This is a genomic window from Chryseobacterium sp. C39-AII1, from assembly GCF_039672645.1.
Classification (GTDB): Bacteria; Bacteroidota; Bacteroidia; order Flavobacteriales; family Weeksellaceae; genus Chryseobacterium.
Genome location: NZ_JBDFPQ010000006.1, coordinates 56,368 through 114,038, shown reverse-complemented (window position 1 = coordinate 114,038; position 57,671 = coordinate 56,368). Strand labels below are relative to the sequence as shown.

The following is a 57,671-nucleotide window of genomic DNA, read 5'->3' as shown; positions in this document are numbered from 1 at the left end:
AATGAGTGGCTGAAAGGCGGAATTTCAGAATATCAAATGATAGGACAAAAAGAAATGGTCTCTAAATTGATAAACTATATTGATACTGAGCTGGAAATGCACTGGAAAGAAAAAGAAGATAACCCGTGGAGTAATTTCGCGTTAGATTATTTAGATACAAGACGTTATTGGGAAAAAGAATACCCGCTGGGCGAGAAAGGAGCAAGATTGAAAAAAATGATTATTGAGCGTGCGGATCAGTTTAAATTAACAGATCTTACGTTCTATGGAGTTCATCGGGCAGCGCTTATTTTTGATAATTATGGCTTAAAAGTTCCGTCGGATAAACTAATTAATTATTTAAAAGAAACATCAGTTTCCTCCGAAACACAAGGAGCGTATTGGAAGAAAAACCTGAACGATTGGGGATGGTATGAGTCTAAAGCAGTTAATCATGCGGGCGCTATTGAAGCTTTAAATAAATTAAGTCCAAAGGATCTTAATTTTATTGAAGAGGCTAAAGTTTGGCTGGCCACCCAGAAAGAAACTAATTCTTGGGGAAATTCTAGAACAACTGCGGAAATTATTTATATCCTGATGAATTCCGGGAAATCTTGGATGACTCCGGAAGCCGATAAAGCCAAAGTAATTTGGGGCGGAAAAGAAATTGCTCCTAATCCGAAAACAACGGGATATCTGAAGCAGGTTGTAAAATCTGACAAGATAAATCAGGATCTGGGAGAAGTTACTGTTACAAAACCTGGCCCGGGAATTGTTCAGGGAGGATTGTTCTGGCAATATTATGATGATTTAAGTAAAGTAAAATCTACCGAAACGTATATTGCCATGACCCGAGAGTTTTATAAAAAAATACCCACTGAAAATGGAGAAGAATTAATGAAAATTACAGAAAATAGTCCGTTACATGTAGGAGACAGAGTGACCGTAAGAATGATTCTTGATACGGATCGACCGATGCAGTATGTTCATTTAAAAGATATGAGAGCTGCCGGATTAGAGCCTGTAGATGTGCTTTCGGGCTATCAATGGAAAAATAATCTGGGGTATTATCAGGCTACAAAAGATGCATCTACCAATTTCTATATTTACTATATGCCGAAAGGGAAATATGTATTTGAGTATGATTTGATATGCAACGCGTCGGGAAATTTCTCAAGCGGATTTGCCACGTTGCAGAATTACTACGCTCCGCAGATGAATGCCAGAACCAAAGGCGATAAAATTGAAATTAAAAATAAACCATAATGAAATATATAAAATTCTTAACCCTCATTTTATGTTTGAGTGTTTTCGGCCGAATACAAGCACAAAAATACTACGACGATCAATGGAAAAAAGTAGAAGAAAACAGTAAAAAAGGAACGTATAAATCTAATCTTCCCATTGTTTTAGATATTCAAAAACAGGCTATGAAAGAAAACAATACCTTACAGCTCATCCGTTCTCTGAAATCTGAATTCAGTATTTTGAATACAACTTCGGATGATGAACAGAATAATGCGGCTTCGAGTTTTTTTACTAAAATTCAGAATGCCGAAAAACAGCTGAAAGGCGATGATAAAATTGTTTTTAAGGTGGTGGCAAATGGCTTTTTTATGGATTATTACCAGCAAAATTCATGGAAGGTAAATGGCCGAACCAATCTGAATTCGCAGGATGTAGCGCAGATCGAAACCTGGAGCAAGCTTGATTTTAAAAATTATCTGACGAAGAATTTTCAGGAGTTGGATAAGCAGACGTCTGAAATGAAAAAAGTAGCGTTATCAAAATATAAAGATCTTTTTTCTAACACAAAAGACATTACTTATTTTCCGACTCTGGCAGATTGGTATGAGTTGAAAAAAGTAAATTTCTTTTCAGATAATCAGCTTTTTACTAAAAATGAACTCGCTGAAAATAGAAAAACAATTGATGCTATTTTTGATGGATTAATTGCTCAGAATTCAGGAAATTCAAAACTGTATTTTATGCATCAGAAGCTGGAGGAAAACTGCAATTTCAACCAATGCAAAGATAAACTGGAGCAGTTGAAAAGCCTTGTTAAATCTTCTACAGAAGGAGATTATAAAGTTTTGGTGATGGAACAGATCATGTCTCAGCTGATTTCTAAAAAAGAACAGAAGGCAGCCTTAGAAATCGCCAATCAGGCAAAAGCTCAGTATCCGAAATCGCCTTTTATTGAGAATATCAAAAATATTGAAGAACAAATTAAAGTTCCGACGCTTAATTTCAGATATGAGCAGCAGACGCAGCCTAATCTTCCGATTCATTTTGTGGTCGATCACAAAAATGTTTCAGAATTTTCTTTGAATATTTATGAAGTGAAAGACGATTTTACCTTATTTATACAATATGCGGGAAATTCTTACTCAGATCTTTTCAACACGATTAAAAAAAATCTGGTAAGAAAAGAAGTTTTTCAGGTAACGGATGCCAAAGATTATCAGAATCATTCCACTTCTTTGGAAATAAAACCGCTTCCTTCAGGAGTATATATTGCCGAATATAACGTTACGGGCAACGAAAATGATAAAAGACAGAATTTCTATTTTTTAGTTTCAAACCATAAAATTATTTACCAAAGTAAAAGCGGCGGCGAATTAAATTCTACTCAGCTTAAATTGGTCAACAGTGAAAATGGCAAACCTATAATTAACGAAAATCTTACATTTTACGAATACACCAATGGTAAAAGTCTGACTAAAACCCAAGCTAAAACAGATGCGAACGGTATTTTTACTTTGCCTTCTAAAAACTATTATGTAAAATATCTGGTTCAGCAGCCGAAGACCAACGATTATCAATTCATTAATGTTTACAGGGAATATTATGCGGATCGAAATCCCAATAAAGAAACCCGCACTCAGGCACAGATTTTTACAGACAGAGCCATTTACAGACCCGGACAAACGGTTTATTTTAAAGTAATCAATACAAAAATTAACAAAGAAACTGAATCGGTTGCTTCAGATTTAAAACAGAAAATTACGCTGAAAGATGCCAATTATCAGGAAGTAACTTCGCAGGATTTTACCACGAAGGATTTTGGTTCTTATCACGGAAGTTTTGTGTTGCCAAAAGGTAAGCTTAACGGAAGATTTACTTTGGAAACCGATGGCGGAACAGGCGGATACAAAGATATACGTGTTGAAGAATACAAAAGACCAAAGTTCGAGGTGACATTTGAGCCTGTAAAAGGAGATTATAAATATGGACAAACCATCGAGCTGAAAGGAAAAGCAATGATGTTTTCCGGTGTGGCCCTGAGTAATACAACGGTAGACTATGAAATTAAAAAACGTAATATCCGTTGGCGATATTTCAGTTGGTATCCGCAAAATAATGATAATGAAAACTCGATTTTAGGGGAGGTTAAAACCAATGAGAAAGGTGAATTCACTATTATTTTGGATCTTAAAAAAGATGAAAAAATTGAAGGCATTCAAATTGATAACTATGAAATTAATGCTTCGGTAACAGATATTAACGGCGAAACGCAATCGGCAGATACCAATCTGAAGGTAGCTTCGGTTTCTCATTACATTAAAACTGATGAAATCGAAAATACATTTTCTGATAATAATTTAAAACTGAAAGTTGAAACCAAAAATTATAATGAGCAAGATGTTAAAAAGCCTTATCAGGTAAAATTGACTAAACTTCAGGAGCCGGACAGAATTTTCAGACAGAACTTTAAAACCGTCATTCAGGATCAGCCAAAATACTCGAAGGCAGAGTTTTATAGCAAATTTCCGCATGATTTTTATGATAAAAATGATGAACTGAAAAACTGGAAAACTGAAAAAGTTATTATTACCAAAACGCAGCAGCCTTCCTCAGATCTTGATCTTGGAAAACTAGAAGCGGGAACATATCAGCTGGAATTGTATAATATTGAAGGAAAGGATACTATTAAAACAGCTCAGAATTTTAATGTTTGGGATAAAAAATCATTAAAGCCAAATCAAAAAACATTCTTAACCGTCTTAGATCCTAAAACCGAATTTTCAAGAGGAGAAAAAGCAAAAGTGTATGTTTATTCCGCGATTCCTGATGCTTTGGTTACTGTTTTTATTCAAAATGGTTCAGGAAAAACAATTTCAGAAGTTCATCAATTCAAAAACGGAATGCTGGAATATTCAGTGGAAATTCCAAAAGATCCATCCGTTTCAACCTTGAACCTTCAGTTTCAGATTGTTGCTTTTAATGATATTCAGACAGAAAGTGTTGATTTAAAAATTAAAAGTACAGAACAGCCTTTAAAGATTGAAACAGTAACTTTCAGAGATAAGCTGGAACCAAATTCAAAGGAAAAATGGTCTGTAAAAGTTTTAGGAAGTGATAAAGAAAAGATGAATGCTGAGGTTTTGGCGAATATGTATGATATGTCTCTAGATCAGTTTGCGGTAAATAGCTTCAATTGGCAAAGACTTTATATGCCTTATTCCATTGTTTCATCTTACGATATGAGACAAAGTCTTTATTCAAAATATTACGAAAAAAGATCGAAATATTTCAATGGAAATTATGTGGAAGTTCCTCAGTTTAATTGGTTTGATGATGAATTGATTTATTCTCAGTTCCTGAGAGGAGAAGCTGCTGGAATTAATGTAAGAGGTTTTTCAAATGCTGCTCCAGTTGCAGCACCTGCAATGAGAATGAAAAAAGAAGCTATGGTGGATGATGCCATAGATATTGTAAGTTCGGGAAGACAATTGAACGAACAGGAAAAAGCGGAATATACGGATCAGCTAGATCAAGATTCATCAGATAAAATTCCTGTTCGTCAGAATTTAAATGAAACCGCTTTTTTCTATCCTGATCTTAAAACAGATTCCGAAGGAAATGTAAGCTTTGAATTCACTTCTCCCGAAGCATTAACGAAATGGAAATTGATGTTCTTAGCTCACACCAAAGACGCAAGAGCAGCGACCTTGCAGAAAGAAGTGGTTACTCAGAAGGAATTTTCAGTTACTCCAAATTATCCTAGATTTTTAAGAGAAGGTGATGAACTGAATTTACAGTCAAAATTATCAAACTTAACGAGCAAAAAATTAAATGGTTCGGCACAGTTACAGATTTTGGACGCTTTTACGAATGAAGATATTTCAGAAAAATTCGGATTGAGCACATTAACAGCCGTTTCAGGGTATAATAAAGAACAGGCTTTTTCGGTTGATGAAAATGGAAATTCTGTTTTGACATGGAAAGTGAAAGTTCCGAATAATGTGTCTTCGATTATTTTAAAAATCGTTGCAAAGGCTGGGCAATATTCTGACGGTGAGCAAAAAGCAGTGGCGATTCTTCCGAACAGAATGTTGGTGACAGACGCTCTTCCTATTTTTGTAAAAGAAGGTGAAACGAAGACTTTTGAACTGGAAAATCTTAAAAACGCCAATTCATCAACGATTTCTAACGTTTCAAATACGTTGGAACTGACGACCAATCCGATTTGGGAGATTATGTTTGCGCTTCCAAGTTTGAAAAATGATCCGAATAATTCTGCAGATGTGATCTTTAATAAATGGTTTGCTGATGTTATAGCTTCAGAAATCTTTAAAGCTAATCCGAAAATGAAAACTGTTTTCGAAGAATATCAGAATAAAGGATTACTCAATTCAAATCTTGAAAAAAATCAGGAGCTGAAACAATTGTTGTTGGAAGAAACACCTTGGGTTTTGGAAAGTAAAAATGAAGGCGAACAAATGGCAAAATTAGCCTTGCTGTTTGATGTGAACACGATGAAAAATTCGATCAATCAGGATTGGGATGATTTCAAAAAACTGCAAAATCCGGATGGTGGTTTCTCTTGGTATCAGGGGTATCCGAGTTCATATTCAACCTCATTGTATATTCTTAAAAATTTAGGGAAAATTAATTCTTGGTTGAAAGGTAATGTGAAAGATTATCAAAGTTCTGAACAGGCAGAATTAGTGAAAAATTTAATTGGATATATTGATAATGAAATCAACAAATATGCTGATGTTAAAAAAGAAAATGTCTGGACCAACTGGACATTGGATTATTTGGATACCCGAAATTACTGGGAAAAAGAATATCCACTGAAAGGAAAAGGGGCTTCTTTACAATCTTTGGTTAAGCAAAAAGCAAAAACTGCTAAACTAACAGATTTTACCTTCTTTGGATTGCATCGTGCCGCTTTGTTAATGAATGATTTCGGCTTAAAAGACGTTTCAGATAAAGTATTGAATTACTTAAAAGAAACTTCGGTAGACTCAAAAACACAGGGTGTTTACTGGAAACAAAATCTGGATGGCTGGGGCTGGTTTAGTTCAAAAGTAGTGAATCAGGCGGGTGCTTTGGAAGCATTTAATAAGCTAAAACCAAACGATCAAAAGTTCATTGAAGACATGAAAATCTGGCTGATTACTCAAAAAGAGGTTAATTCGTGGGGAACTTCAAGAGGCACTTCAGAGGTTATTTTTACGATTTTAAATTCAGGGAAATCATGGACGAGTGCTGAAAGTGATAAAGCAACCATCGTTTGGGGCGGAAAAGAATTGCAACCACAAACTCAGGCCACGGGATATGTGAAATCTGCGGTAAAATCTGATATTTTAAATAAAAACCTTGCGACTGTTACGGTAACAAAACCTGGTGCGGGAATTGTTCAGGGAGGATTGTTCTGGAAATATTATGAAGATTTAAATAAAATAATATCTTCCGAAAATTACATCTCGATTACCAAAGAATTATACAAAAAAGTAAAAACGGTAAACGGGGAAGAATTGCAGAAAATTTCATCCGAAACTCCATTGAAAGTTGGAGATAAAGTAACGGTAAGAATGATTTTGAATACCGATCGTCCGATGGAATTTATTCATATCAAAGACATGAGAGCAGCTGGGTTTGAGCCTGTGGATGTACTTTCCGGTTATCAGTGGAAGAATAATTTAGGATATTATCAATCTACTAAAGATGCATCTACAAATTTTTATATTCAATATATGCCAAAAGGTAAATATGTATTTGAATATGATTATATTGCCAATGCATCCGGAAAGTTCTCAAACGGTATTACGACGATGCAGAACTATTATGCGCCGCAGATGAATTCCCACTCGAAAGGCACTGATATCGAGATTTTGGAATGATTTTTGGCTTTTAGGAATTTGTAAAATTAAAATACAAAAATTATGAAATTTTCAAAGACACTAATGACAGGTTTGGTAATGATGATTGGAATGAATACTTTTGCCCAAAAGAACGCTGAGAAGTTTGCCAAACTGGAGATTGAAATGTTTCCTAAAGCGAAAGAAGGTTATAAACAAGTATATATTCAGTTACCTGTTGCTAAAAACGAAAATGACTTAAAAGTTGAATTTTTCGTAGGTGCCGAAAAAATGCTGGATTGCAACAGACACTTTATGATGGGCGAGGTAAAAACTCAGGATTTACAAGGTTGGGGGTACACCTATTACGATGTGGAATCTAAAGGTGAAGTAGGTGGTACATTAATGGGATGTCCGGATCAGAAGCTGACAAAACAATTTGTCAACCTAAAGCCTGAAACCGTAAGATACAACAGCAAATTGCCATTGGTTTTCTACATTCCGAAAGATATGGAAGTGCGTTACAGAGTGCTTCGTCCGGATGCGATGAAGAAAGTGGTTCAGAGATAAATTAACCGTATATTTATATAGAAAACTCCTCGATTCGAGGAGTTTTTTGATTTATTTCAATAAAAGCACAAATAATTTTAGGTTGTCTGTAATTGCTTTTTTTGTTATCTTAAATTGTTTCCGGAAATTTTTACTTCAAAAATAGATGAGTACATACCACATACTCCTCAAAAAATTGATAAGGAAAACGAGACATTATTTTTTTGTATTTTCTTTTGGCTGGTAATCAGGGTGCCCTAATTGCCATAGTGCAAATGCAAACATATCGCCTAAATTAGCGTATCGTTGAGCAACAGGTACGTTACCAGCATGCCCACCTTCAAAATCTATTTTTAATAATACAGGATTAGAAGATGCATCATTAGCCATTAATTTAGCTGCAAATTTTACAGGCTCCCAAACAATAACTCTTTGGTCATTTATCCCTCCGGTGATGAAAGTCGCTGGATACTTTACTCCTTTTTTAATGTGATGATAAGCGTCCATTTCCAATAAAGCTTTAAATTCCTGTGGGTCTTTCACACTTCCGAATTCTTGTGGTTGGCCATTAGGTGTTGTCTCATCTCTAAGTGGATTCATGACACCTACCTCTGCAATAACAGCTTTAAAAAGATCTGGTCGTTCGGTCATAGCCCTGCCTACTGTAATTCCTCCTGCACTGGCTCCCCAAATAGCGACTTTAGCTCTTGAGGTATATTTCTCGTTTATTAAATATTCTGTACAGTCTATCAAATCTCTCCAAGTATTAGGCTTTGTTTCTTTATATCCTCCTAAGCGCCATTGCTCTCCTTTTTCACCTCCTCCTCTTACGTGTGCTACAGCGACCATTCCACCTTGATTAGCCCATAACAAGTAAGTTTTAGCAAAAATAGGATTAGAGGAAATTCCATAAGAACCATAGCTATCAATTAATACCATATTTTTGCCATCCTTTTTAATGTTCTTATTATAAATTAAAGAAACTGGAATTTCTTGTCCATCTCTTGCCTTCACACTTATTTCTTCAATTGCAATATCTTTAAATTCTGGATATTCAGCTACAGGAGCCATATTTTCTGGAATAAAAGAATCCTTTTTTACATCATATTTAAAACGTTGCTCATCATTTGCCCAACCAGAACAGGTAATCCAAATATCTGAATAATTTTCCCCTTTACTCTGTAAGTTAATATTTCCCGATGGAAAAGGTAGTTGAATTACATTATCTTTTCCATCTTTATATAGATACAATTTAGCTTCTACACCGTTTTTAGTCGTGGTATAATAAATACCATCTTTAGTAATTCTATAACTTTTAATACTTTCGTTCTTTTTTTCAGGAACTAATATCTCTGCATTTTTAAAATCAGGATTATTAATATTAGTTTTGCAAAGTTTATTAAGAGTAGAGTTATAACTTGATAGAAAAATAGCTTTATCTTTCCATAAATCTAAATTTCTTGCTTTATCGCTTGGAATATAAAGAGGTTTCCAATTCTTTTTACCCTTTAATAAATCATTTTTATTAATAATAAATGTTTTTCTATATGTTTGATAATCCACTAACATTCCTATGTAGTATTGACTATTTGTATCAAAATCCACAATTATTGGAAAATGGTCTTCAGTAATACCTAAATTTGTATTATTCTTAGCAGAAAATACATCATTTATTTTTTTTGGGTCAGTTCCAATCTTATATAAAACGGTTTGAGTATTTTTATAAAAATTTAATGATTTTGCATCTGTTGTAGGGTAATAAAGATAGAAAAAACCACTATTGTCGTCTAGCCATTTTACACCACCACCACTTACAGGCTCTATTTGAGTGATAGCTTGGGGGTAGATATATTTCTTTTTCACATCAAGGACAACTACTTCTGCAAGTTCTTTTCCTTTTTCTGCCATTGAAATTGCAACTTTACTACCATCCCAACTTGGATTTATATAATTTATTACAAATTCATGATTGGCTTCATCTTTTTTGTAATCACTAGAATCGTAAAGCAAGATCTCTTTTCCTGAAAAACCTTCTTTGTAATAGAGTTTAGCTACTTTTTCAGTATCATTTTTTCTTAAATAAAAATAGTTATCATTACTTGTTACTTTTAAGTTGGATATAGAATATCCTTGCCTTTTATCAAATTCTAATCTTTTATTTAAATAATAATTTTTATTCGGAATTAGATCTAAAACAGAATTGGTATAAGCTGTCTGAGATTTCATCCATTCAATGTTTTGGATGTCATCTAAATTTTCCAAATTTCTGTAATCATCAATGATTTTAGTTCCAAAATACTCATCAATAGTTGGCTTTGATTGAGGTAATTTTGTTTTTTGAGCACTCGTAAAAAATGATGAGAAGCTGATAATAAGAAATATTTTTATTTTCATTAGTCTTAAAATTATTTTTGTCCCATAGTTTGATGGATGGTAGGATTCTTCCTCATGTATAATTTCTTGATTTTATTTTTAATTAAAACCTACGCAAAGTAAATGATATTTCTCTAACTGTGCATAAATATTATATAGATATAACTTAGTACACGGAGATGGTTACAACTAACAAATGATGTGGGAAAAACAAGGAACAAAACTGGAGTAGCCAAAACGGTAAAGATTAACAAATTTTCAATTAAAACAAACCTCAAATTTAATTTAAACGATTTCTCTTCAAGCTCGATTGATAAACGTTTTTCGTTAAACTAAATTTAAACTAGTTTTAAATTCACCATATTGTGGGAATTTCTTGTCGTTTTACATTGTTTTTTGCATTATATTTGTTGTAAACATGAACAATGAAAAACAATTTATTGATTTTTACGTTTGGTTTTTTTACGCTTCCCATCTTTGGCTGGGCACAGTCGGCACCCGATTTCCGGGAGCTTTTGGATAGTGCAATGGTTCGCGATTCCGATTTGAAGATGCAGCTCACCCAAAACAAACTCACTGATCTTGACGAGCATAAATTGAAGGATATCTTTCTTCCGACGTTGGAAATGAGCGGACAGGCAGGATATCTTAATGCTACGGCTCGCCTTACTTCTCCTGAAATTAATTTAACACCATTTATCAGGATTCCGGAAGGCAGTTTTAATAATAATCTAAATGTTTCAGGATTTTCAGGAATTGCAAAAGCCGATGCCAAAATGGTGGTATATTCTGGAGGAAAAGTGAAATATTTAAAGAAAGCAATTGAAGAGAAAAAGCTTTCTGAAAATATCTTGCTCGAAAAAACAAAAGATGAGGTGGTCGCCAATATTTCAAAAGCGTATGACCAGTTGGCTTTAATTCATCAGTCAAAAAAAGTATTGGATGAAAGTGAAAAAAGATTAGATATTAATAGAAAAACTGCAGATAAAGCGCTGGGTTATGGTTTAATTACCCCTTATGATCATAAAAAAATTGAACTCGCCCAAGCGACGCTCAATGCAAAGATGGTAGAGTATGAGGGCAAAAAAGAATTGTTGTTAACGCAGCTTTATATTTTAACGGGAATCGGTAAAGAACGTTTGAGATTAATTGAACCTGTTTTAGAACCCGTAGAATTATTATCTCCCGAAAAAGGTATCGAACAAAGAGCCGAGATTCGTGCTTTGGAGCATGGCATTGTTGCGGCTGATTATAAAATAAAGGCCGAAAGAACGTGGATGATTCCTAAGGTTCAGCTAATGGCATCTGCTTATTATATCGGATTATATGGAAGTCGAATTAAAACATCAGAAAATGTGATTCCTGCAATTCCCCAATTGGGATATGGTGGTGCAAAGCTGGATTGGCGTCCGACAAATATTAATATTCTTCCTTTGATTACAGCCGGAGTAGGCTTCAAATGGGAGATTTTCGACGGAAATGAAGGTAAACATGCTGAAGAAACCGCTAAAATTGGCAAAGAAGTTCTTCAAAACCAAAAAGAAGATGCGCTCAAAAAACTGACCCTGAACTTAGCCAATAATCAAACCAATTATGATATTGCAAACGCTCAGATTGCATTGAAATCTAAAGCCAAAGAATTGGCGAAAAATGCTTTGGTGCAGGCTGAAAAAGAATTCAGATACGGGATTAGCAAATCTTCCCAACTTATCGATGCCGAAAATGATCTGGAAATTGCCGAACTCGAATATCAAAATACAATTTTCAATCAAAGAAGAGCGGGAATAGAATTAATGAGGTCTACTCAGGAATTGGATATTGCTAAACTTTATCAACCTTAAAATTTAAAATGATGCAAAAAAATCTCTCTATACTATGTACTGTTTTGCTCTTGTTGGGAAGTTGTGACAACAAAAAAGAAAATCTTAATGATTCTGAAGGGAAAACAAAGAAAGAAGTGATCTCTTTTGCTCCGAAAGTTACCGGAAGAATTGTGAAAATACTTGTAGAAGAAGGACAAACGGTAAAGAAAGGCGATACGTTGGCATTGCTTGATATTCCTGAAGTTTCTGCTAAAATTGCACAGGCTCAGGGTGCAGTAAGTGCGGCCACAGCTCAGGAACAGATGGCAAAAAACGGAGCGACTGCCGACCAGATGAAACAGCTTCAGGCGAAGTATAAAGGGTTGAAAGAGCAATATGATTTTGCCCAGAAATCTTTCAAAAGAGCTTCGAATATGTATCGTGACAGTTTGATGTCGCCACAGGCTTATGATGAAATTTATGCTAAAATGCAGGGTGCAAAAGCTCAGTATGATGCCGTGGTAGCAGAATTGGACGATGTCAAAAGAGGCACCCGTTTCGAAAAAGTAGAAATGGCTGCCGGACAAGCTTCTCAGGCAAAAGGTGCTTTACAGGAAGCCAATGTAGCGTATTCTGAAAGATATGTAATTGCCACCAATGATATGGAAATAGAAACCATCAGTTTAAATACCGGAGAATTGGCAACGGCTGGTTTTGCGCTGTTCAACGGATATATTCCGAATAGTACTTTTTTCCGTTTTACAGTTCCTGAAAGCCAGATTTCAAGGTATAAAAAAGGGCAAGTCGTAAATATGGAAATTCCTTATAATAAAGAAAAAATAGAAGGTACAATTTTGTATATCAAACAACTGACAAAATATGCGGATATCACAACTGCCTATCCGGATTATCAGCTTCAGGACGCGATTTATGAAATTAAAGTTAAGCCAAAGGACATGAATAAGGCGAAAGATATTTTGGTGAATTCAAACGTATTGCTAAAATAATTATGAAAGAATTTTTCCGACTTTTACGAAGAGAATTTAAGCTATTTATCGGCAATTCGACCTTGAGAACCGTGTTTTTCTTAGCACCGATTTTCTATGCGACATTGCTGGGTTTCGTATATAAAAGCGGAAAAGTAGAAAATACACCTGTTTTGGTGATTGATAGAGATAATACGCCTTTATCAAGCCAATTAACGGAAATGCTGGAAGATAATAAAAGTATTAAGGTAATACGATATTTGCAGGAGCCTTTTAGCATTAAAGATGAGGTGATAAGACATGAAGCAGCAGCGGTTGTCATTATTCCATCGAAATTTGAAGCGTCTATTCTTCAAAAAAAATACCCGGAACTCAACATTTATGTGAATACAGGAAATGTTTTAACGGCTAATTTTGCATCAAAAGCTTTACAGCTCACGATCGGAACGTTTTCCGCGGGAGTTTCTATTAAAGCATTGCAAAAAGCAGGAATGCCCGCCACGAGAGCAACAACGCAATATGAGCCTTTCAAAGCCAATTATATTACCTTATTCAATACCACTGGAAATTACCTAATTTTTATGTGGCCGGCGATGTTGGCCGTAGTTTTACAGCAGGTTATTCTACTGGCAATGGCAGTTAGTTTTGCCGCAGAATTTCAAGGCGGTACATTCATCAAAGAATATGCAAAAATGCGAAAATGGGCGTTTCCAACGATGTTGATCAAAGTTCTTCCCATCTGGATTTTTTCAATTTTAATCGTGAGTGTTTATTATTTTATGCACATGATTTTCAAGGTTCCGATGCCGGAAGGGATTTTTAACTTTATTATATTAACATCAGTTTTCGTTGGCTCAGCTTCATTTTTAGGGGTTTTGATCAGTATTTTGATCCCGGATGCATTAAAAGCTACCCAGATATTAATGGTGATTGCGTCTCCGGCTTTTATCATCAGTGGTTTTACCTGGCCTTTGAATGCGATGCCAGCTTTTGTACAGTTTATCGCGAATATTATTCCATTAACACCTTTTTTGCAGGCTTTTAAAATTTTACTCATTCAAAAAGGTTCTGTAGAACTTACATATCCGTATTTAAAACATTTAAGTATTCTTTTAATTGTTTACGCCATTTTAGGTTGGATTGCTCTAAAAATTAAAATGTGGCTGATGTTTAAAAATCCAAAATCTGTTGAAATTTCCAGCGAAAATTCTTCTGATAATTTGAATTGATTATTTTTTAGTCACCACTGCACGAATTTTTTTATTTCCCACAGATTCCAAAGATTTTCACACACAATCGTGTTATTTTCTTTTTGATAACGTTTATGAGCTTTTATAAGTGAAACGGCTTTGTGAAGCTTAAAAACAGGTAGTAGTAAAAAATCTCTATAAGCCTTTGTGTTCAGATGCTACGGAAATTCAACATTGCTATCATTCGCTTAGTAGAACGCCGTTGCGAGCGAAAAATCAGCAGTGTCATTTATAAACATTCTTCCGAACTTAGCGTTAAAAATAATTATCAGCCATAAATACTTTTTTTATTTCCTGTAAACAGCATAGGTTTTCACACCCAATCATGCGCGGAATTTATTGTAGTTCAGTGTTTTTACTATTTTTTTTATGAGTTGAAAAATGATACAAAAAAACTGATATATTTGCTTTGACAAATAAAATCAGCTATGGAAAATGTATTTGATGCGAAAGATGCTCAGAATTATATAGATAGAATAAATAAACTGGTGGAAGATACCCACGGATTATGGGGTAAAATGACGGTAGACCAAATGTTGGCGCACTGCTGCATCACGTATGAAATGGTATACGAGCCAGAAAAACATAAAAAACCGGGAGCAATTGCAAAGTTTATCCTTAAAAGATTCGTAAAACCTAAAGTGGTGGGTGAAAAAGCATATCCGAGAGATTCTCCTACATCGCCTCAATTTTTGGTTCAGGGAAGAAAGAATTTTGATGATGAAAAGAAAAGATTGATTGGTTTTATCCAAAAAACGCAGCAGTTAGGAGCTTCGGCTTTTGATGGAAAAGAATCTTTTTCTTTTGGAAAACTAAATTCTAAAGAGTGGAACAATATGTTTGCTAAACATTTGAATCACCATTTATCTCAATTCGGAGTTTAAAAATAAATCAAAACACATGAAAAAACTTTTATTATTCCTCATTTTAGCTTCCAATTTTGCAATGGCGCAAATGCCTGATATTTCGAATGTATGGCTGAATAACAGCAAGCCTTACAGTGGAACGATTGGAAACGATAAGCAGCAACTTAAACTGAAGATCAATATTTCTGAACAGAATAAAAAAAATGATCAGGAATATTTTGTTTCAGGATATTCGCTTGTTGATAAAACCTATGCAAAACTGGAAGGAAAACTGACGATCACAAAATACAGAGACGCCAAGAAAAAAGGAGTTGTGTTTGGTGAATATGAATTTGCTGAAGAAAATAAAGGAAAGCATTCAGGGCTTTTCAAAGGAAAATTTGTTTATACTTTTAAGTGGAATAAAACTACAGAAAAAGTAGAAGGACAGACAATTGAACTAACAGGCGACTGGAAAAGTTATGACGGAACTTTGAACTTTAAAACAAAGTTGAATAATCAATAATTAAATCGTTACAGAAGAAAATTTATATGAAATTAGGAGCATTTTCAATTAGCTTAAGTGTAAAAGACCTTCAGAAATCGAAGGATTTTTATGAAAAATTAGGTTTCAGTCAGATGGCGGGAAATATCGATCAGAATTATCTGATCCTGAAAAATGGAGATCACATTATCGGCTTGTTTCAGGCAATGTTTGACGGAAATATGCTTACTTTCAACCCCGGATGGGATCAAAATGCTCAAAATCTGGAATCTTTTGATGATGTTCGCACTATTCAGAAATATCTGAAGGAAAACGGAATTGAGATCGAAAAAGAAGCAGACGAATCAACTGAGGGCCCTGAACATATTTACCTGAAAGATCCGGATGGTAATATGATTTTAATAGATCAGCACAGATAATATTTACAAATTAAACTCAACTTTAAAAAAGAACACATTATGGCGTCAGTAAACGTTTATTTAACATTCAACGGAAATTGTAGAGAAGCTTTTGATTTCTACAAGTCTGTTTTCGGAGGAGAATATCCTTACATCGGAACTTTTGGTGAAATGCCTCCAATGGAAGGTCAGGAAGCGAAAGAAGAAGATAAAGACAAGATTATGCATGTTTCTCTTCCTATTTCTAAAGAGACGGTTTTGATGGGAAGCGATGCGGGTTGTGATCATGCTTCTCAACTTAAAATGGGAAACAATTTCTCGATTTCCATCAATGCAGAATCGAAGGAAGAAGCAGAAAAATTGTTCAACGGACTTTCTGCAGGCGGACAGGTGACAATGCCTTTAACAGATACTTTCTGGGGTGCCTATTTCGGAATGTTTACCGATAAATTCGGGATTAACTGGATGGTAAACTATGACGATCCTGCTAAAATGCAGCAACATCCTTAAGATTAATATTTTGAATATGAAATATCGAAAAAACTAACTGGCGGAATATTCCGTCAGTTTTTATTTTATAATACATTTGCATTCCAAAAATTTTTAAATTTGGATTTAGGAATTTAGGTTGCAGGAAATAGGGCTTAGGTTTAAAATTTATGATTAAATAGTAAGCCTCTACTAACTTAAATATTTTCAATGCGAATAAAATACTTTATGAGCTTTGTGTTAAAATAAAAATTAAAAAATATAAACAAATGAAATTCACCATTGATGAAATTAAAGCAGAACACCAAAAAGTAAAAAGCGGTGCCGATTTTCCAAATTATATTAAAGCGATCAAGGATTTGGGAGTTGCAAATTATGTGACTTATGTGAGTGATGGCAATGCTGAATATTTTGATGCAGAAAATCGATCTGTTTCTACAAGAGCAAAATATGAAACAATGGATATCGCTGAAGATTTGAATTTGAAAGAATTTAAATCAAGGCTAAAACTTCACCAGCAAGGCGGTACAGATTATCCTACTTTTTGTAAAGACTGTGCAGAAACTGGAATTAAAGGCTGGAAAATGGATCTGACTCATCTTACCTGTACGTATTTTGACAACTCAGGAAATGATGTGTTGACAGAGCAAGTTCCTTCATAACAAGCCGTTGATCAGGAACTTTTACTTGAAAAAGAAAAATTTTCACAACAATTAAATTTTGCTTATTATTGATATTTGGTATTGAATTTTAAAATTTGATAGATTTTAATAATAAACATAAAGGTAAAATTTAAGAAGATGAAGATTTTGAAAACGTTGGCTTTAAGCATTTTTTCATTGGCGGCAACATTCTCGTATGCCCAAAAAAATGATCTGGGAGCTTGGTATATGTATTTTGGAAATAATAAAATCAGTAAAAAATTAAATTTTCATAACGAGATCCAGTATAGAAATTTTGATATGGGAGGAGATTTGGAGCAGCTCCTGATCCGTACCGGAATTGGATATGATTTAACGGAAAATAATAACAACATCTTATTGGGTTATGGTTTTATTTTAAGTCAACCTTATATAAACGGTGAAAAAACTGAAAATATAGAACACAGAATTTTTCAGCAATATATTACAAAACAAAAGTTTGGAAGATTCAACCTTCAGCATCGTTACCGTTTGGAAGAGCGTTTTCTTCAGGATGATTTCAGGATGAGGTTTCGTTATTTTTTAGGACTTAATATTCCGATCAATAATAAAGAAATGCTTCCGAAAACATTTTATGGTTCTGTTTATAATGAAATTTTTCTTCATTTGAACAGTCCAACTTTCGACAGAAACAGGGTGTACGGAGCGTTGGGATATGTAATCAATAAAAATATGAGAATGGAAGCGGGATATATGAACCAAATTCAGGAGAACAGAAACCGCGGACAGGTTCAGATTGGTTTTTATAACAATATTCCGTTTACTAAAAACTAGGGTTTGATGAAACAAATTTTGCTGAGTGCTAAAACCCTTTAAAAATAATAACAACAAACTATTAAAAACGAAACACTATGCACTCAGGAAAAAGATTTGGAGCCCGCGAATTTGCAGTCTGGACGAAGAGAAGTATCCTTTGGCTCACAGTTTTATCATCGATTCCTACCATTTTGTACTTTTTAGGATGTACTTTCCTTTCGTTTCCGTGGCAACCGATTGCAATCATGGGAACGGCGGTTGCTTTCATCGTAGGTTTTAAAAATAATGCGAGTTACAGCCGACTCTGGGAAGCCAGACAGATTTATGGAGCAATTATTAATGACAGCCGAAGTTTCGGATATATTTTGCGAGATTCTCTTTCATCTAAAAATTCAGGTAAAGTAAAAGAGATGTTTCTGCGTCATTATGCATGGTTAACGGCGCTTCGTTTTCAGCTTCGTGAGACGAGAACCTGGGAAAATATGGATACAGCGCAGTTTGATGAATATGCCAGAAAATATGATATTCCAGAACGATTGTCTAAGTTGGATGAGGAACTGAAAAATTACCTTTCAGAGTCGGAGCTTCAATATATTTTAAGCAAGAAAAACAGAGCGACACAGCTGATGGCAAGTCAAAGTAGAGCATTGTCGGAAGCCTATGCAAATGGAGAAATCAACGATTTTCAGTGGACGCAAATTAATCAACAATTGATAAAGTTTACCGATAATCAGGGAAAAGCAGAACGAATTAAAAACTTTCCTTATCCAAGAAATTTTTCTTCCATTACGACTTATTTGTTGCTTTTATTCATTCTTTTTGTGCCTTTTGGTTTATTAAAAGAATTTGACAAATTAGGTGACGGAACAGTGCTTGAAGGATTGACTTTATGGTTCAATATTCCGTTTTCGTTATTGGTAACATGGTGTTTTCATACATTGGATAGTGTAGGAGAGGCTTCTGTAAATCCTTTTGAAGGAAGCCCGAACGATGTTCCGATTACGCAGATCAGCCGAACAATAGAAATCGATATGCGTGATATGTTGGATGAAGAAAATCTTCCTGCGCCAATCACAGCAAAAAATAATATTGTTCTTTAAAAAAGATAAAAAAAATTAACTAAATAAACATACATAAAATGATTCACACATACGTCATTATATCAATCGCGGTATTGTTGTCTGTGATGATATTGGTAATGATCGGGCAAAAACTGAAAGTTGCTTATCCTATTTTCCTCGTTATTGCAGGATTATTGATAAGTCTTGTCCCGGGAATGCCACATATAGAAATAGAACCCGATTTGGTTTTCCTTATTTTTCTTCCTCCAATTTTGTTTGAAGCGGCATGGTTTACCTCGTGGCAAGACTTTCACAAATGGAGAAAGCAGATTTTTTCAATGGCATTTGGATTGGTATTTTTAACCTCCATTGTCGTTGCGTATTTGTCGTCATCCATTATTCCGGGGCTTACCGTGGCGATGGGATTTCTGTTGGGAGGCGTAAATTCTCCGCCAGATGCGGTGGCGGCAACTTCGGTTCTGAAGCACATGAAAATTCCGAAGAAAATCACCAGTATTCTGGAAGGCGAAAGTTTAATCAACGATGCATCGAGTTTAATTGTCTTTAAATTTGCTTTAGCAGCCGTTATTTCCGGTCAGTTCATTTTTGGAGAAGCCGTGAAAGATTTTTTCACAATGGCAGTTGGTGGAATTGCCGTAGGAGCGGGCGCGGGATTGCTTTTCGGTTCTTTGCTTAAAATTATTCCGTCAAATTCCAATATCGATACCATTATTACATTAATTGTCCCTTACATCATGTATGTCGGAGCCGAGCATTTCCACTTTTCCGGAGTGCTGGCGGTGGTTGCAGGAGGTTTGTTGATGTCTTATAATTCACATTGTTACTTAAGTCATACTTCGAGAATTCAGTCCGGAAACGTTTGGAGTGTCCTGATTTTCTTGATGAATACCATTATTTTCATCTTAATTGGTCTGGAATTACCCGTTGTGGTGGCTGCCATGAAAGATTACACGATTTCAGAAGGTATTTTTTACAGTGTCGTAATTGGCGGTGCGATTATCGGAACCAGAATTTTATACAGTTATGCGCTGATGTATTTTCCAAGGCTTTGTTCTAAAGAATTAAGATTAAAAGCCCCGAAACCCGATTGGCGAGAGCCTTTTATCATAAGTTTTGCGGCGATGAGAGGGGTTGTTTCTTTGGCGGCGGCATTGTCGATTCCTGCATTTTTACCAAATGGTGAAGCATTTCCTCACCGAAATATCATCCTGTTTGTAACATTTGTGATTATTTTAATTACATTGGTCGGACAAGGTTTGTTATTAACTCCGATTTTGAAGTTTTTAAAAATAAGTGATGCCGGAAGTGAGTTGCCTGAAGAAAAACAGGAAGTTATTTTAATGAGAAAATTAAAAGAAACCGCGTTACATAAATTGGAAAATGATTTCTCGGATCTTGCACAAACCAACAGTCTTGTTCAGCATCAAAAACATAAACTGGAAAACGAAATGATGATGATGGTGGATAAGGCACAATGTATGGCATCAACAGGTGATTATGTAACGGCGATGAGTGAAAACAAAGATGTGATGAGGCAGATTATTCAGGCGCAGAGAAATGAACTTCATCGTATGAAACGTGAAAAGATTTTCGACGATCATGTGATGAGAACCATTGAAATGCAGCTGGATTTTGATGAAGCAAAGATTACAGGATTTGCACATAGTTAAAAAGAAAAAATATCATTTAGAATTAAATTTCAATCAAAATATGAGCATCCCAATTATTGTTCAATATAAAATAAATGCACCCATCGATAAAGTATGGAACGCAATCACGGATAAAAATGAAATGAAATCATGGTATTTTGATATTCCTGATTTTGAATTAGAAGTTAGGAAAATATTCAACTTTTACGAACCGGGCAATGAGAAGAAATATCATCATCAATGCGAAATTTTACAGATCATTCCGAATAAAAAACTGAAATATTCCTGGGCTTTTCCTGAACTTTCAAAAGGAACAACGACTGTAACTTGGGAACTGAACAAACAAGGTGACGAAACGGTAATTACATTAATTCATGATGAAATTGATCAGTTAAAAGAATTGGGCGAAAATTTTTCAAGAGAATCTTTTGCTGAAGGTTGGGACGGAATTATCGGAAGAAGTCTGAAACCGCATTTAGAACGATAGTTTATTTAAATTAATCGGTTATATTACAATTTAGTAAACCATCAGCCCAAAATTCGTAAAGCGGAATAAAATTTGCTACTTTTGGGAAAAATATTTAGATTTCAATGAAAAAAAATATAATAGCAGGTTTTGCGGCGGTTTTGATGTTGGCTTCATGTAATAATGACAAAAAAATTCTTGATACATTAGCAGATTTCAATAATTCTAAAGAAAGTACAGGATATCATTTTGGAGACAAGCTTGATCTTCCGAAAGACATCACAGATAAAGCGGAGACCATTACCATCAGCTTCGGAGATAAAGAAACGACAAGTCTTACTATCGATCCGAAATTTTATACGTTGGGTGATAATGCCGTAACTTTTAATATTAAAACAAAAGGCGGGGAAACGTTAACGCAAGATGCTACCATTAATGTTTTTGCGAAAAATCCGGAGAAAAGTATCGCCTATCAGATCATTGCTGAATATCCTCACGATATAAAAAACTTCGTTCAGGGATTTCAGGTAGAAGGAAATACGATTTATGAAAGTGACGGACAAAACGGCTCTTCACAAATTTTAAAATATACTTTGGGAACCACAACTCCTTTGGTTGCTACAAAGCAGGCTCCTGAGGATTTTTCTGAAGGGAGTACAATCGTGGGTGACAAAGTATATCAATTAACATGGCAAAGCAAAAAAGGCTATGTTTATGACAAAGCTTCTTTGAAATTATTGTCTGAATTTCCTTATCCGAACGTTCTTGGTGAAGGTTGGGGCTTAACCTATGACGGGAAATATCTTATCGCATCGGACGGAAGTAAATTGTTGTATTTCTTAGATCCGAAAGATCCTTCAAAAATGGTGAAATACATTGCGGTGGCAGGAAATACGGAAGCATACGATCAATTGAATGAGCTTGAATTTCACAACGGATTTATCTATGCCAACGTTTGGCAGAAACCGATTGTCTTAAAAATTAATCCTGCCAACGGTGAAGTGGTCGGAAAATTCGATTTTACAGATATTGCGAAGCAAAATACAAAAGGAAGCGATGATGTCTTAAACGGAATTGCTTTTAAAGGCGAAAATATGTTGGTTACAGGTAAAAACTGGCCCAAGATCTATGAAGTTCAGATTAAGTAATTAATCAACCTCTATCAATAAAATACATTAGCGTTCCTTTTTGGAGCGCTATTTTCTTGTTATAAAGAATTAAGTTTTTTACGTCTGTTCGAGTGTTTTTCGCAGTGAAACGAAGAAAAATGTATCGAGAACTTTTATCAAATAAAAACTTTTCAAAATTAATCCAAAGTTACATCCAATTATTCATGAACTATTACTTTCAACTCAGGCTAAATAGGTTTAAAATTACTATTTTTGAAAAATGATTCAGAACTCAATGAAAAAAAATATTGTCCTAGGTTTTGCCACGGTATTTTTCCTGGCTTCTTGTAATAATAAAGAAAAAATGATGGATACGCTGGCGGATTATAATAATTCGAAGCAAGATCAGGGTTATCATTTTGGCGATAAAATTACACTTCCAAAAGAGGTTACCGATGATGCAGAAGCTATCACTGTCAGTTTTGGAGACAAAGAAACTTCCAATTTAACGGTGGATCCGAAGTTTTTTTCTTTGGGAGATAATAATGTTTCTTTTATCATTAAAACTAAAGGTGGCGAGACTTTAAATCAGGATGCTACCATTAATGTTTTTGCTAAAAATCCTGAACAGAATATTAATTATCAAATTGTTGCTGAATATCCTCATAATCCGAAAAATTTTGTTGAAGGTTTTCAGATGGATGGTAATTTCATTTACGAAAGCGATGGCTTAACAGGCGATTCTCAACTCATCAAATATACGCTGGGATCTACTGCTCCTATGATTGTAGCTAAACAGCCCGCGGATATTTTTTCTGAAGGTTGCGCCATTGTAGGTGATAAAATCTATCAGTTGACTTATCAGAATAGAAAAGGGTTTGTGTATGATAAAAATACATTGAAAAAAATCTCAGAATTTGCGTTACCAAATGCCATGATGGAAGGTTGGGGACTTACATTTGACGAAAAAAATCTTGTGGCAACAGATGGTTCTAAAAATCTGTTTTTTCTTGATGTGAATAATCCTCCAAAAGTCGTGAAAACCCTTGCTGTTGCAGGAAATACTGAAGCATTCGAAAAGATCAACGAACTGGAATATCACAACGGTTTTATTTATTCTAATGTGTGGCACAGACCGATTATTCTGAAAATTAATCCGGCTAACGGAGAAGTGGTAGGCAAATTCGACTTTACAAAACTGACGGCCGAAAATGATAGTGGAGATAGCGAGCATGTTTTAAACGGAATTGCCTTTAAAGGTGATAATATGCTGATAACAGGGAAAAACTGGGCGAAAATTTTTGAAGTTTCATTCAAATAATATTAAAATATAAACTTCGTTTAAGTATAAATAAAAGGCTGTAAATTGCAGACGTTCCGTTTAAGAAAGTTATCTTTACCAAAATAAAATTTGAGATTCCTACATTTAATATTTGTTTTTGCATTCTGTGCCATTTCTGCGCAGAAAGCCCTTCCTTTAGATTCTTTAAAATTGAAGGAAGCGAAGGATATGCTTGCCGATGATTACGGGAATCTGTATATCTATAAAAACAAAGATTTCAGCTTTACAAAATATGATTCTTTAGGAAAACAGATTGGGAAACTGATGGTGACGGTTCCGTTTAAAATTCAGACGGTTCAGAATCCTTTAAGTGTGCCGATGTTTTCCGAAAATGCTCAGGAAATGAAATTTGTGGATCAGAATCTTAATGAAATTCAAAAGGTGGATTTCAAGCAGAAATTCGGATTTATTAAAATGGCGTATGCTGAAGATCTGCAACAGATTTGGTTGTTGGATGATAGCATGAAAAGGCTGGTTCAGTATAATTTCAGAAACGATACGACGATCAATTCTTATCCTTTGGATGGCAGTTTTGATGATCTGATGGATCTTTTGGTGTATGAAAATAAAGTATACATTCTCACGAGAAAACATATACGAGTATTTAATTTGAAGTTGGAAAAACTCTTTGAAGCAGAAGTGCTGAATGGGAAAAGATTTCGTCGTGAAAACGACAATATTCTCGTGATTACGAATAATTCTATTCTAAAATATGTTCCGGAAAAAGGCATGGTGAAGGTTTTTGAAGATCCTGATGCACAAATTGTGGATAAAAATACCCTTTCTTATTTTGAAATCAGAGCGAACAAACTTTATCTTTACAGCTTGGAAAACAGAAAAGAAATTAAACAACAAAAAGAGCCTGAGTCCGCTAAAAAATCGATAGAAAATTCAGAAGAAAAGAAGAAAGACGAATCTTCGGAAAAGTCGGATACTTTTGATATGCTGAAACTTTTTGAAGAAATTGGCGAGGTTCAGAAATTGGGAGTTTAATTTATTTTTTTTAATTAATCATAAACATTTAAGGAAAAATATGCACATTGCGGTTACAGGAAATATTGGAGCAGGAAAAACGACATTAACGACGATGCTTTCTAAGCATTACGGATGGGATGCACAGTTTGAAGATGTGGATCACAACCCGTATCTGGAAGATTTTTATGCAGATATGAGCAAGTGGAGTTTTGCGTTGCAGGTGTATTTTTTGGGAAGCAGATTCCGTCAGGTAAAAGAGATCAGAGAAAGTGGAAAAAACATTATTCAGGATCGTACCATTTATGAAGATGCTCATATTTTTGCAGAGAATTTGAATGATATGAAACTTCTTTCAGACAGAGATTTTAGTAATTATTCTTCAGTTTTTAATTTGATGAAATCTTTCGTTTCTGCGCCGGATCTTTTAATTTATCTTAAATCTGATGTTCCGAATTTGGTGAAAAAAATCTACAAAAGAGGAAGAGAATATGAAGCGTCAATTAGCATCGAATATCTTTCGAAACTGAACCAGAAATATGAAAAATGGATCTCGAATTATACGGAAGGGAAGCTTTTGATCATTGAAGTGGATGATTTGGATTTCGTAGAAAAGCCTGAAGATTTTGGATTTATTTTAGAAAAAATTGAAGCGGAACTCAACGGTTTATTTTAATTAAGTTGTAGTCAATAATTTAAATCTCATTTGAAATGCATATTAAAGTTTTACATAATTCGAATTGTTCAAAATCCAATGCGGTGTTGGAATATTTGAAGGAAAATAAAGTTGCTTTTGAGGTAATTAATATTGTCGAAGAGCCTTTGAGTATTTTAGAGATAAAAACGGTATTGAAGAAATTAGGAAAGAATATCTCTGAAATTATTCGAGATAATGAAAAGCTTTATAAAGAACAATTTGCAGATAAAGAATATTCTGAAGAAGAATGGCTAACCATTTTAAGTGAAAATCCATCTTTGGTGCAACGTCCGATTTTGATTAAAGGAAACGAAGCGATCATCGGAAGACCTATCGAGAAAGTGATAGATTTTATTGAGAATTAAGATTTAACTTAATATATAAACTAAAAAGTCAGCATTTACGCTGACTTTTTTCTTTTTTATAATAGAATAACACCTTCTATTTTTGCAACTTCTTTATAAATATGTACCACCTGATCTGCGTCTAAAACAAATGCGTTAATATTGCAGGCAGTATATTTTCCGTTTTTACTTTCGCGGTTTCCCAGCGTGAATTTGATGCCATCAAAAACCTTGTAAATTTCTGTAAGTTTTGATTGGTCTGTCGGAATGATAAATTTAAATAAATAGTCTTCCGGAAAATCGTGGTGACCTTCCAGTTTATCCTTTAAAGACTGATAAAAGTCCTCAGGATTTGCATGTTGATTTCCTTGTAATATATCCATCTACAAATTTTAAATATATATAAAAATAGTGAAAAATTTTCTATTTTCCAAGTGGTCCTAAAAGTGATTTCGAGTTCTGAACTTCATAATCTTCGATGATATTGAATATTCCGTTAACTAATTGTTCAGATGCCAATTGGCTTAATCCACCAGAATTTACTGTTGTTGTATTTCCTCCTAAAAGACTTCCCAGAAAATTACTTCCTGATAAAGCGGTATTAATGCTTTTTACAATTCCATATTGATTAAGCTGCTCATCAACTTTCGGAGCGATGGCTGCAATCAATTGCTGTGAAGTTTTTTCCTTTAAAATCAAAGTAGCCGTTCCTTTTTCACCATTGATGATTCTTGTAACGTCCTGTGCATTCAGGCTATTGACTGCATTTACCAAAATTGGTTTTGAAATATTTACGGTGTATACGGCTGCATCGGCAATATAGGCTCTTTCCTTTTGTACCAAAGACGGAGCCACTTTTTCCAATAGGGAATTAATCTCTCTCAACTGCTTAGGAAGTGCTTTATCTACCATATTATTTTGTAAGAATGCATCTCTATTACTGTAAACATTCACGCCTTTGTCAATTCCGTTCAGCAAAAACTTTTTAATAATGGAAAGTCCCAAATCGGTAGTTGCCAACGTAGTGCAAGAATGAACGCTTGTCGTAATAACTGCGCCTGTTCCTATAACCAAAGCAGCAGCGATAATGTATTTTTTCATTTATAATTCTTAAACTTTATATCTTCTCAAATAACGAACCAAATTTAAACACTATATTCTGTTTAACAAAATTTTAAGCTTAGAACGTTTTTTTGGGAGATTTATTAAAAAGATAGGTGGAAAATCGATTGCATTATTTTTTTTAAAATACATTTTATATTGATAAAATCTCTTTTTAATTATTATTTCGTTGAATATTAATTTTTTTTATAGTTAATTTTTAAAATTTTTATGAAAGATTAACAATATAACGGATATTTTTATAATTTTGGCTAATGTCTTTTTTTGAGAAATACAAAATGATTTGAAATAAGGCATTATAAAAAGGTTTACAAAACCTTACCTCAATTTGATTGTACGAATAAAATTAAACTATATGAAACAAAGTGATTTAAAGTATTCATCACTCATTGCTGTTTTGTACTTTGGTATGAATGTGAATGCACAAACTACGCCAAAAGATACTGTTCCTAAAGAACAGAAAATCGAAGAAGTAGTAATGATTGGTTACGGTAGCCGTAAGAAAGTAGATAATACTACTGCTGTTAGTTCTATTAGCGCTGATGAGGTTACTAAAACGAAAGTTCTTAATGCTTCACAAGCTATTCAAGGTAAAGCTGCGGGGGTACAAGTAACGGCATCTGATATGCCGGGATCTACACCTACCGTTATGATTAGAGGTCTTGGTACAGTTACAGGTGGTAGAACACCATTATATGTAGTTGATGGAATGTTTATGGATAATATTAATAATATTAATTCCAATGATATACTTTCTTATGATATCCTGAAAGATGCTGCTGCACTTGCGATTTACGGTAACAGAGCTGCAAATGGAGTTATTATTATTGCAACAAAGTCGGGAAGAGGAAAATTAAAAGTTGAGTATGATGGTTTGATAGGGGTGAGAAATCCCTTAAAGACTGTAAAAATGGCAAATGCTCAGGAGTTTATTAATTATAATAACACTGCTAATAGTTATCTTGCAGAACCTAAAGTTCCTTTTTCAACAAATCAACCATATAATACAGATTGGTTTAAAGAAATTACGAGAACAGGTATTTATAATCAACATAATGTTGCGATCTCCGGCTCATCAGAAAGCGCGAAGTATTTTCTAAGTTTAAGTAATTATGATGAACAATCTATTCTGAGAGGTACTGATTATAATAGGACTACTATTAGAACTAATAATGAGTTCAAAATCTCTAAGAAAATCACTTTGTCTCAAAACTTGAGCATTGCATTTACTAATAATTCACCTAAACCATTAAGTGCATTTACGAATGCGTATAAGCAGTCACCATTAGTACCGGTACGTTATGCATCAGGACAATATGGTGTTCCTATCATGGATGCAAGTGGTAATATTTCATATTCTGGCTCTAGATTCAATAACGTAGGAAACCCTGTAAGCCAGTTAGATTTCTTTAACGAGAAAAGCAAGAATATGCTTTTACAAGGAGGGCTTAAGTTAGATGTTGAGATCATGAAAGGATTGAAATTTACATCACAGTTCTCTGGTGAATATTCTAATTTTAAATCCTATAATTTCTCTGATGATTTAGGAATCTGGTTAGCTGCTGATCCAACAAGAATTGCTGCAAACTTTGATGGAAATGCAAAAAATACATTAACTAATACTAAAGAAGATTATCATAATTGGGTGCTTTCTAATGTTTTAAATTATAATAGAACATTTGGAAATCACAATATCGATGCAATCATTGGTACTGAATCTTCTGTTAAGAGTGGTATTGATAGAACTTTATTGAGAAGAAAAGATCTTGGTAACGTTTCTGATTATTGGAATTTAGATAATACTAATTATATCAATAATATATTAACACTCAATTCAATATATTTTAATAAGAATACAACAACATCTTATTTTGCTAGAGCTCAATATAAATTGATGAATCGTTATTTATTAAGTGCTACAATAAGACGGGATGGATCTTCTCAGTTTGCCGCTGGCCAAAAATGGGGAACGTTCCCATCATTTGGCGCAGGTTGGATTGTGTCTGAAGAATCTTTCTTAAAAGATAGCTTCTTTGATTTATTGAAATTAAGAGGAGGCTGGGGTAGATTAGGAAACCAAAATGTTCCATTAAGCTATTTGCCACTTTCTTCTGGTACAGATTATAATTATGCTTATGGTAGTAATGCTGTAAGTAATGGTATAACTGTTAACAAGGGACTTGATCCAAACTTAGGATGGGAAATTACAGAAGAATCTTCTTTAGGTTTAGATTTCGGAGTTCTTAATAATCGTTTGACGGGTAGTTTTGATGTGTACAACAGAGAAACTAAAAACTTGATCTTAATGGTTAGAAATTATTTATCTTCCGGGCAAAATGTAGAGTTTCCTTCGCATGTTGGTTCTGTAACTAATAAAGGTATTGAAGCTTCATTCAATTGGGCAGATAAAGTAGGAGAAAACTTTACTTACTCTATTGGAGCTAATTATTCTTATAACAAAAACGAATTAACAAGAGTAAACGATTCTAACATATCTCAAATATCTGGTGGTAGTTTAGGAAATGGGCAGTGGACTAAATTGTTTAATAATACAACAGTAGGACATGCTTTAGGTAGTTTTTACTTATGGGAAGCCGATGGTTATGATGCTAATGGAAACCTAAAATACAAAGATCTTAATGGTAACGGAGTTACTGGATCTGCTGATGCTGGTGATAGAAAATATTTTGATTCATATATTCCTAAATCAACCTTAGGGCTTAATATTTCAATGACATATAAAAACTTAGATTTTAATCTTAGTGGGTATGGTGCTTTTGGATTTAATGTTTACAATGGTAAAAAAGCACAAAGAATTGCCGGGGAAAATATTGAAGCTTCTGTAGCAAATGATTTCTGGACACCTACGAATACAAATGCTGGCAATCCAAGACCATACACAACTATTCCAATTGCTTCAACATTCTTTTTAGAAAAAGGAGATTACTTTAGAATTAATAATATTTCTGTAGGATATACATTTAAAGATATTATGGATCATGTGAAGTCAATTAGACTATATGTAAGTGCTATTAACCCGGTTATTTTCACCAAATATTCTGGATATAATTCTGAGCTAAGTGGATTTAATTCTTCAAGCCCTGCTGATGAAGGAGATCCATATAAACTTGCAGGTGTAGAATTAGATTCTTATCCAGCGCTTAGAAGTTTCGTATTTGGTTTAAACATTAATTTTTAAGAAAAATGAAAAAGAAATATATAATAATATCAGCCCTTGTTCTTACAGGATTATTTAACCAAAGTTGTAGTGATGATTTTATAGAAGTATCTCCTACTGAACAGGTGAATGTTGATGATTTATCTTTATATGATAATAATGAAGGGGCAACAAGTTTTGTGAACTCTATCTATGCTAAATTTTTAGATTGGGATATGAGTAGTTTTGCTTGGATTGGGGTTACTTCAATTACTTCTGATGATGCAGATAAAGGGAGTACTCCTGGAGATACAGGTTCTGATAAAGATATTTTAGATGCTCTTACATTTACTCCATCTACTCCTTCTTTTGAAAGTTTATTTTCTTCAAACTACCAAGGTATTAATAGATGTAACCAAGCTTTAAAATATCTTCCTCAACTTAATAATGCAAGTACTAGTTTGAGAGCCCGACTTACAGGAGAAGCTAAATTTCTTCGTGCATTTATGTACTTTACTTTGGTTAGATCATTTGGAGGAGTTCCTTTAGTAGACCATGTTCCTATATTAGGAAACCAAGATGATGTTGAGATGCAGCTTACAAGAAAAAGCAAAGAAGAAATATATGCTTTTATAGAAAAAGATCTTCTTGATGCTGCAGAAGCTTTACCGAATAAATCAGAATATGGTACTGCAGATGTTGGTCGTGCAACAAAAGGTGCTGCTCATGCATTACTTGCAAAAGTTTACCTTTATCAGAAAAAATATCAATTAGCTATTGATCAATGTAATTTGGTTACAGGCTATTCTCTTACGCCAACTTTTCTAGATATATATAAAGTGTCTGGTGAAAATAATGCGGAGTCAATTTTTGAAATTCAAGGCTCTGGAAATGAAAAAGGAAAAGGAATTCAGCAATATACCCAAGTTCAAGGTGCTAGAGGTACCGGCGGCTGGGGCTGGGGTTTCAATACGCCAACTCAAAATCTGTATGATGCATATACTTCTGAAGGAGATACAGAAAGAAGAGATGCTACTATCATTAAAAAAGGAATGACTTTGTATGATGGAAGAGTTGTTGCGACTGATGCTGACAATAATTATTATAATTATAAAGCATATTCGTCTGCATATACTTCACAAAGCTCTACAGATACTAATATTCGCTATCTTAGATATGCAGAGATACTACTGATAAAAGCCGAAGCTTTAAATGAGTTAGGTCAAACTTCAACAGCAATTCCCTTATTGAATCAAGTAAGAGATAGAGCGAAGATTGCTAATACAACGGCTACTACTCAATCAGCTTTAAGAACTGCAATTTGGAAAGAAAGAAGATTAGAATTAGCATTTGAGCACGACAGATGGTTTGATTTGGTAAGAACAGGGCAGGCTGAATCTGCTATGGCAGCTAATGGTAAAACATTTGTTGTTGGAAAGCATGAAGTTTTTCCTTTGCCTCAGACATTTATTACTGAAGCTAAAGGTCGTTCAGCTCAGAACCCGAACTACTAAAAATTTAATCAATAAAATCACAGAGGAGAATGAAAATTCTCCTCTTCTTTTAGGGATCAACTTTAAAATTTGAATTATGAAAAGGATAGTACTATCAATGGCTGTTGTATCATTAATTACGGTTTCCTGCAAAAATTCTCAGACGCTTAAACCCTCCAACTCTCAAACTCAGATTGTAAAAAACGATATTACGGATGAGCAATTGATGGATAAAGTTCAGAAAGAGTCTATAAAATATTTCTGGGACTACGCAGAACCCAATTCTAAATTAGGAAGAGAGCGTTATCATGAAGATAATATTTATCCTGATAATGATAAGCACGTCATCACGACAGGCGGCTCCGGATTTGGTCTAGCGACAATTTTGGTGGGTGTGGAAAGAGGTTTCGTTCCAAGAAAAGAAGCGGTAAAAAGATTGACTACGATGATGGACTTTCTGGCAAAATCAGACCGTCATAAAGGTGCTTGGTCACACTGGATCAACGGGGAAACAGGAAAAACCGTTCCCTTCGGAAAAAAAGATAATGGTGGAGATTTGGTAGAAACTGCGTTTTTAACTTCAGGAATTTTAATGGTTCGTGAATATTTCAAAAACGGAAATGCCGAAGAAAAAGCACTTGCCCAAAAATGTGACGAACTTTGGAAAGGAATTCAATGGAATTGGTACACGAAAGGCGGAGAAAAAGTATTGTACTGGCATTGGTCACCGGAATATCAATGGGAAATGAACTTCCCGCTTCAAGGTTATAATGAATGTTTAATCACGTATATTTTAGCAGCTTCGTCGCCAACCTATCCAATCGACGCTGAAACGTATTATAAAGGCTGGACAAGGAACGGAACTTACCTTTCAGATAAAGAAAAATATGGACTTCCAATGTATGTTAAGCACAACGGAGCTGAAGAATATGGCGGACCATTATTCTGGACTCAGTATTCTTACATCGGTTTAGATCCAACAAATTTATCAGATAAATTAATCAAAAATTACTTTGATTTAAACAAAAATCAGGTTCTTATCGATTATAAATATTGTGTTGAAAATCCAAAAGGCTGGAAAGGATACGGAGCAAATTACTGGGGATTGACAGCAGGTTATTCAAGAAATAAAGACGGAAGTGTCGGTTACGACGCTCATTTTCCACAAAATGACCACGGAGTGATTACTCCGACGGCAGCGTTGAGCAGTTTCCCATATTCACCCAAAGAATCGATGGATTTTCTGAGATTTATCTATACGCAAAAACCTGAATTTATCGGTTCTGCAGGACCTTACGATGCTACTTCTATTAATTACTACAATTGGTTTACCCCAAGATATTTAGCGATTGATCAGGGAACGATTGCTCCGATGATAGAAAATTACAGAACCGGATTTTTATGGAAATTATTCATGAATGCTCCGGAAATTCAACAGGGATTAAAGAAATTAAGTTTCAAATCTGAAAAATATAATATCAAATAGTATTTTTCAGAAGCTTAATTGTATTTTCCGAATAAATTTTAAATAAAACTTAAAAAACCTAAGAACCTGTTTAAATTATATGATATAATCTTCATTGTTTACTTCATTTGCTTAATTAAAATAAACTTTGTTTATTTTTTTTTAACATTAAGGCTTTAAGCTAATGAAGCTAAATACGATTAAGAAATCAATAGATTGATTTTTATTAAGCTCTTTAAGTAAAGAATCTTTAAAACTGAACTTCTTAATGTTAAAAATGTCAACTTTAAGCAGGATCTAAATCAAATTACAAACTAAATTATTCAAATGAAAATTAAACTAACACACTTACCACTTTTACTTTTACCATTTTCTTTAAGCGTACATGCTCAGGAAATAAAAACAACATTCAATAAAGAGGTGAAGAGAACCGAGAAAATATCTTACGTTCTCGATTATCCTCAAAAAGTAAAAGGAAATGTTCCGTTAATTGTATTTCTTCACGGTTCGGGAGAAAGAGGAAACGATCTGGAAGCTGTAAAAGCGCACAGTCCGTTTACGTACAGGAATTTAATTAATGAACCTGTGGCAATTTTGGCTCCCCAATGCCCTGCAGATACTTGGTGGGATACGGTAAGCGTTTATAATTTGATTAAAGAAATTCAGAAAAAGTATAAGATCGATGCTTCCAGAATTTACCTTACAGGACTTTCGATGGGAGGGTGGGGAACACTGAAACTGGCTATGGAACATCCTGAAATGTTTGCTGCCGTAGTTTCCGTTTGCGCACCGACCGATCGAGTGATGTATGCGAACATCAATCAATACAAAGATTTAAATATGAAAATTTTTCACGGCGGAATGGACGATGTTGTTTTGCCTGAAAATGCTTTTAATTTTTACCAAAAACTTCATCCGGTAAATCCATCGGCAGAATTAACGATTTTCCCAAATGATAATCATAATTCATGGGATTCTACATATTCAAACCCCGCGTTGTATGAATGGATGTTGAGTAAAAAGAAAGAGAAATAATGGATCTGGTTTTTATTGCATTAAACCAACCTGATGACGATGCTCTTCTTAACGAAGATTTGTTTTTCGATAAGTGCGATAAAGAAGATATATTATACGAATGCAAGTTTATAGAAGAAGAAAATTTTTCTAATTTATTGAATTTTATTTTTCAGACTGAAGTTGAAATAGAATATAAGCAGTTAAAAAATAGAAAGTTAATGAATTTATTTAAATATAAAGGAAAGCATCTTCATCCGAATAACTTGGAAAAAGAATATTTTAGATGGCTCGATATTTCAAAAAATGACAATACAATGAATGAATACGGCAGTTTGATTTGTGTTTTGGGATATTTAGAATCAAATAAAAATAAAAACGAATTGTACTTAATTGTAGAATAGTTTAAAGAATTAAAACAAAAAAATAGAACTATAATTTAAGAAGATAGATTTATGAGAAAGTTAATTGTAATCGCGACTTTAGCGCTAGCACCTGTAGTTTCGGCTCAGGAAATGGTAACGAAGCCCGTTCAGTCTTATCAGACGGCGCAGTATCAGGCTAAAAAGAAAGCTTTTGTAGATAATCTTTTGGCTAAAATGACTTTAGACGAGAAAATCGGACAGCTGAATTTACCAAGTTCGGGAGATTTTACGACAGGTCTGGCTAAAAGCTCCGATATCGGAAAAAAAGTAGAGCAAGGTTTAGTCGGCGGACTATTCAATATAAAAGGAGCTGATAAAATCAAAGCCGTTCAGAAAGTAGCGGTAGAAAACAGCCGTCTGAAAATTCCAATGATTTTCGGAATGGACGTGATTCACGGTTACGAAACCACTTTCCCTATTCCATTAGGATTAGCGGCTTCTTGGGATATGAATTTAGTTCAGCAGTCAGCAAAAGTTGCAGCAAAAGAAGCAGCAGCCGACGGAATTAACTGGACGTTTTCGCCAATGGTGGATATTTCCCGCGAGCCAAGATGGGGAAGGGTTTCTGAAGGTTCTGGAGAAGATCCTTATTTAGGAAGTGAAATTTCTAAAAACATGGTCTACGGTTACCAAGGAAAAGATTTAGCAAACGGAACCAATATTTTGGCTTGTGTAAAGCACTTTGCACTATACGGAGCTGGTGAAGCGGGTAGAGATTATAATACGGTTGACATGAGCCACGTGAGAATGTTCAACGAATATTTTCCACCTTATAAAGCGGCTGTGGATGCGGGTGTAGCGTCTGTGATGGCATCTTTCAACGAAGTAGACGGAGTTCCTGCGACCGGAAACAGATGGTTGCAAACCGAAGTATTGAGAAATATGTGGAAATTCAAAGGTTTCGTAGTGACCGATTATACGGGGATCAACGAGATGGTAGACCACGGAATGGGAGATCTTCAGCAAGTTTCAGCTTTAGCTTTGAAAGCCGGAGTTGATATGGATATGGTAGGTGAAGGATTTTTAACTACATTGAAAAAATCTTTATCTGAAGGGAAAGTGACTCAGGCTGAGATCGATATGGCAACGAGAAGAATTCTTGAAGCAAAGTATGATTTAGGTTTGTTCGATAATCCATACAAACACGGAGATGCGAAATTAGCTGCAAAAGAGGTGTACAGCATGGAAAACCGTAATATTGCGAGAAACGTAGCTTCTCAGTCTATGGTTTTGATGAAAAATGAAAACCAGGTTTTACCATTGAAAAAATCAGGAACGGTTGCTGTGATCGGACCATTGGTAAACAACTCAATGAATATGGCAGGAACTTGGAGTGTGGCTACAAAACACGCAATTTCTGTTAATTTGATGCAAGGTCTTCAGGCTAATTACGGGAAGGACGTAAAATTCCTTTCTGCTAAAGGAGCAAACATCGATTATGATGCAAAATTAGAAGACATCTACGCAGCTCACGGGAAGAAAACGGATAGAGATAATCGTTCAAAAGAAGCTTTACTAAAAGAAGCGGTAGACGTTGCCAATAAAGCAGACGTTATCGTTTTGGCCATCGGAGAATCTGCGGAAATGAGCGGAGAATCTTCTTCAAGAACTGAAATCACGATTCCTCAGTCTCAGGTTGATTTATTAAATGAATTGAAAAAGACAGGAAAGCCAATCGCAATGGTTCTTTTCACAGGTCGTCCTTTGGCTTTAACGAATGTAAAAGATACGCCTGATGCTATTCTGAATGCTTGGTTCCCAGGTTCAGAAGCCGGAAATGCGATTGCTGATGTTCTTTTTGGAAAGATAAATCCTTCAGGAAAATTACCGATGACGTTCCCAAGAAGTTTAGGACAGGTTCCAATCTATTATAACGCGAAAAATACAGGCCGCCCATTAAGTCAGGAATTGACTGATAAATGTGAATACCAAAGATTCCGTTCGAATTATATGGATGAGTGTAACACGCCGTTGTATCCGTTTGGGTTTGGTTTGAGTTATTCTAAATTCAATTATTCTGATGTAACGGTTTCTAACGCTAATCCAAAAGGTGAGCAAACGATTCAGGCTTCGGTAACGGTAACAAACTCTGGAAATTATGATGGCGCTGAGGTGGTTCAGTTATACATCAGAGATATGGTGGGAAGCATCACAAGACCGGTAAAAGAATTGAAAGGATTCCAAAAAGTAATGTTGAAAAAAGGAGAATCTAAAACGGTTACCTTCGACATCAGCCCTGAAAATCTGAAATTCTACAACGGAGATTTGAAATATGATTGGGAAGCCGGAGATTTTGATATTATGATTGGTACAAACTCAGAAGAGGTGAAACATTCAAAAATCAATTGGACGAAATAATTTTTTATAAGCCACTCATAACGAGTGGCTTTTTTTGTAACTTAAAAAGAAATTAACTAATACCAAACTTTGGCATATTTTTTACCAAATGAAAACTTAAATATTTACAATATGAAAAAAACTATTTTATTAGGAGCAATGTTCCTTGGATCTTTAGCATTTGCCCAGAAAGTTGGCGGCGACAGAGATGTTCACGGCTGCATCAGTTCGGCAGGTTATACTTATTCGCAACTTAGAAATGATTGTGTACGTGTTTTTGAACAGAAAATTAAACTCAATGAAGTTAAATCTGATAAGAGCTATACTTCGATGACAGCAGTTATTTTCAACAAAAGCATGAGCAAAGCTGAAATTTTTATTCCCGATGGAAATGCTAAAAGTATTATTCTGGAAAGACAGGGTAAGGGCAAAATTTGGAAAAGCGGAAGTCACGTTAAAGAAAGCTACGTTTTAGTTCCTTATAAGAAAAAAGGCTATCAGATTAAAAAAGATGATGTAGTGATTTATCAATAAAACAAAACAGGAAGTCAATTTTGGTTTCCTGTTTTTATTTTAAACTTAAATTTTGTAGCTTTTTCCCGCTTTCGCTACTCGCTTTTTTCAAGTTTCGGTTTCGGCGGCGAAGCCGCCGAAACCGAAACTTGAAAAAGAGCTCAAACATGCCGCTCGACGGGGACTAGTAATAAACATGCCGAAAAAAAACGTTATAGGTTTCAAAAACCTATAACGTTTAATTATAATCGTAGGATTAAAATATTATCCTGCAACAACTTCCTCAGCATATACAACACCTTCATAACAAGCATTGTAAATAGTTTTCAATTCATCCAAAGAAGGAACTCTTGGGTTGAACCCTGTACAAGGATCTACCAAAGCGTTGTTCGCGATATAATCAAGATTCTTATCCCAATCTTCTCTTGAAATTCCGAATTCTTTGATTGCGGATTGATTATTAACCTCCGAACGTAAAGTTTCAATAGCCTGAGCTAAATCTTCAGCCGTTTCTTTACCAATTACTCTTGCTAAATCAGGAAAACGATTTGTTGCTTGAGCGTTATAACGAATTACATTCGGAAGGAAAATCGCGTTAGAAGCTCCGTGAGGAATTCCGTATAAAGCACCAACCTGGTGAGATAAAGAGTGAACAATCCCCAACCAAGCATTGTTGAACGCCAATCCAGCCATAAATGAAGCATCATGCATATTCTGACGAGCTACAATATTGTTCGGGTTTTCTACCGCTTCTTTCAAATTATTAAAAACAATTTCCAAACCTTCTTTTGAAAGTGCATCTGCGATATTATTATCAATGTTAGAAACGTAAGCTTCCACACAGTGAGTTAAAGCATCAAGACCTGTGTTTGAAGTCACGTGAGCCGGCATTGAAGCACAGATTTCACCATCAACAATTGCGATATCCGGAGTCAATTCATAAGAAACGATAGGATATTTTACGCCTTTTTCTCTGTCCGTAATTACAGCAAGACCTGTTGTTTCTGTTCCTGTTCCGCTTGTAGAAGGAATAGCAATAAACTTCGCTTTATTTCTTAAAACCGGAACCGTGAAAGGCTTGATCATTGCATCGAAATCTGCATCAGGATATTCATAGAAAACCCACATAATTTTTGCAGCATCAATCGCAGAACAGCCTCCTAAACCGATGATCCAGTCTGGTTGGAAAGCTTGAATCATTTCAGCTCCTTTTGCGCAAGTTGCTGATGACGGATCTTCTTCTACACCTTCGAAAATCTGAGTTTCGATTCCCGCTTCTGTAAGGTAAGCAACCGCTTTATCCAACGTTCCGCTTTTTCTCATCGAGCTTCCTCCTGTTACGATTACCGCCTTTGTACCTTTGATATTTGCTAATTCAGAAAGAGTTCCCGCGCCATGAAAAACTTCTCCTGCAATAAATAATTTGCTCATTTTTTTATTTAATTTTTGATGAAACAAAATTAGACAAGCCAAAACGAGCAATGTTATACAAACAAGACTATGCGTTATACATTTGCGCCAGTTCCTGCTGAAGTTCGGTTGGTGTTTCTTTCAATTTTGCTTTTACAAATTTGTTGAGCGCGGAAGGAGAGTTGAAACCTAAATCAAAAGCGATTTCTTTATGAGAAAGGTCTGAAAACATCAATTGACGTTTTATTTCCATTAAGATTCTATTATGAATCGCCTGAATTGCCGTTTCTCCACAATGTTTTTTCGTAATTGAATTTAATTTTTTTGGAGTAATGGCCAATTCTTCAGCATAATATTGAACGGTTCGGTATTGTTTGTAATGTTCATTCAATAATTTTTTAAACCGAACATAAATTGGTTTGTCTGCCGTTTCTTTATGTAAAATAGGATGCAAACCGTGAACGGATTCAATTAAACCTAATAAAAAGATCTTGATTTGAAATCTTGCCTGTTCCTTTTTAATCAAACTCGGTTTCTGATAAATTCCCTGAATAATTTGAATGGAATTTAAACTTTGCTCAAAATCTTCATGGGAAAGAATAGTGCAATTAAGCTGAGTCGAAAGATTGACATTATACGTACTCAATTCGTTTTTCAGAATATCTGAACAGAATAAGATTTCTTCAAACAGAATAACTTTCCCTTTTAAATCTGAACTTAAATCTGAAATAAAATGAACCTGCTCCGGAAAAACAACGGAAATTTTTCCGGCCTTCAAATAATGAATTTTATCCTCAATATGAAGCTGAAGTGTTCCATTTTCGATAATGATAATTAAGAAATGATCTTTTTTGTGAGGCTTAAAATAATCCTTTAAATTTTCTTCATTCAAATCAAAAACCCGAAAAGACAGATTTTTATCTTCTTCTTTCTGAATATTTTTTTTGATTTCTAATTTCCTCAAACCACCCATTTCATTATTGTTTTAAAACGAAGCAACAAATTTATGATAAAACATTTTCAGTTTGCAAGATTTATAATAATGAAAATCTTCAGGAGCAATTTAATTACATCGAAAAGTTATTTCTATTTTTTTATTTGAAGCTTTTTCCGGCTTTCCACTATATCTTTTGGGTTACGGGCTCCGCTTCGCTGCGCCCGCAACCCAAAAGGATGCCGTTTCAATCCGGGCTATTTTAGACGACCTAGGAAGTTGTAGCGTTAAAAAAATGAATTTTGTGAACGTTAAGAAAATTCTATTGTTCGAAGCGCGACACAAATTATGAAATGGAAACCAATTCTGAATTCGCGCAAGTTTAGAATTTTTAGAGAACAGAAGGCATTTTTAGCGAAAGATTCCAGTCTTGAATTTTTGGTGATTTTGTTTCAAGACAAAAGCACAGAGAGATTTTTCTCTCTCGTTTAAAAACTGTATTTTTGCATATCTAAAAAAGTAAAAGAAAAGAATGAATTCCTACAAAAATCCTTTGGAAGAACGCTATTCAAGCGAAGAAATGTTGTTTAACTTTTCTCACAATAATAAATTCCAGAACTGGAGAAAGCTTTGGATTGCCCTTGCTGAAATCGAAAAAGATCTTGGACTTGATATCACAGACGAGCAAATCGCTGAATTGAAAGCCAATGCAGAAAATATCGATTACGAAAAAGCGGCTGAGTACGAGAAAAAATTCAGACATGATGTAATGGCTCACGTTCACGCGTATGGTGATGTGGCGCCTTCTGCAAAAGGAATTATTCACTTGGGAGCAACTTCGGCGTTTGTAGGAGATAATACAGATTTAATTCAAATCCGTGACGGACTTTTAATTTTAAAGAAAAAGTTGGTGAACGTAATGAAGAATCTTTCTGATTTTGCTATTCAATACAAAGATTTACCGACTTTAGGATTTACTCACTTCCAGCCGGCTCAGTTAACGACAGTTGGAAAAAGAGCAACACTTTGGTTACAGAGTTTAGTTCTTGATATTGAGGAACTTGATTTCTTCCTAGAAACATTAAGATTCAGAGGTGTAAAAGGAACTACAGGAACTGCTGCAAGTTTCCTTGAGCTTTTCAACGGTGATTATTCTAAAGTTAAACATTTAGATAAAGAACTTTCAAAAAGATTCGGTTTCGAAAAAGTTTTCGGAGTTTCCGGACAAACTTATGACAGAAAAATTGATGCTAAAGTTGTAGCCTTATTAGGAAATATTGCACAGTCTGCACATAAATTCACAAACGATTTACGTCTTCTTCAAAATTTGAAAGAAATTGAAGAACCATTCGAGAAAAACCAAATCGGTTCATCGGCAATGGCTTATAAGCGTAATCCAATGAGAAGCGAAAGAATCGGAGCATTGGCAAAATATGTGATGTCTTTAACGACAAGTTCTGCAATGGTTGCTTCAACACAATGGTTTGAAAGAACATTGGATGATTCTGCAAACAAGAGATTAACAATTCCTCAAGCATTTTTAGCAGTTGATGCCATCCTATTGATTTGGAACAACATCATGAACGGAATCGTGGTTTATCCAAACAGAATCAACAAACATATTATGGAAGAACTTCCTTTCATGGCGACAGAATACATCATCATGGAAGAGGTGAAAGCTGGTGGCGACCGTCAGGAAATCCACGAAGTGATCAGAGTTCATTCTATGGAAGCGTCTAAAAAAGTGAAAGAAGAAGGTAAGGAAAACGACCTTATCGAAAGAATCTTAAACGACGATTCATTAAAACTAGATAAATCAAAATTAAAAGAAGTTCTTGATCCTAAAAACTTTATCGGTTTTGCGCCAATTCAGACGGAGGAATTCATCGCGAATGAAGTTCAGCCGATTATTGATGCCAACAAAGATCTGATAGGATTAGAGGCTGATCTTAAAGTATAATTTAATATGCAGTCTTTTCGGCTGCATATTTTATTTTTAACTAAACCAAACCGATTCATGAAAAAAATACTTTTAGTCATTTTATTAATGCCCATGCTTTCTTTTTCTCAGGAAAAGGAAGTTTTAAAGTATTTTAAATCAAAAGATTCATTGGTTGGAGTTAAAGATCAAAACGGGAAAATTGTCGTTCCTGCACAGTTTAAAGTTTTTTCTTATTTGAAAGACGGAGAATTGGTAAAAGGTGAAACAATCTATTTTGATGGTTTTAAAAATGATGATAAGCCTGGAAAAAATGAATGGGGCTACGTCTACGACAAAAAAGGAAATTTCCTCTACAAACCCTTCTTTTACGACAACGGAGCAGATTATTTCTCTGAAGGAGTAAGAAGGTTTGTTAAGGACGGAAAAGTTGGTTTTGTAGACAGAAACGGAACGGTTATCATTAAACCTGAACATGATTTTGTCTCACCTTTCAATTACGGTTATGCAGCTTTTTGTGATGATTGTAATTGGGAAAAAACAAAAGATGAACATGAAGCAATGGTTGGTGGAACTTGGGGAGTGATGAATTTCAAAGGAGAAATTGTGATGCCTGTTTCAAAATCTGAAAATACGATTGAAGTTGATGGAAAATATTTTCCGAATCCATTCAAATACAACGAAAAAGAGAAGACCATTCTTCAGTTTTTCGAGAATAAAAATAAGAAACTTTCAGAGTTGTATTATGTAAATCATTACACGAAATTATCTGAAAATGAAAAGAAATTATTCTTCGAAATCATAGAAAGGCCAAAAGAAAATTTTCCTTTTTATCAGGTCAATACTTACGATTACAGAAGAATAGAAACGGGATCTTGGTTTGATTTCAAATTCTTAATTTCAGAAGATGGCAAAAATATTTTTGCGCTGGATTATGATGAAGAAAAAATTCCTTTTGAAAAATGGTTGAAAAAAGAAACAAAAGAAGCCGAACAATATCAGAAGGAACATCCGGATAATCCGAATAAATTAAGTAAATAAGTCTAATAATATTTAATATCTGACATCTAATGTCTCAAAACAAAAGAATTTTCGTAGAAAAGAGAGGAATTTTCGATGTGGAAAGTCCAAAAATTTTTGATGAAGTAAAAGCGGTGGTTCCGTCTATCCAAAGCGTAAAAGTGTATAACGTTTACGATATTTTTGGATTAAACGATGGTGAATTCGAAAAAGTTGTGAATAGCACTTTCGTAGATCCGGTTACTGATATTTTAATCGAGGAAAATCCGGCACAAGGAACTCATTTCGCATTAGAATTTTTGCCTGGTCAATATGATCAACGTGCAGATTCTGCTCAGCAATGTATAGCTTTACTGACTGGAAATGAGAAGTCTAAAGTAAGAAGCGGAAAATTAATCGAGTTTGAAGGAATTTCTGAATCTGATTTAGTTAAAATCAAAGACCTTTTAATTAATAAGGTTGAATCTCAGGAAAAAGATTTATCAACTTTAAATATTCCTGCGGAAGAAACGCCTTCAAAAGTGATTGTTCATGAAGGTTTTATCAATTTTGATGATGCTCAATTAGGGGAATTCTTCAACAATCACGGTTTTGCATTAGGTTTGGATGATTTGAAGTTCATTCAGGAATATTTTAAAACTGAAGAGAGAAATCCTACGGAAACTGAACTTAAAGTTTTAGACACGTATTGGAGCGACCACTGTCGTCACACAACGTTTGAAACAGAATTGTCAAATATTGAATTTGAAGGACAGTTTAAACATATATTGGAAACAATTTTCAATGATTATATCGAAAAAAGAAAATTCTTAGGACGTGAATTGAAACCAATTTCGTTAATGGATTTGGCGACAGTTTGCGGAAGATATTTCCATAAAACAGGGAATTTGGAGAATCTTGTTGTTTCAGATGAAATCAACGCATGCACCATCCAAATCGAAGCTGAATACGACGGAAAAAAAGAACCTTGGTATTTATTATTCAAAAATGAAACGCACAATCACCCGACAGAAATTGAGCCTTTTGGTGGAGCTTCAACGTGTTTAGGTGGTGCAATCAGAGATCCTTTGTCCGGTCGTTCTTTCGTTTTCCAGGCGATGAGATTAACGGGTGCTGCTGATGTTTTGGAATCTGTAGATCAAACGTTACCAGGGAAATTACCTCAAAAAACAATCACAAAACAGGCTGCAAACGGATATTCTTCTTACGGTAATCAAATCGGTTTGGCGACTACAATGGTTTCCGAAATCTACGATGAAGGCTACAAAGCAAAAAGAATGGAAGTTGGTTTTGTTGCCGGAGCGGTTCCTGTGGATTGGGTAAGACGTGAAAAACCTGAAGCTGGTGATTCTATCATCATTTTAGGTGGGGCAACTGGTCGTGATGGTGTTGGTGGAGCAAGTGGAAGTTCAAAAGAACAGGACGAAACTTCAATCCACACGATGAGTTCTGAAGTTCAGAAAGGAAATGCCGTTGAAGAGCGTAAAATCCAGAGATTATTCAGAAATCCTGAAGTAACAAGACTAATTAAAAAATCAAATGACTTCGGAGCTGGAGGTGTTTCCGTAGCAATCGGTGAAATCGCTGATTCTTTGGAAGTTAATCTGGATGTTTTACCTTTAAAATACGAAGGTTTAAATGGAACTGAACTGGCTATTTCTGAATCTCAGGAAAGAATGGCGGTTGTGGTTGAGCCAAAAGATAAAGAAAAATTCATCAAATTCTGTGAGGCTGAAAACATTGTAGCTGTTGAAGTTGCAAAAGTGACAGATTCCGGAAGAATGCAGATGTTCTGGAAAGGCGATAAAATTGTTGACCTTTCGAGAGCGTTTTTGGATACAAACGGTTGTTCAAAAAGTCAGGAAGTTAAAATTACTCACCTGAATGAAATAAAAGAAGAAACTCCTGCATTTAATGAAGAGAATTTCTTGAAAATATTAAGCGATAAAAACGTTGCTTCTCAAAAAGGGTTGTTGGAAATGTTTGATTCATCGATTGGTGCGACTACGGTTGCGATGCCTTTAGGTGGAAAATATCAGCAGACTTTGATGGAAGGAAGTGTTCAGACCTTGCCAATCATCGGAGCAAAAAATATCGAAACAGTTTCTTTGGCGAGTTGGGGATTCGATGCAGAGATTTCTAAGCAAAATTCTTTGTTGGGAGCTTCTTACGCGGTTGTAGAAAGTGTTGCGAAAATCGTTGCGATGGGTGGCGATTATAAAAATATCAGATTCAGTTTCCAGGAATATTTTGAGAAATTGGGTCAGAATCCTGAAAAATGGGGTAAACCTTTGGCTTCGCTTTTAGGAGCTTACGATGCTCAAATTAATTTCGGTTTGGCTGCAATTGGTGGTAAAGATTCAATGAGTGGAACGTATCAGGATCTGAATGTTCCGCCAACGTTGATTTCTTTCGCTTGTGCGAACGGAGAAAAGAAAAATATTATCTCTCCTGAATTTAAAGGTGAAGGAAATAAAGTGTATTTCTTCAATCATATTGCTCAGGAAAACGGACTTCCAAATTACAATGCTTTAAAAGATGTTTATGAACTTATTTTCGAAAACATCAAAGATGGAAAAATCGTTTCAGTTAAAACGGTTAAAGAAGGTGGAGTTGCAGTTGCTTTAGCAAAAATGAGCTTCGGAAACAGATTAGGTGCTGAAATTACAGTTGATGAAACAGCTTTATTAGCTAAAAATATCGGAAGCTTAATTATTGAATCTAAAGAAGAATTAAGCTCAACAAATCTTCAATTAATTGGAAAAGTCGTTGCAGAGGAAGTATTAACAATCAATCAGCAACAAATAGCAATCAACAAATTGTTAGCTGCAAACACGAATACATTCGAAAACCTTTTCCCAACGATTGAAAAAGAGAAAATAACGGTTGCTATTGATGAAAAATTAAATTCAATCAACCCTAGAAATATCATTATTAAAAAACAAGGAATCGCTCAACCCAAAGTATTCGCACCGGTTTTCCCAGGGACAAACTGTGAGTACGATACGTTGAATGCTTTCGCAAAAGAAGGAGCTGCAATCAGTAGCTTACCTCTAATTAACATCAATCACCAATTATTGGATGAAAGTATTGATGCTTGGGTTGAGGAAATTAAAACTTCTCAGATTTTGGCTTTCTCAGGAGGTTTCTCTGCAGGTGACGAGCCGGATGGTTCTGCAAAATTCATTGTCAACGTTTTGAAAAACGAAAAGATGAGAAATGCAGTTCACGAATTGTTAGACAGAGACGGAATGATTATCGGAATATGTAACGGTTTTCAAGCGTTGGTTAAATCTGGATTGTTACCTTACGGAAGAATCAAAGATTTAGATGAAAATTCTCCGACGTTGGCTCACAATGCGATCAGAAGACATATTTCTCAGATGGTGAATGTAAGAGTTGTCAATGACGAATCACCTTGGTTAAAAGGAATGAAAGATCAGGTTTTCACCATTCCGATTTCTCATGGTGAAGGTCGTTTTATGGCTTCAGAAGCGGAAATTCAGAAGTTGTATGAAAACGGACAAATCGCAACTCAATATTTAGATTTAGAAGGAAATATCGCTCACGGAATGCCGTTCAATCCAAATAATTCATTATTCGGAATTGAAGGCGTTACCAGCCCAGACGGAAAAATTTTCGGTAGAATGGGACATCCTGAACGTTTTGCAGAAGGTTTAATGAAGAATATTCCAACTGCGAATTATCACAATATCTTCAAAAACGGAGTTGAATACTTTAAATAAATCAACTTTGTCAAAGTTCTGAACTTTGACAAAGTTTTTCGATACAAACCCCATAGATTTTTAGATTCTATGGGGTTTTTTAATGATGACTTAACAAATAAGTTCCTATTTTTGTAAACATAATTATAGAAACTAAAAACAATAACCTGATGAACGAAGAAAATTCTTCTGACCATAAAAAAACAATCAAAAGAATCGATGCGCATTATATTTCTCATGAGATTCAGCATCTTTTTCATGTTGATAAAGGCTTCCCTTTTACACTCAAAGAACTTTTGATACGTCCCGGAAAAACGGTGAGAGAATATCTTACAGAGAACCGTGAAAAGTATGTAAAACCTATCGCCTTCTTGGTTTTTTCTGCAGTGATTTATACTTTAATTATTCATTGGTTTCATATCGAAGTGCTTATCTTTAATATAAAAGCATTGGGTGAATCTTCCACTGGGGAAAGTAACCATTATATCGATGCAATCAATAATTGGGTAGATTCTCACCTCGGATATTCTGCTTTGATTATTGGTTTTTTTATGGCATTGTGGACGAAGTTATTCTTTTATAAAAATGGCTATAATATTTTTGAGATTTTTGTACTCTTGTCTTATATTTTTGGGGTATTTTTTATTTCAGTTTTGTTCTTTCTATTGATTGGAAAGCTGCTAAATTTATTTATAATCGCTCAAGTTGGAATATATTTCGTTCAAGTATACTTTATCTGGGCAATTGGACAGTTTTTTGGAGAAAAGAAATTTTTAAATTATATCAAAAGCCTGGTTTGTTTATTTTTAGGACTTGTTACCTACAAATACAGCTTAATCTTATTAACTTTTTTAATACAAATTTTTAAGTAATTATTTTAAAGTTTTCCTTTTGAAATTTTCTTGTATCTTTAAATATGCAATTGAATAATTCAAATAACAATAAAAAGAAAATGACGGTCATCAATGGCGGTCATTTTTCAAATCTGGAAGGTTTCTACGAAGAAATTTCGCAGCTTTTTATGAAAGATGAAGGCTGGAAAGTAGGAACGTTGGACGGTTTTAATGATATTTTATATGGAATTGATTCAGATATAATCTGGAAGAATTCTCAAAAATCAAAAGAGGATTTGGGGTTTGAACTAACGAAAGAATTCTACGAAAATAAAATCAGAATCGGTAAGCCTTTCAATGTAGAATTAATTCAACAAAAGCTGGATGAATTAATCGATGGAAACGGACAAACTCTATTTGAAATTTTAATTGAAATTATAGAATCACATAAAAATATTACACTAATTTTGGATTGATTTTTATCTTAAACCATTAAGATTTTATTTAAAAAGTTTAGGCTAATTAAGTTTAATATTACTGTAAATATAAAACAGTTAGTATTAGCGATGTCATGCTGAGCGAAGTCGAAGCATCTCAATAATAACAAATTAGTTCAAATTAAAAATTCAAAACAATTTAAAAAAGTAAATGAAAAAAATGAGGTACGGATTATTTTTCGGCGACAGCATTACTTACGGAGAATACGACGGTGTATTTGGCGGTTGGGTAGATATTCTGAAAAGGTATGCGCTACAGAAATACAATGAGGGAAGCAATGAACTGATTATTTACAATCTCGGAATCGGTGGCGAAACTACAGAAGGTCTGCTTAAAAGAATTCCTTATGAAATGGCTGCCAGAAATTCTCCTGAAGGAAATATTGTTTTCATTGGTTACGGAGCCAATGATTTAGCTGTAAAAGAGGGAACCCATTTGATAAATCCGGAACAGTTTAAAGCTAATATTTTAACCGCTGTTGAACAGACAAAACAATATGCACAAGATATTTATTTGGTTAGTATTCTTCCGATTTCTAAAAATATAGATGGAGTTATGGTTGCTTCCGGAAAGTTGAGGTCGACAGAAGAAATTTTAAAATACAATGAGATTCTTAAAGAAATTTGTATTGAAAAGTCTTTGAATTACGTTGATTTTTACTCCGGATTTGTAGATGATAAAGAAATTTTGCTTTCGAAAGACGGCGTTCATCCCAATGAAAAAGGATATGGGGTGATGGCTGAAATTGCACTTCCTGTTATTGAAAAGTATTTATAATATTTTTTTTATTTTTCTAAGTAAAGTGAATTTTATTCACTAGTTTTATAAATGACAAATTAAAATATACTATGAAAAATTTGAAAAAACTTAAAAGACAAGAGTTAAAAAGTGTAAAAGGGGGAATTGGCATTCCATCGCGAATTATTTATCCAACCGACGAGAATGGATATTGTAGTACCTCTCCTTATATATCTTATTGTGCAAAATTTGATGGTTGCATGACACAAGAATCTTGGGATTACTACTGTAACTAAAAAGATAAGACATCTCTGAAAAGAGATGTTTTTTAATTAAAATATATATTTCCAATACACCAAAATTCCTACAACTCCCGATAAAACAGCCGTTAAAATAACCGCTCCCGCCGCAATATCTTTAATAAAACCAATTCTTTTATCAAATTCAGGCTGAATCATATCGCATATTTTTTCAATTGCTGTATTGAAAGTTTCCGCGACTAAAACCCCATAGCAAACGATCAAGATAAGAATAGTGTCAATTGTGGAAAGTTTTAAATAGAAAATCAGAAACAGATTAATCAAAAAAGCCAAAAGCTCGATTTGGAAATTTCTTTCACTTTTCATCATCAGAAAAACACCTCGGAAAGCGTTTAAAAAACTTTTATGAATAGGTGGTTTTCGCATGACAAAAATATTATTGACAAATATACTCAATTGGTCAAAAATAATTATTAAATTTAAGCTCGTAAGAATAATCTTACGGAACAAAAAAGTGGAGCAGAAGGAGTTGGAAAATTCTTTTGATGGATGTTAATAAACTCTCGTCAATATTCTTTTCAATCTATTTTCTATTTATTATATTTGTAAAAATTATTTTTAAATCTATGAAATTTATTATTTCAAGTGGTGAACTGCAGAAGGCGTTGCAAACTGTAAGTGGCGTAATATCAAGCTCTCAATCGAGACCGATTTTAGAAAACTATCTTTTTGAATTAGACGGAAACAACGTTACCATTACAGCATCTGATGGTGAGACGACTCTTGTAACTTCTCTTGAAGTAAAGTCTGATGACGCGGGAAAATTTGCTGTTCCGGCAAAGATTTTTCAGGATTTCATCAAGACTTACGGAGAGCAGCCGCTAACGTTGGTTGTAAAAGATAATGCAGAAGGAACGGGAAGTCAGCTTGAGATCTTAGATGAGAAAGATAATTTCGCGGTAGCATTAGACAACGCTGATGATTACCCTGAACTTCCGGAATTTGATGCTTCTCAGAGCGTTACAATGCCTGCCGGAGTTTTATCTGAAGCGCTTACAAATACCCTTTTTGCTACAAGTAATGATTCTCTTCGTCCTGTAATGACGGGAGTTCTTTTCCAGTTTGGAGAAAACGAAACGAACTTTGTTTCTACAGATTCTCACCGATTGGTTGTATACAAAAGACAGGATTTGATGAATGCCGAGCCAATGGAATTTATCATGCCTAAAAAACCTTTGAACATTTTCAAGAATATTTTAGCAAGCTCAAATGAAGACGTGAAAATCGACTTCAACGAGAACATGGCTAAATTTACTTTTGGCAAACATATCTGGATCTGTAGATTGATTGACGGAAAATATCCTAACTATACAGCGGTAATTCCAAAAGAAAACCCGAATGTGTTGACAATCAACAGAAATCTATTGTTGGGAGCTATTAAAAGAGCTTCTATTATGTCAAATAAATCTACCAATCAGGTAAGATTTAAACTTTCTGCAAATATTCTTCACCTTCATGCGGAAGATACAGAATATGCAAACAAGGCAGATATGCAGATTCCTTGTGACTATAACGGAGAAGATATTAACATCGGATTCAGTTCTAAATTTTTAACGGAAATGTTAACGATTTTAGGTTCAGACGATATTACAATGAAAATGTCTCAACCCAACAGACCGGGAATTATCGAGCCACTTGACGGTCTTGAAGACAACGAAAATATTTTAATGTTATCAATGCCGGTAATCGGATTGTAATTTTAAAATTAAATAATATAAAAAGAGATTGATTGTTATCAGTCTCTTTTTTTGTTTTTTAGGAGCTTAATCCCGCTCTACGCACTCGCTATTTACTTTATTTACGGCTCGGCGGCGAAGCCGCCGAGCCGTAAATAAAGTAAATGAGCTCAAACAAATGCTGCGATCGGGGCTAGGAATTCAGTCATTTCAAAAAAAAGTTTTTAGAATGATATACGATTTGTCATCCTCTTAAATCTAAACTTGAATTATAGAAAGGGAAATTATTCTTAGATTTTTCCAAAATAAGAGTTTCAAAAGAAATAAATTTAGAGAAAGCCAATGTAAATTCATCGATAAAAATACCGTTCTTCTAGAAAATTACACCGTTCGTCTAATAAAATTGATATTGGTTTCGCGATTTGGCAATTTTGTTTGGTAAAACAGACAGAAATGAAACAATATATTCTCATAGCACTTTTCGTCGGAACATTCGATTCCGCTCAAAAAATATGGACGCTTCAGGATTGTCTTGATTACGCTGTTGAAAACAACATTACCGTAAAAAAAACAGTGTTGGATAAGACAACGGCTCAACTCAATTATCAGCAGCAGAAAAACAACAAACTGCCTACCATTTATGGTTCTTCTTCTTTTGGTTTAACAAATGGTTCAAGTATTGATCCGATTACCAGTAGTTTTGTGAATCAAAATATTCTTTCCAACAGTTTTGGGATCTCAGCCAATGCGGTGATTTATCAGGGAAATAAACTGAATCTTCAGATCGAACAGAATAAAATTTTGGTGGAGCAATCTTCATTGTATCAAAAACAGGCAGAAAATAATATCGTCTTGAATGTTTTGAATGCCTATCTCCAGTCTTTATATTATTATGAAGGAATTGAAATTGCAAAAAATACCGCTAGTTCTTCCGCGCAGGAATTAAAACTGACACAGGTTAAGTTTAAAAACGGAGCCATTTCAAAGCTGGAATTGGCTGATGTTGAAACTCAGGATGCCCAGAATCAATATACGGTGGTGAATAATGAAAATCTTTACAATCAGCAGGTTTTAAAATTGAAACAGCTTCTTGAACTCGATCCGATTGTTGATTTTCAAATTGAAAAAATAAATCTTACGGATTTGGAGGAAACAATTCCGGACAAGCAACAGGTTTTTGCCCAAGCTTCTGAAAACCTTCCGGATTTAAAGATTTATGATTATCAAAATGAAATTCTTAACAAAGCTTTAGCGATTACGAAAGCAGGTTACCTTCCGACACTTTCGGCAACAGCAGGCCTGAATACGGGATTTACAAGCACTCAGGATTACAGTTATTTTAATCAGGTGAAAAACAATTTCAATAAATCGGTTGGTTTATCCTTAAACATTCCCATTTTTTCTAAAAAACAGAATGATACGAATGTAAAACTGGCAAAAATCGATATTGAGCAGAATCAATTAGATAAAATAAGTGCAGGTAAAACATTGTATTCAAGCATTGAAACGGCTTGGCAAAATGCTATCGCCAATCAGGCTCAGCAAAAATCTTCAAAAGTGACAAGAGACAATGCAAAACTTGCTTACGATTTGGCCAACAAGAAGTTTGAATTCGGAGGGTTAACGACAACGGAATTGTCGGTGAGCAGAAATACTTATTTAACGAATGAACAAAGGTATTTACAGTCAAAATATATGGCTGTTTTATACACGCAGCTTTTGAATTTTTATCAGGGAAAAACTTTAACAGTAAACTAAAATAACAGAATAAAATATTATCAAAATGAATCCGAAATATAAAAAATACTTTAAAAATTCTGCTATTACTTTAATTATAGTGATTGCTGTGGTTTTTGCTTACAGATATTTTACGCAAAAAGAAGATCCTAAAATTTCTGTTGAGACGGTGAAAATGACCAAGCAAAACATTACCACTTCGGTAACGGCTACAGGTACTGTGGAACCTGTAGATCAGGTGGAAGTGGGAACACAGGTTTCAGGGATTATCAATCATATTTATGTGGATTATAATTCTCAGGTTAAAAAAGGACAGCTTTTGGCAGAATTAGACAAAACAAACCTTCAGGAGTCTGTAAATAATGCAATGGCTCAGTATAATGCGGCTTTGAATGAGCTTAATTACTATCAGCAAAATTATAACCGTCAAAACAGTATGTTTAAAGCAGGGGTTATTAGTAAGGCAGATTACGAACAGGCGGCTTATCAGGTTAAAAACTCTCAACAGACGGTAAGCCAAAAACAAACAGCATTAGCACAAGCAAAAACGAACCTAAGTTATGCCAATATTTATGCGCCGATTGACGGAATTATCCTAAGCCGTGAAGTGGAAGAGGGACAAACGGTAGCGGCAAGTATGACGACACCGACGTTGTTTACTATTGCTAAAGATATCACAAAAATGCAGGTGGAAGCCAATGTAGATGAAGCTGATATAGGTGGTGTGGAAGTGGGGCAACGTGTGACGTTTACCGTTGATGCTTTTCCTCAGGAGGAATTTAACGGAAAGGTTCGTCAGGTGAGATTAGCAGCAACTACGGAATCTAATGTGGTAACGTATACCGTGATTATAGATGCCGATAATTCTGAACAGAAATTAAAACCTGGATTGACCGCAACAATAACCATTTTTACGCAGGAACTTAAAAATATTAATACAATTCCTGCAGGAGCAATTAGCTTTAGTCCAGATGCTGAAACTTTACAGAAATATTATCTCCAAAACGAACTGACTGCTAAAATTCCTGAAATTAAAACAGGGAAGAACAAAGAAAAGTATGTATGGATTAAAAATAAAGACAATACTTTATCTCAAAAATTAGTGACAGTTGGTATTAATGACGGCGTAAATGTTCAGATAAAAAATGGTTTGGAAGGAAATGAACAGGTTTTAACTTCATTGGATGAACAGCAAGAAGCAGCGACGAAGTCTCAATCGGAAAACAGTCCGTTTATGCCAAAAAGACCGAGTAACAATAATAAAAAATCAAGTTCAAACCAAGGTCCACCTCCAGGAAATTAATGATTGAAACTTTTCAACAAAAAACCTTAAACCTTAAACGACGAAGGAATGAAACCAATCATCAATATAGAAAATCTGAAGCGCGAATTCAAAATGGGAGACGAGATCGTGCATGCGCTGAAGGGAATTAATTTAACGATTAATGAAGGAGAATTTGTAACGATCATGGGAACCAGTGGTTCTGGGAAGTCTACTTTTCTGAATATTTTAGGATGTCTCGATCAGCCGACTTCCGGAACGTATGAGCTAGATGGCGTTTCGGTGAAAGATTTAAATAAAAACCAGTTAGCCGATATCAGGAATCAGAAGATAGGATTTATTTTTCAGTCGTATAATTTGCTGGCGAGAACGAGCGCGCTGGAAAATGTAGAACTTCCGTTGCTTTATAATCCTAAAGTTTCGGCAGAAGAAAGAAGAGAGCGAGCGGTAAAAGCCTTGAAACAGGTGGGTTTAGAGAGCAGAATGTACCATATTCCGAGTCAGTTATCGGGAGGTCAGCAGCAGAGGGTTGCTATCGCCAGAGCATTGGTGAATCACCCAATTATTTTGCTGGCAGACGAAGCAACTGGAAATCTGGATACCCGAACATCGTACGAAGTGATGAATCTTTTTCAGGAACTGAACAATGAAGGAATTACAATCGGATTTGTAACCCATGAAGATGACATCGCCAAATTCAGCAGAAGAACGGTGGTTTTAAAAGACGGAAATATTACGGAAGACCGACTGGTTACCGAAAGATTATATGCCGCCGAGGAGCTGGCGAAGCTTCCTCCCGCAGAATAAATAAAATTCATATCATTTATTAGTTGTATATCAAACATTTGCAAGCTTCAGTAAAAAGGGAATACTGCAGAAAATGAGGATGAGTGATGAAGATGATGAGGCTTGTGAATGTTTTTATCTAAATCAAAGAAAATAATGAACTTTTTAAATTTACTTAAAATAGCCTGGAAAGCTATTCTTCTCAATAAAACTCGCGCCATGCTTACCATGCTGGGAATTATTATTGGCGTAGCTTCCGTAATTGCGATGCTTGCCATAGGCGAAGGCTCCAAGGAAAGTATCAAGAAAAATATTTCGAGCATGGGTGCGAATTTAATTACAGTTCGTCCCGGCGCCGGAATGATGGGCGGTGTGCGTTCGGATCCTTCTGCGATGCAAACGCTGACATTGGCAGATTATAATGCTTTAAAAACAAAAACGAAGCTCATTAAAAATATTTCGCCTTTGGTGAACGGTAGCGGACAGAGTATTGCAGGCTCCAACAACTGGCCGACCTCAATTTATGGAGCTTCTCCTGAATATTTAAAGATTCGCGACTGGTCTGTGGAAGAGGGTTCTATGTTTACGAAAGATGATGTGGAAGCGTATGCAAAAGTGGCGGTGATCGGGAAAACGGTTCAGGAAAATCTGTTTCCGAATGAAAACCCGATTGGGAAAATGATTCGTTTTAAAAATATTCCTTTCAAAGTGATCGGCATACTTCGTGAAAAAGGTGAAAATACATTCGGTCAGGATCAGGATGATATCATTATTGCACCTTACACTGCGGTTCAGAAGAGAATTTTAGCGCAAAAATATTTACAATCTATTGTGGCATCATCGCTGAGTGAAGAAGATTCTGAAGCTGCCGTTAATGAAATTAAAACCATCATGGAAGATCAGCACAAGATAAAACCTGATGAAGATAACGATTTTAATGTGTCTTCTCAGCAGGAAATTATCTCTACATTTAGTTCAACAAGTGAAATGCTGACCGTTCTTTTGGTCGCGATTGCCAGTATTTCCCTAATTGTTGGTGGAATCGGAATTATGAATATCATGTATGTTTCGGTGAAAGAAAGAACAAAGGAGATTGGTTTGAGAATGGCTATTGGAGCCAAAGGAAATGATATTCTGATGCAGTTTTTAATTGAATCGGTGCTGATTAGCATTACAGGCGGTGTTTTAGGCGTTGTTATCGGGTTAGTTGCGACGTTTTGTGTAAAACAATTTGCGGGTTGGCCCGTTAGTATTACAATGAGCTCTATTGTGATCTCATTTGCGGTATGTACGGTAACGGGTGTCTTTTTTGGATGGTATCCGGCGAGAAAAGCAGCTCAGGCAGATCCTATCAATGCCCTGAGATACGAATAAAATGAGAATTTTAATGTTGAAAAGTAGAGGGAAATGGTAGAGAAAATTTTAAATTCACTTCTTCAAAGATTTCATAAATCGACGATTTTTAATGGTTTGAATAAGTTTAAATTTTAACCAATGAAAGGTTTTAGAGTAATTAAAATGATAATGAATTGTTATGATTAATATTAAAAGTAAAAAGCTGGAAATCAGCATTCATCTGTTGATATGGCTGGTTCTTTTCTTTCTTCCTGCAGCATTTTCGCTGGGGTCAGACGGAAATTGGCTGGAGCTTTTCAAGCACTTTTGGCTGCAACTGTTCTTTTTGGCAGTTATTTTTTACATTAATTATTTTTTTCTTATCAATTGGCTGTATTCAGATAAAAAAATTCGTTTTCTCATCATCAATATTCTTCTTATTATAGCTTTGATTATTCTGAAACAGCAGATTTTTGAGCTTATCGAAGATCCTAAACCCAAAGGTGGCGGTGGAAGAAGACCTCCTGAAATATTCATTTATTTCATGGATTTTATGATTTATCTGATTCCCATTGCATTTTCCGTTGCCATCAATTCTGGACAGAGAATGAAGCAGGCCGAAGAAATGAAGCGTGAAGCGGATAATATAAAACTGAAATCTGAACTTCAGCATCTTAAATATCAGTTGCAGCCGCATTTTTTCTTTAATGCATTGAATAATATTTATTCATTGATTGATTTTGCGCCTGATAAAGCAAAACAAAGCATCCACAGTTTGAGTAAACTGATGCGCCATCTGTTATATAAAACGGATGTTGAAAAGATCACACTTTCCGAAGAAATTGATTTTTTGAATAAATATATTGAACTGATGACGCTTCGTCTGAATGATAATACGAAAGTCTATACGAGTTTCCCTTCAAAAATTCCTAACTTGGAAATTGCGCCTTTGCTTTTTATTTCTGTGGTGGAAAATGCTTTTAAACATGGAGTTTCGGCAACACAACATTCAGATATCAGCTTTAAAATGGAAATTAATGAAGAGGAAGAAATTCTTTTTATGGCTTCAAATTCTAATTTTCCTAAAACTGATACCGATAAAAGCGGTTCAGGAATCGGCGTTGAAAATCTCAAGAAAAGACTAAATTTACTGTATCCTGAAAAATATGAGTTCCATTCTCATCTTAACAACGGAATGTATATTGCGGAAATGAAACTGAAAATCAAATAAAAGATGAAAAAAATAACCTGTCTGATTGCTGATGATGAACCGATGGCTTTACATCTAATTGAAAGTTATGTTTTGAAAACTCCATTTCTGGAGCTGAAAGCCAAATGTAACAATGCGGTAGAAGCGATGAGGTTTTGCGATGAACAAAGTGAAATAGACCTTTTTTTTCTTGATATTCAGATGCCTGATCTTACCGGATTAGAATTTTCAAAAATGATCCCAGCGCGAAGTAAAGTGATCTTCACGACGGCTTTCGAACAGTATGCAATCGATGGCTACAAAGTAAATGCGTTAGATTATCTTCTGAAACCTTTTGATTATAATGAATTCCTTAATGCGGCTCAGAAAGCAAGAGTTCATTTTGAATCTTTACAGTCAAATTCATTTCCAAAAATAGAAAAGAAACAGGATTTTATCTTTGTGAAATCGGAATACCGACAGGTGAAAATCGATTTTTCAGAAGTGCTTTATATTGAAGGATTAAAAGATTATGTAAAAATTTACCTTAAAGATAATCCTAAACCGGTTTTAACGCTGATGAGCCTTAAAAAGTTGGAAGAAGAACTGCCTTCTGAAGATTTTATGAGGGTTCATCGGTCGTTTATTATTGGTTTGAATAAAATTGAAGCCATTGAGAGAAATCATATCGTCATCGGAAATCAGCAGATCGTAATCGCTCCAAATTATAAGAAATCCCTGATGGATTATATCGAAGGGAAAAGCCTCTAAACTATTTTTGCCTGTTCTATAACAAATAAATTTGAAATTGTTATCCCATTTAAATTTCTTTATTTCTCGAAAAAACACGATATTTGTACCGCGAAAAATTCGAGCAAAATTTCAAAATAAGTAAAGGTTTTTTTGACCTTAATAAAATGATCTGCTGAAACGACTAAGTTTCAACAGACCAATTAAAAAATAGATTGAGCAAATGAAAATATCAAACAACTGGCTGAAAGACTTTATCAAATCGGAATTGAAAACTGAAAGAATCGGTGAGTTCCTTACGGATATTGGTCTTGAGGTTGAAGGGATAGAAAAATTTGAAAGCGTAAAAGGAAGCTTGGAAGGAATTGTTGTAGGTAAGGTTTTAACTTGCGAAAAACATCCGAATGCAGACAAATTAAAGAAAACAACAGTAGATGTAGGAAACGGAAAAATTTTGAATATCGTTTGCGGGGCTCCGAATGTGGAAGCAGGTCAAACGGTTCCTGTAGCTGTTGTCGGAACTAAAATCTATGATAAAACCGGAAACTTTTTTGAAATTAAAGAAGCAAAAATCAGAAGTGAGGT

General features: G+C 34.7%; 47 protein-coding genes (2 of these 47 only partly in view). 41 read left to right on the top strand and 6 right to left on the bottom strand.

Annotation, left to right across the window (positions count from 1 at the left end; translation table 11 throughout):
* The 3 genes in view from ABEG63_RS11600 to ABEG63_RS11590 are tightly spaced (at most 42 nt apart) and all read left to right on the top strand, a layout consistent with a single transcriptional unit that may run on beyond the window.
* Positions 1-1,245: the final stretch of an MG2 domain-containing protein gene (locus ABEG63_RS11600; protein ID WP_346584931.1), read on the top strand. It extends 4,653 nt beyond the left edge of the window; the window shows 1,245 of its 5,898 coding nt (coding positions 4,654-5,898); its start codon lies off the left edge, out of view; its stop codon occupies positions 1,243-1,245.
* Complete coding sequence (locus ABEG63_RS11595; protein ID WP_346584929.1) at positions 1,245-7,115, top strand: alpha-2-macroglobulin family protein; 5,871 nt, start codon at positions 1,245-1,247, stop codon at positions 7,113-7,115. The genes ABEG63_RS11600 and ABEG63_RS11595 overlap by 1 nt, the downstream gene beginning before the upstream one ends.
* A gap of 42 nt (positions 7,116-7,157) precedes the next feature.
* Positions 7,158-7,643, top strand: a complete 486-nt coding sequence (locus ABEG63_RS11590; protein ID WP_346584927.1) for an ecotin family protein — start codon at positions 7,158-7,160, stop codon at positions 7,641-7,643.
* A gap of 195 nt (positions 7,644-7,838) precedes the next feature.
* Here the strand turns inward: ABEG63_RS11590 and ABEG63_RS11585 are convergent, their stop codons facing one another.
* Positions 7,839-10,016, bottom strand: a complete 2,178-nt coding sequence (locus ABEG63_RS11585; protein WP_346584926.1) for a prolyl oligopeptidase family serine peptidase — start codon at positions 10,014-10,016, stop codon at positions 7,839-7,841.
* 404 nt (positions 10,017-10,420) lie between these two features.
* Here ABEG63_RS11585 and ABEG63_RS11580 point away from each other — a divergent pair, with 404 nt between their 5' ends.
* The 17 genes from ABEG63_RS11580 to ABEG63_RS11500 all read left to right on the top strand — a co-directional run bounded on the left by ABEG63_RS11580 (position 10,421) and on the right by ABEG63_RS11500 (position 25,409).
* Complete coding sequence (locus ABEG63_RS11580) at positions 10,421-11,836, top strand: TolC family protein (RefSeq protein ID WP_346584925.1); 1,416 nt, start codon at positions 10,421-10,423, stop codon at positions 11,834-11,836.
* An 11-nt stretch (positions 11,837-11,847) separates the two neighbouring features.
* Complete coding sequence (locus tag ABEG63_RS11575; RefSeq protein WP_346584924.1) at positions 11,848-12,804, top strand: biotin/lipoyl-binding protein; 957 nt, start codon at positions 11,848-11,850, stop codon at positions 12,802-12,804.
* A 2-nt stretch (positions 12,805-12,806) separates the two neighbouring features.
* A complete protein-coding gene (locus ABEG63_RS11570) occupies positions 12,807-14,012 on the top strand; it encodes an ABC transporter permease (protein ID WP_346584923.1) in 1,206 nt (401 codons plus the stop codon).
* Between the two features lie 449 nt (positions 14,013-14,461).
* Positions 14,462-14,917, top strand: coding sequence for a DUF1569 domain-containing protein (locus tag ABEG63_RS11565; protein WP_267402530.1), 456 nt, complete (start codon positions 14,462-14,464; stop codon positions 14,915-14,917).
* Between the two features lie 16 nt (positions 14,918-14,933).
* Positions 14,934-15,404 (top strand): hypothetical protein, encoded by a 471-nt coding sequence (locus ABEG63_RS11560; RefSeq protein WP_346584922.1) that lies wholly within the window; start codon positions 14,934-14,936, stop codon positions 15,402-15,404.
* Positions 15,405-15,430: 26 nt separating this feature from the next.
* Positions 15,431-15,802 (top strand): VOC family protein, encoded by a 372-nt coding sequence (locus ABEG63_RS11555; protein WP_346584920.1) that lies wholly within the window; start codon positions 15,431-15,433, stop codon positions 15,800-15,802.
* A 39-nt stretch (positions 15,803-15,841) separates the two neighbouring features.
* Complete coding sequence (locus ABEG63_RS11550; RefSeq protein WP_346584918.1) at positions 15,842-16,291, top strand: VOC family protein; 450 nt, start codon at positions 15,842-15,844, stop codon at positions 16,289-16,291.
* Positions 16,292-16,539: 248 nt separating this feature from the next.
* Complete coding sequence (locus ABEG63_RS11545) at positions 16,540-16,932, top strand: DUF1398 family protein (RefSeq protein WP_346584916.1); 393 nt, start codon at positions 16,540-16,542, stop codon at positions 16,930-16,932.
* Between the two features lie 138 nt (positions 16,933-17,070).
* Entirely contained in the window at positions 17,071-17,745 is a 675-nt protein-coding gene (locus ABEG63_RS11540; RefSeq protein ID WP_346584915.1) for a DUF2490 domain-containing protein, read from the top strand.
* A gap of 77 nt (positions 17,746-17,822) precedes the next feature.
* Entirely contained in the window at positions 17,823-18,827 is a 1,005-nt protein-coding gene (locus tag ABEG63_RS11535; protein ID WP_346584913.1) for a bestrophin family ion channel, read from the top strand.
* A gap of 38 nt (positions 18,828-18,865) precedes the next feature.
* On the top strand, positions 18,866-20,479 hold the full coding sequence (locus ABEG63_RS11530) for a Na+/H+ antiporter (protein WP_346584911.1): 1,614 nt from the start codon (positions 18,866-18,868) through the stop codon (positions 20,477-20,479).
* Between the two features lie 40 nt (positions 20,480-20,519).
* Positions 20,520-20,945, top strand: coding sequence for an SRPBCC domain-containing protein (locus ABEG63_RS11525; RefSeq protein WP_312396403.1), 426 nt, complete (start codon positions 20,520-20,522; stop codon positions 20,943-20,945).
* 104 nt (positions 20,946-21,049) lie between these two features.
* Positions 21,050-22,072, top strand: a complete 1,023-nt coding sequence (locus ABEG63_RS11520) for a glutaminyl-peptide cyclotransferase (RefSeq protein ID WP_346584910.1) — start codon at positions 21,050-21,052, stop codon at positions 22,070-22,072.
* Positions 22,073-22,328: 256 nt separating this feature from the next.
* Complete coding sequence (locus ABEG63_RS11515; protein WP_346584909.1) at positions 22,329-23,354, top strand: glutaminyl-peptide cyclotransferase; 1,026 nt, start codon at positions 22,329-22,331, stop codon at positions 23,352-23,354.
* 90 nt (positions 23,355-23,444) lie between these two features.
* Positions 23,445-24,368 carry a hypothetical protein gene (locus tag ABEG63_RS11510; RefSeq protein ID WP_346584908.1) on the top strand — a complete coding sequence of 308 codons (924 nt, stop codon included), beginning with the start codon at positions 23,445-23,447 and terminating at the stop codon, positions 24,366-24,368.
* A 40-nt stretch (positions 24,369-24,408) separates the two neighbouring features.
* Positions 24,409-25,023 (top strand): deoxynucleoside kinase, encoded by a 615-nt coding sequence (locus ABEG63_RS11505; RefSeq protein WP_312396383.1) that lies wholly within the window; start codon positions 24,409-24,411, stop codon positions 25,021-25,023.
* A gap of 35 nt (positions 25,024-25,058) precedes the next feature.
* The gene (locus tag ABEG63_RS11500; RefSeq protein WP_346584907.1) at positions 25,059-25,409 is read left to right on the top strand and encodes an ArsC/Spx/MgsR family protein; all 351 of its coding nucleotides are present in this window, start codon (positions 25,059-25,061) and stop codon (positions 25,407-25,409) included.
* Positions 25,410-25,465: 56 nt separating this feature from the next.
* Here ABEG63_RS11500 and ABEG63_RS11495 read toward each other — a convergent pair whose 3' ends face one another.
* A complete protein-coding gene (locus ABEG63_RS11495) occupies positions 25,466-25,771 on the bottom strand; it encodes a DUF493 family protein (RefSeq protein ID WP_267402544.1) in 306 nt (101 codons plus the stop codon).
* Positions 25,772-25,811: 40 nt separating this feature from the next.
* A complete protein-coding gene (locus ABEG63_RS11490) occupies positions 25,812-26,489 on the bottom strand; it encodes a DUF4197 family protein (protein ID WP_346584904.1) in 678 nt (225 codons plus the stop codon).
* A gap of 376 nt (positions 26,490-26,865) precedes the next feature.
* On the opposite strand from ABEG63_RS11490, the gene ABEG63_RS11485 reads away from it, so the two are divergent.
* From ABEG63_RS11485 to ABEG63_RS11455, 7 genes are all read left to right on the top strand, one after another.
* Positions 26,866-29,709, top strand: coding sequence for a SusC/RagA family TonB-linked outer membrane protein (locus ABEG63_RS11485; protein WP_346584903.1), 2,844 nt, complete (start codon positions 26,866-26,868; stop codon positions 29,707-29,709).
* 5 nt (positions 29,710-29,714) lie between these two features.
* Positions 29,715-31,181, top strand: a complete 1,467-nt coding sequence (locus ABEG63_RS11480) for a RagB/SusD family nutrient uptake outer membrane protein (protein WP_346584901.1) — start codon at positions 29,715-29,717, stop codon at positions 31,179-31,181.
* Between the two features lie 76 nt (positions 31,182-31,257).
* Positions 31,258-32,646, top strand: coding sequence for a glucoamylase family protein (locus ABEG63_RS11475; protein WP_346584899.1), 1,389 nt, complete (start codon positions 31,258-31,260; stop codon positions 32,644-32,646).
* Between the two features lie 306 nt (positions 32,647-32,952).
* Entirely contained in the window at positions 32,953-33,660 is a 708-nt protein-coding gene (locus tag ABEG63_RS11470; RefSeq protein ID WP_267402549.1) for a prolyl oligopeptidase family serine peptidase, read from the top strand.
* Positions 33,660-34,043, top strand: a complete 384-nt coding sequence (locus ABEG63_RS11465; RefSeq protein ID WP_346584897.1) for a hypothetical protein — start codon at positions 33,660-33,662, stop codon at positions 34,041-34,043. Before ABEG63_RS11470 ends, ABEG63_RS11465 begins: the two co-directional genes overlap by 1 nt.
* Positions 34,044-34,094: 51 nt before the next feature.
* Positions 34,095-36,422, top strand: a complete 2,328-nt coding sequence (gene bglX, locus ABEG63_RS11460; RefSeq protein WP_346584896.1) for a beta-glucosidase BglX — start codon at positions 34,095-34,097, stop codon at positions 36,420-36,422.
* A gap of 111 nt (positions 36,423-36,533) precedes the next feature.
* On the top strand, positions 36,534-36,935 hold the full coding sequence (locus ABEG63_RS11455) for a hypothetical protein (RefSeq protein WP_346584895.1): 402 nt from the start codon (positions 36,534-36,536) through the stop codon (positions 36,933-36,935).
* Positions 36,936-37,178: 243 nt separating this feature from the next.
* On the opposite strand, the gene ABEG63_RS11450 is transcribed toward ABEG63_RS11455, so the two are convergent.
* Both ABEG63_RS11450 and ABEG63_RS11445 read right to left on the bottom strand, forming a co-directional pair.
* Complete coding sequence (locus ABEG63_RS11450) at positions 37,179-38,345, bottom strand: iron-containing alcohol dehydrogenase (RefSeq protein WP_346584893.1); 1,167 nt, start codon at positions 38,343-38,345, stop codon at positions 37,179-37,181.
* A gap of 67 nt (positions 38,346-38,412) precedes the next feature.
* Positions 38,413-39,297: a helix-turn-helix transcriptional regulator gene (locus tag ABEG63_RS11445; RefSeq protein WP_346584892.1), complete on the bottom strand. Its 885-nt coding sequence runs from the start codon at positions 39,295-39,297 to the stop codon at positions 38,413-38,415.
* A 493-nt stretch (positions 39,298-39,790) separates the two neighbouring features.
* Here ABEG63_RS11445 and purB point away from each other — a divergent pair, with 493 nt between their 5' ends.
* The 6 genes from purB to ABEG63_RS11415 all read left to right on the top strand — a co-directional run bounded on the left by purB (position 39,791) and on the right by ABEG63_RS11415 (position 48,050).
* Positions 39,791-41,218 carry an adenylosuccinate lyase gene (purB, locus tag ABEG63_RS11440; protein ID WP_267402554.1) on the top strand — a complete coding sequence of 476 codons (1,428 nt, stop codon included), beginning with the start codon at positions 39,791-39,793 and terminating at the stop codon, positions 41,216-41,218.
* A gap of 57 nt (positions 41,219-41,275) precedes the next feature.
* On the top strand, positions 41,276-42,238 hold the full coding sequence (locus ABEG63_RS11435) for a WG repeat-containing protein (RefSeq protein WP_346584891.1): 963 nt from the start codon (positions 41,276-41,278) through the stop codon (positions 42,236-42,238).
* 29 nt (positions 42,239-42,267) lie between these two features.
* Complete coding sequence (locus tag ABEG63_RS11430) at positions 42,268-45,963, top strand: phosphoribosylformylglycinamidine synthase (RefSeq protein ID WP_346584890.1); 3,696 nt, start codon at positions 42,268-42,270, stop codon at positions 45,961-45,963.
* A gap of 149 nt (positions 45,964-46,112) precedes the next feature.
* Positions 46,113-46,814, top strand: a complete 702-nt coding sequence (locus tag ABEG63_RS11425) for a DUF3667 domain-containing protein (RefSeq protein ID WP_346584889.1) — start codon at positions 46,113-46,115, stop codon at positions 46,812-46,814.
* A 44-nt stretch (positions 46,815-46,858) separates the two neighbouring features.
* Positions 46,859-47,251 carry a ribonuclease inhibitor gene (locus ABEG63_RS11420; RefSeq protein ID WP_346584888.1) on the top strand — a complete coding sequence of 131 codons (393 nt, stop codon included), beginning with the start codon at positions 46,859-46,861 and terminating at the stop codon, positions 47,249-47,251.
* Between the two features lie 181 nt (positions 47,252-47,432).
* The gene (locus tag ABEG63_RS11415) at positions 47,433-48,050 is read left to right on the top strand and encodes a GDSL-type esterase/lipase family protein (RefSeq protein WP_346584886.1); all 618 of its coding nucleotides are present in this window, start codon (positions 47,433-47,435) and stop codon (positions 48,048-48,050) included.
* Between the two features lie 293 nt (positions 48,051-48,343).
* Here the strand turns inward: ABEG63_RS11415 and ABEG63_RS11410 are convergent, their stop codons facing one another.
* Positions 48,344-48,697 carry a diacylglycerol kinase family protein gene (locus ABEG63_RS11410; RefSeq protein ID WP_346584884.1) on the bottom strand — a complete coding sequence of 118 codons (354 nt, stop codon included), beginning with the start codon at positions 48,695-48,697 and terminating at the stop codon, positions 48,344-48,346.
* A gap of 200 nt (positions 48,698-48,897) precedes the next feature.
* Between ABEG63_RS11410 and dnaN the strand changes: the two genes are divergently transcribed.
* The 8 genes from dnaN to pheT form a co-directional block, all read left to right on the top strand.
* On the top strand, positions 48,898-50,028 hold the full coding sequence (dnaN, locus tag ABEG63_RS11405) for a DNA polymerase III subunit beta (RefSeq protein ID WP_267402561.1): 1,131 nt from the start codon (positions 48,898-48,900) through the stop codon (positions 50,026-50,028).
* A gap of 432 nt (positions 50,029-50,460) precedes the next feature.
* Positions 50,461-51,765: a TolC family protein gene (locus ABEG63_RS11400; protein ID WP_346584881.1), complete on the top strand. Its 1,305-nt coding sequence runs from the start codon at positions 50,461-50,463 to the stop codon at positions 51,763-51,765.
* A gap of 25 nt (positions 51,766-51,790) precedes the next feature.
* Entirely contained in the window at positions 51,791-53,047 is a 1,257-nt protein-coding gene (locus ABEG63_RS11395; protein ID WP_346584879.1) for an efflux RND transporter periplasmic adaptor subunit, read from the top strand.
* A gap of 48 nt (positions 53,048-53,095) precedes the next feature.
* Positions 53,096-53,833 carry an ABC transporter ATP-binding protein gene (locus ABEG63_RS11390; protein WP_346584877.1) on the top strand — a complete coding sequence of 246 codons (738 nt, stop codon included), beginning with the start codon at positions 53,096-53,098 and terminating at the stop codon, positions 53,831-53,833.
* A gap of 135 nt (positions 53,834-53,968) precedes the next feature.
* Complete coding sequence (locus ABEG63_RS11385) at positions 53,969-55,186, top strand: ABC transporter permease (protein WP_346584875.1); 1,218 nt, start codon at positions 53,969-53,971, stop codon at positions 55,184-55,186.
* Between the two features lie 160 nt (positions 55,187-55,346).
* Entirely contained in the window at positions 55,347-56,378 is a 1,032-nt protein-coding gene (locus tag ABEG63_RS11380; protein ID WP_346584873.1) for a histidine kinase, read from the top strand.
* A gap of 3 nt (positions 56,379-56,381) precedes the next feature.
* Positions 56,382-57,107, top strand: coding sequence for a LytTR family DNA-binding domain-containing protein (locus tag ABEG63_RS11375; RefSeq protein WP_346584871.1), 726 nt, complete (start codon positions 56,382-56,384; stop codon positions 57,105-57,107).
* 202 nt (positions 57,108-57,309) lie between these two features.
* On the top strand, positions 57,310-57,671 hold the 5' end (the start) of the coding sequence (gene pheT / locus ABEG63_RS11370; protein WP_346584869.1) for a phenylalanine--tRNA ligase subunit beta. The gene runs 2,041 nt beyond the window's last position; 362 of the gene's 2,403 nt are visible here — the first part of the coding sequence; it begins with the start codon at positions 57,310-57,312; its stop codon lies beyond the right edge, outside the window.

Bases quoted from the DNA above. Each gene is read 5' to 3' on its own strand.
- ABEG63_RS11420 (WP_346584888.1), top strand. From the start codon at position 46,859: ATGCAATTGAATAATTCAAATAACAATAAAAAGAAAATGACGGTCATC.
- ABEG63_RS11500 (WP_346584907.1), top strand. From the start codon at position 25,059: ATGCATATTAAAGTTTTACATAATTCGAATTGTTCAAAATCCAATGCG.
- ABEG63_RS11570 (WP_346584923.1), top strand. From the start codon at position 12,807: ATGAAAGAATTTTTCCGACTTTTACGAAGAGAATTTAAGCTATTTATC.
- purB (WP_267402554.1), top strand. From the start codon at position 39,791: ATGAATTCCTACAAAAATCCTTTGGAAGAACGCTATTCAAGCGAAGAA.
- ABEG63_RS11450 (WP_346584893.1), bottom strand. From the start codon at position 38,345: ATGAGCAAATTATTTATTGCAGGAGAAGTTTTTCATGGCGCGGGAACT.
- ABEG63_RS11490 (WP_346584904.1), bottom strand. From the start codon at position 26,489: ATGAAAAAATACATTATCGCTGCTGCTTTGGTTATAGGAACAGGCGCA.
- ABEG63_RS11540 (WP_346584915.1), top strand. From the start codon at position 17,071: ATGAAGATTTTGAAAACGTTGGCTTTAAGCATTTTTTCATTGGCGGCA.
- ABEG63_RS11575 (WP_346584924.1), top strand. From the start codon at position 11,848: ATGCAAAAAAATCTCTCTATACTATGTACTGTTTTGCTCTTGTTGGGA.
- ABEG63_RS11495 (WP_267402544.1), bottom strand. From the start codon at position 25,771: ATGGATATATTACAAGGAAATCAACATGCAAATCCTGAGGACTTTTAT.
- ABEG63_RS11400 (WP_346584881.1), top strand. From the start codon at position 50,461: ATGAAACAATATATTCTCATAGCACTTTTCGTCGGAACATTCGATTCC.
- ABEG63_RS11520 (WP_346584910.1), top strand. From the start codon at position 21,050: ATGAAAAAAAATATAATAGCAGGTTTTGCGGCGGTTTTGATGTTGGCT.
- ABEG63_RS11560 (WP_346584922.1), top strand. From the start codon at position 14,934: ATGAAAAAACTTTTATTATTCCTCATTTTAGCTTCCAATTTTGCAATG.
- ABEG63_RS11555 (WP_346584920.1), top strand. From the start codon at position 15,431: ATGAAATTAGGAGCATTTTCAATTAGCTTAAGTGTAAAAGACCTTCAG.
- ABEG63_RS11485 (WP_346584903.1), top strand. From the start codon at position 26,866: ATGAAACAAAGTGATTTAAAGTATTCATCACTCATTGCTGTTTTGTAC.
- ABEG63_RS11395 (WP_346584879.1), top strand. From the start codon at position 51,791: ATGAATCCGAAATATAAAAAATACTTTAAAAATTCTGCTATTACTTTA.
- ABEG63_RS11425 (WP_346584889.1), top strand. From the start codon at position 46,113: ATGAACGAAGAAAATTCTTCTGACCATAAAAAAACAATCAAAAGAATC.
- ABEG63_RS11545 (WP_346584916.1), top strand. From the start codon at position 16,540: ATGAAATTCACCATTGATGAAATTAAAGCAGAACACCAAAAAGTAAAA.
- ABEG63_RS11565 (WP_267402530.1), top strand. From the start codon at position 14,462: ATGGAAAATGTATTTGATGCGAAAGATGCTCAGAATTATATAGATAGA.
- ABEG63_RS11385 (WP_346584875.1), top strand. From the start codon at position 53,969: ATGAACTTTTTAAATTTACTTAAAATAGCCTGGAAAGCTATTCTTCTC.
- ABEG63_RS11580 (WP_346584925.1), top strand. From the start codon at position 10,421: ATGAAAAACAATTTATTGATTTTTACGTTTGGTTTTTTTACGCTTCCC.
- ABEG63_RS11530 (WP_346584911.1), top strand. From the start codon at position 18,866: ATGATTCACACATACGTCATTATATCAATCGCGGTATTGTTGTCTGTG.
- ABEG63_RS11435 (WP_346584891.1), top strand. From the start codon at position 41,276: ATGAAAAAAATACTTTTAGTCATTTTATTAATGCCCATGCTTTCTTTT.
- ABEG63_RS11590 (WP_346584927.1), top strand. From the start codon at position 7,158: ATGAAATTTTCAAAGACACTAATGACAGGTTTGGTAATGATGATTGGA.
- ABEG63_RS11465 (WP_346584897.1), top strand. From the start codon at position 33,660: ATGGATCTGGTTTTTATTGCATTAAACCAACCTGATGACGATGCTCTT.
- ABEG63_RS11595 (WP_346584929.1), top strand. From the start codon at position 1,245: ATGAAATATATAAAATTCTTAACCCTCATTTTATGTTTGAGTGTTTTC.
- ABEG63_RS11390 (WP_346584877.1), top strand. From the start codon at position 53,096: ATGAAACCAATCATCAATATAGAAAATCTGAAGCGCGAATTCAAAATG.
- bglX (WP_346584896.1), top strand. From the start codon at position 34,095: ATGAGAAAGTTAATTGTAATCGCGACTTTAGCGCTAGCACCTGTAGTT.
- ABEG63_RS11525 (WP_312396403.1), top strand. From the start codon at position 20,520: ATGAGCATCCCAATTATTGTTCAATATAAAATAAATGCACCCATCGAT.
- ABEG63_RS11375 (WP_346584871.1), top strand. From the start codon at position 56,382: ATGAAAAAAATAACCTGTCTGATTGCTGATGATGAACCGATGGCTTTA.
- ABEG63_RS11550 (WP_346584918.1), top strand. From the start codon at position 15,842: ATGGCGTCAGTAAACGTTTATTTAACATTCAACGGAAATTGTAGAGAA.
- dnaN (WP_267402561.1), top strand. From the start codon at position 48,898: ATGAAATTTATTATTTCAAGTGGTGAACTGCAGAAGGCGTTGCAAACT.
- ABEG63_RS11415 (WP_346584886.1), top strand. From the start codon at position 47,433: ATGAGGTACGGATTATTTTTCGGCGACAGCATTACTTACGGAGAATAC.
- ABEG63_RS11410 (WP_346584884.1), bottom strand. From the start codon at position 48,697: ATGCGAAAACCACCTATTCATAAAAGTTTTTTAAACGCTTTCCGAGGT.
- ABEG63_RS11430 (WP_346584890.1), top strand. From the start codon at position 42,268: ATGTCTCAAAACAAAAGAATTTTCGTAGAAAAGAGAGGAATTTTCGAT.
- ABEG63_RS11515 (WP_346584909.1), top strand. From the start codon at position 22,329: ATGAAAAAAAATATTGTCCTAGGTTTTGCCACGGTATTTTTCCTGGCT.
- ABEG63_RS11380 (WP_346584873.1), top strand. From the start codon at position 55,347: ATGATTAATATTAAAAGTAAAAAGCTGGAAATCAGCATTCATCTGTTG.
- ABEG63_RS11455 (WP_346584895.1), top strand. From the start codon at position 36,534: ATGAAAAAAACTATTTTATTAGGAGCAATGTTCCTTGGATCTTTAGCA.
- ABEG63_RS11470 (WP_267402549.1), top strand. From the start codon at position 32,953: ATGAAAATTAAACTAACACACTTACCACTTTTACTTTTACCATTTTCT.
- ABEG63_RS11475 (WP_346584899.1), top strand. From the start codon at position 31,258: ATGAAAAGGATAGTACTATCAATGGCTGTTGTATCATTAATTACGGTT.
- ABEG63_RS11445 (WP_346584892.1), bottom strand. From the start codon at position 39,297: ATGGGTGGTTTGAGGAAATTAGAAATCAAAAAAAATATTCAGAAAGAA.
- ABEG63_RS11505 (WP_312396383.1), top strand. From the start codon at position 24,409: ATGCACATTGCGGTTACAGGAAATATTGGAGCAGGAAAAACGACATTA.
- ABEG63_RS11535 (WP_346584913.1), top strand. From the start codon at position 17,823: ATGCACTCAGGAAAAAGATTTGGAGCCCGCGAATTTGCAGTCTGGACG.
- ABEG63_RS11585 (WP_346584926.1), bottom strand. From the start codon at position 10,016: ATGAAAATAAAAATATTTCTTATTATCAGCTTCTCATCATTTTTTACG.
- ABEG63_RS11480 (WP_346584901.1), top strand. From the start codon at position 29,715: ATGAAAAAGAAATATATAATAATATCAGCCCTTGTTCTTACAGGATTA.